The organism is Serinicoccus marinus DSM 15273, from assembly GCF_008386315.1.
In the GTDB taxonomy this organism is placed as follows: Bacteria; Actinomycetota; Actinomycetes; order Actinomycetales; family Dermatophilaceae; genus Ornithinicoccus; species Ornithinicoccus marinus.
Genome location: NZ_CP043808.1, coordinates 2,952,189 through 3,009,161 on the forward strand (window position 1 = coordinate 2,952,189; position 56,973 = coordinate 3,009,161).

Sequence of the window (56,973 nt, forward strand, 5' to 3'; positions counted from 1 at the left end):
AGGTGGTGGTCGCCGACGACGGCTCCCCCACCGAGCCGGTCCTGCGCCCGGTGCGGCTGCCGGTCACCGTCGTCCGGCAGCCGGACCTCGGCTTCCGCCTGGCCGCCGCACGCAACCTCGGTGCCACCCGGGCTCAGGGCCGGGTGATCGTCTTCCTCGACGGCGACACCGCGCCGGAGGACGACTACGTGGCGACGCTGCAGCGCGCCTGCCTGGAGGGCCCGACCCTCGCGGTGGGGCGTCGGCGGCACGCCCGGCTCGGCGGCGCCGGGACGGACCAGGACTGGCCGCCGTCGGCGTGCCTGACCGAGCCCGGGTGGCTGCGTGAGGGGTATGCCGCGACCCGCGACCTCCGGGATGCCGACGACACCTCGTTCCGCTACGTGATCGGGGCGGTCAGCGCGATCTCCCGGGACGTCTTCGAGGCGGTGGGCGGCTACGACGAGACGCTGACCGGCTACGGCGGGGAGGACTGGGACCTGGCCTGGCGGGCCTGGCTCGCCGGGGCGCGGTTGCGCCACGAGCCGGCTGCCCTGGCCTGGCACGACGGTCCCGACCTGGCGGGGCGACACGAGGGCGACGCCGCGGGGCTCGCGCGGCTGAAGAACGCCGAGACCGCCGCGCTGGCCGAGCGCATACCCCACCCGCTCGTCCGTGGTCGTGGGTGGCACCACACCCAGCCCGACGTCGTCGCCGTCCTGGGACCGGGGTGCGCCTCGTGGTCCCCCGGCCAGCTCGTCGTCGTCGTGGAGCGCTGCTGCGGCTGGGCGACCTCGGGGTCTGGGTGCCGCACCCGGCCCCGGTGCCGCCGACCCCAGGGTGCACCGAGGGGACCCACCCGGACGGGTGCTCGCCCGCTGCCGCGCCGTGGTGGAGGTGACCCGCCCCGAGGCGGTGCTGCGGCTGCCCTGGCCGCCCGGTCCGGCGCACCTCACGCTCGGCGCGCCCCCCGGGGCGGATCTCGACGACGCCGGGACAACCGGGACAGCGGGGTGCGGGTGCGCTCGACCCGGCGCGAGGGTGAGGCCCGTGGGAGGGGGCACCGGCGCCCACCCTCGCCTCCCCGGCCGCTGGGTGGAGCCGGTGCCCGCCGACGTGGTCGTCGAGCACTGGCGGCAGCGGCACCCCTGAGCGTGGCGGGCTCGGGGCGGCCGGTGCCGGGGGCGTGCTCGGGGCGTGCCGGCGCCGGGGGCGTGCTCGGTGAGCAGCGACCCGCACGGTCAGGCGCGGCCGGGCGCCGTCCCAGGCAGCCGTTGCAGGAGCTCGCGCAGCACCTGCACGGTCTCGTGGTGGTCCGCGACGGGCCGGGCCTGGACCCCGAGCCGCAGCACGGGGTAGTCGTTGCCCAGCGGGTCCAGCCGGTCGCCGACGAAGAGCACCTCGCGAGGGTCGGCGCCGACCTCGCGGGCGAAGCGACCGACGCCGTAGGCCTTGTCGACCCCACGCTCGGTGAGGTCGACCGAGGTCGAGCCCCCGACGCGGACCTCGAGGTCGGGCAGCCGCTGCGCCAGGTGACGGGCGAGCAGGGCGCGGCGGGCGCCGTCGGGGTCCCACGCCTGCTTGTCGGCGATGGCGGCCAGCTGCCCCAGCGCCGAGAAGGTCACCTGCGACCCCCTGTCCTCGATGCGTGCCCCTGTCACGCGGTCCTCGGGCTCCCACAACCCGAGCTCGCGCGCCGTCTCCTCCACGACGTGCACGGCCCGACGCCGCCGGGCGGGGTCCAGCTCACGGCTCTCGACCAGGGCCCAGTCCGCCGCCCCGGCGGCGCGACGGTAGTACCTCGTCCCACAGGTCGGCATGAGGTGCAGACCGCCCCAGCCGGTGGCCGGGGTCGGCAGCCGGGCCAGCAGCTGGTCGCGGAACTGCTCGAAGCTGCCGCCGGAGATCACGCAGACCGGCACCACCGCGGTCAGCTCGCTGAGCGCGGTGGCGGTGACCTCGGGGACGGGCGACTTGGAGGGGGCGAGGGTGTCGTCGAGGTCGAAGGCCACGGCCCGTACGGCCGGCGACCCCGAGCCGCTCACCCGGTGGCGATGTCGGCCCACTCCCGCAGCCAGGTCTCTCGCTCGGCTTCGATCTGCCCGGGGGCGACCACGATCGGGTCCTCGGCGACCTGCGCCCACTGGGCCCACAGCTCGGGCAGCTCGACCTCGTCGTCGACGGGGAAGACATACATCGCGTCGGGGATGGCCGCCTGCACCGCCGGGCTGACCAGCCAGTCGACGACCGCCTGCGCACCCTCGGGGTTGTCCGTGCCAGCGAGGACGCCGGCATACTCCACCTGGCGGAAGCAGGTGTCGAGCAGCGCGCGGGTGGTGGGCTCGAAACCGCCGTCGGGGATGGTGAACGGTGGGCTCGAGGCATACGACAGCACGATCGGGCGGTCACCGTCGCCGCCGCCGGCGGTGAAGTCGACCGTGTAGGCGTCGGTCCAGCCGCTCGTGACCTTGGCCCCGTTGGCCATGAGGTCGGTCCAGTAGCCCTGCCACTCCCCCGGGCCGAACTCGCCGACCGTCGCCAGCAGGAAGGCCATGCCCGGGCTGGAGGTGCTCGCGCCCGGGGTGACGAAGAGGTCCTCGTACTGCTCCTCGGTCAGGTCGGTCAGCGTCTCCGGCGGCTCGATGCCCTCGTTCGCGAACCACGCGGTGTCGATGTTGACGCAGACGTCGCCGTAGTCGACGGGGTGAGGTATGCCTCGCCCCCCTCGGTGAGGTCGTGCTCGGTGGCCGACTCCGGCAGCGCGTCGGGCTGGTAGGCCTGCAGCGCCTCGGCGGCGACGACCCGGCTGGCGAAGGTGGTGTCGATGCCGAAGACGACGTCGGCGGTGGGGTTGCCGGCGGTCAGCACGACCTGGTTGGCCATCTGCCCGGCGTCGCCGGCCAGCTGGATCTCCAGGTCGTAGCCGGTGTCGGCCTCGAAGGCCGAGACCAGGTCGTCCGGCAGCGTGAACGAGTCGTGGGCGGTGAGCACCACGGTGCCGGTGTCGGCCGGGGTGGGCGCCGCGGCGGTCTCGTCGCCGGCGTCGGCGGTGTCGTCGCTGCCGGTCGGGCCCTGGTCGGCCGCCTCGGTGCTCCCGGTGGGCTCGTCCTCCCCGCCCCCGCCACCGGTGAGGGTGCAGGAGGCCAGGGTCAGGGTGGTGGCCGCAAGGACCAGGGTGGTGGTGATCCGTCGGGTGCGTGTGCGTGTCGTGGACGTGGTCATGGCGATGCTCCTCATCGACTTCCTTCGCCGGTGCTAGCCGGTGCAGGTTCGAGGGTCTGCGGCGGGTGCCGCACTCTCAGCGCTCGGGCGCTCCCCTGTCGTGGTCGTCGCCGACACTATCACCGTCGTCCCGGTCGTCCCCGTCCCTGCCTTCCCCGCTGTCGCCCTGCTCCCCGACGTCCCCGTGCTCCTCGTCGCGCTGCGGCGGGCCGAGCACCACGTCCATACCGCGCAGCGTGCCCCGGGCACTGCCGAGGAAGACGGCCAGGGCGGCGACGGCGAGCAGGATCCACAGGAGGAGGACGGCCCAGCCCGGCAGCTCGAACGGCATGGCTCGGCGGTCTACCTTTCCGGTGGGGACGCTGGGTCAGGGCGAAAAAGTCCCCCGGCAACCCCGCCAGGGGATGAAAGCGCTCAGACCATAGCAAGAAAGCCGCGAGAGGCGAGTTCACCCCACAGGGTGAGTCCGGTCGTCGTGTGGCAGGATTCGGGTCATGGGTAATCTCGTCGCCAAAGCCATGACCGTCGGCGCCGTCCTGGCGGCCAGCTCCATCGCCCGCAAGGCCACCGACGGCACCTGGAAGTTCGTCACGGGCAACGACTCCCCGACCAACCCGGAGGACCCGGACATCGACTTCAAGGAGGCCGTGGCCTTCGCGGTGCTCTCCGGCGCGCTGGTCGGGCTGGCGCGGATGCTGGCCAACCGGGAGTCGACCAAGGTGATCGCCAAGGCGAGCGGCAAGAGCCCCAAGCAGATCGCCGACGAGACGAACTGACGTCCCACGGCGCGGCTCCGCAATGACGCGGGGCCGTGGTGATATAGGGCACGTTGCATTTCTGACCACTTCTGCCACACAATGACGTGTCCCGTCCCACCGTCAAAGGCCAAGACATGTCTGAATTCCGGTCGGCCGCCCATGCCCGGCGCGAGGTGGCCACCCGCACCTTCTGGGTGATCGTCGACGCTTCGTGCTGGGCCTTTGCCCTGATGATTGCCATCTGGGGCAGACTTGACTTTTCCTTGACTATTTTCACAGGTTCTAGCTTGTGGATCGGAATGGGCCTCGTGGCCAGCATCCACGCGATCGTGGGCCTGCTCACCGGCCCTTACCTGGTGCGCCACATGCGTGGCAGCTTCGACGAGATCACAGCGCTGACGCGCACTGCGCTCATCACGGCTCTGGCGCTCATGGCGATCGCCTGGCTGACGCCGGCCGTCTTCATCCCCCGGTCGAGCGCCCTGCTGGCCCCGGCACTGGCGATCGTCCTCATGCTGGCCGCGCGCGTCTTCGTGCGCACCTATCGCTCCCGGCTGATGAGCCGCAACCCGAACGGCGAGAAGGTCATCGTCTTCGGCGCTGGCCTCGCCGGTCGGCGGTTGGTGCACAACATGCTGCACGACGACCGCTCGGAGTTCACGCCTGTCGCCCTGCTCGACGACGATCGCAGCAAGCGCCGCCTGAAGATCGAGGGCGTCCGGGTGGTGGGGACCTTCGCCAAGCTGGCGACGACTGTGGAGAAGACCAGTGCGACCTACCTCGCGGTGGCAGTCCCACGTGCGACCCCCGAGCTGCTGCGCGACGTCCAGCGGCAGGCGCGCGAGCTGAACCTCAAGGTGCAGGTGCTCCCCCCGATCGAGGACTGGCTGCGCCAGACCGACCCGCAGGCGACGGACCTCCGCGACATCAACCTGGAGGACCTCCTCGGCCGCCGCGCCGTGGAGCTCGACCAGGAGACCATCGCCGACCACCTCACCGGCAAGGTCGTGCTGGTCACCGGCGCCGGTGGGTCCATCGGGTCCGAGCTGTGCCGGCAGATCGCCAAGTTCGCCCCGGCCCGGCTCATCATGCTCGACCGTGACGAGTCCGCCCTGCACGCCGTACAGCTGTCGCTGACCGGGCGTGGGCTGCTCGAGGGCGAGGACCTCATGCTCGCCGACATCAGGGACGCGGACAATCTGCGCACGCAGTTCTCGGTCACCCGCCCCGACGTGGTCTTCCACGCAGCGGCCCTCAAGCACCTGAGCCTGCTGGAGCGCTACCCCAAGGAGGCCTGGCAGACCAACGTGCTGGGCACCCTCAACGTCCTGACCGCCGCCGCCGAGCACGGGGTAGGCACCTTCGTCAACATCTCCACCGACAAGGCTGCCAGCCCCACCTCGGTGCTCGGCACAAGCAAGCGGATGGCCGAGCGACTCACCGCCGAGTTCGCGCTGCGCGAGCCCGGGCGCTACGTCTCCGTGCGCTTCGGGAACGTCCTCGGCTCCCGCGGCTCGGTCATCCCCGCCTTTACCGAGCAGATCCGCCAGGGCGGCCCGGTGACGGTGACCCACAAGGATGTCGAGCGCTACTTCATGCTCATCCCCGAGGCCGCCCAGCTGGTGCTACAGGCCGGTGCCATCGGTTGTGACGGAGACGTGCTCGTCCTCGACATGGGTACCCCCGTCAAAATCGTCGACGTGGCACGTGACCTCATCCGCACGTCGGGCAAGGACATCGAGATCCGCTACACCGGACTACGCCCCGGCGAGAAGCTCAGCGAGGTGATCTTCACCGAGGGCGAGCGTTTCCGGACCACCGAGCACCCGCTCATTACAGCGGTCAACGTCCCGCGGATGGAGCCGGAGCAGGTCCGGTCGCGGCACTTCGGCACCGCCGAGCGGGCTGCCGCCTGGCTCGCGGAACACATCAACGAGGACGCAACCCCTCTCAACACGAGCCGTTGATACAGCTCGCGCTCACGGCAGTGGCCTTGGCCGCAGCCGCGACTCCCCTTGTCCGCCAGGCAGTTCTTCGTTTCGGCGTGATGGACGTGCCGAACACGCGCTCCTCCCACGACACGCCTGTGGCTCGCGGAGGCGGCATCGCCGTCGTAGCAGCGGTCGTCGGAGCGGCGCTCTGCGCATTCCTCACCTCCTGGCCGGCACCGTGGTGGCCGGCCCTGGCCGCGGCCATCGTCCTCGCCGGCGTCGGCCTCTGGGACGACGTCGCCGGATTGGGCAGCCTTCCACGACTCGCCCTCCAGATCAGCGTCGGCGCGGCTCTCGGAATCGCGTTGTCTGCTACAGAAGGGACTCAGCTGCTCTTGTGGGCCACACTGTCGGTCATCCTCGTCCCGCTCAGCGTGAACGTCATCAACTTCATGGACGGGGTCAACGGCATTACCGCTGTGACGATGCTCGTCTGGGGCGCAAGCATGTGGTGGGCTGCCGACCGGTACAACGAGCCGACCGTGGCCGCCCTTGGCGTGATAACTGCTGGCGCCTCGATGGGGTTCTTGCCCTACAACGCGCCACGCGCCACACTCTTCCTTGGCGACGTGGGGAGTTACGGACTCGGGACACTAGTGGGCGCCACCACCCTTCTCGCCTTGTCTCGTGGTCTGACACCCGCCCTCGTGCTCGCACCACTCGTACCCTATTTCAGCGATGTTCTAATCACGCTTCTTCGCAGGCGTATACGAGGGACAGCCTTGCTATCGGCCCACCGTGAGCATGCCTACCAGCTACTTGTCCGTCCCGGAGGGTGGCCACACTTCGCAGTGGCCTTGCTTTGGGGCGCCCTGAGTGTAGTATGCACCTTGGCAGCCATGTCAGAGAAAACCTACTTGAGTATATGCATCTTCACCCTGATCGCCATGACGACCTGGTTAATTAGTGTCCGACTATCTCGACGCCTCTTAAACACCCAGACTCAGATGCCAACCGTGATCGATGGCTGAGGCAATGTTTAAACTGCAGCGAAGCATACGTGCTTCGCTCTGGAAAACACCACAATTGCGAGGCCGCGCCACCACTCAGAAGCGCAATGCTAGAAATCGCTACTAAAGGAGACGCCTCATGAGAGTCGGTATACTTGGCTCCAGCGGATTCATCGGGCGGTCGACGTGCGCCGCCCTTCGACAACGTGGCCACAACGTCGTGGAACTTCCCAGTATCCGCATCCCGCGCATTTCCGAAGAGCACTTGAAGCGCGACGTCGAGGCGATGGACCGAACTTCTCTGATCCAAGCCATGAACGGTTGCGACGCAGTCGTCAACTGCGCGGGCGACCCGGATGCTTCTAGCAGAGACATTCAAACCTTGCTCGCCGCAAATGCAGCTTTACCACTCTTTTCGGGTATAGCGGCGAAAGCAGCCGGATGCAATCGCTTCATTCACATCAGCAGCGCGGTGGTGCAGGGCAGAACGCGGCAACTAAACACCGAGCCGGCAGCTCTCCCCGGCGTCAGCCCTTACGCACATTCCAAGATATTGGGGGAGCAACTGCTTGGGTCCCTCCCAGAGGGGTTCGCCGTGATCTACCGACCTCCAAGTGTCCATGCGGCCGATAGACGTATCACACGCGCACTCAGCGTCATTTCCCGCAAGGGCCTAGGCGTAGTGGCTGGCGCCGGTGAAATGGCTAGCCCTCAAGCCCATATTGCAAACGTCGCCGATGCCATCGTATTCTTAGTAGAATCGGAAGTAAGCCCGCCCCCAATCGTGACGCATCCTTGGGAGGGGCAGACAACTGGAAGTATTCTTCGCGCCCTAGGCAACAAAGAACCTCATCACGTCCCCGTGACGCTGGCGCGCGTAGGCATATCAGTCGCGTACGGGGCATGCAGGCTTCTTCCGACCCAGAAAGCTAACGTCCGCCGAGCAGAGATGATGCTGTTCGGCCAAGAGCAGGCGACAAGTTGGCTCACTGCTAATGGATGGCGCGGCGCAGCTGGCGCTGACGCATGGGAGGAGATCAGCACGAGAACCGCCGGGCCAGAGAAGGTCGTGGTAGTCGCTTCTGTTGCGTCGATGATCGAGAACTTCAACTTGCCTAACCTGCATCAACTGAAGTCGCTAGGTCTTGAGGTACACGTGGCGGCCAATTTCCAGTCCGGGAATACTGTTGACGACACCCGGCTTAAGGATCTTAAGAATGAGTTGGAGTCATGGGGCTTCGTCTGGCATCAGATCGACTTCTCTCGTAGAGCCACTGCGGCCAACTCGCACTTGCGGTCATTTGGTCAACTCCTGGGCCTGGTCAGCAGGTTGAATCCTCTATTTGTCCATGCTCATTCTCCCATTGGCGCTGCTATCGGCAGACTAGTTTGCGCCGTACATCGCATACCTGTCATTTATACCGCCCACGGATTTCACTTCATGAAAAAGGGCCCTAGTTCTGCTTGGATTAGCTACTTTCCTCTCGAATACGCCCTATCGCTTTTCACCGACACCGCTATTTGCATAAACTCAGAGGATGCGGCAAGGGCTAAGCAAATGGGGTACTCGCGTGTGGTGTTGTCGCCTGGAGTCGGGGTGAAGCTTGACGACTTCAAGATAGATCCCGGTTCACGGATAAGTGCGAGACTGCAACTGGGAATCAAACCGCATGAGACCGTGGTGCTGTCCGTTGGTGAGCTCAACAAGAACAAGAATCACCTGACTGCTGTACGAGCTATCGCTAGCCTTCGCAATCCCAATATCCGTTATATGATCTGCGGGCAAGGGGAATTGTACAGTGAATTAATGGATGCCGCCGAGCGCCTCGGGCTTTGTGGTCAGTTGGAACTGACGGGCTACCAGAGAAACATCCGGAGATACTTAGAGGCGGCCGACATTTTCCTCTTCCCTTCACTTCGAGAAGGCCTCCCAGTAGCCCTGATCGAGGCCATGTCTGCTGGCCTGCCCTGTGCCGCCTCAGACATCCGCGGCGTTCGTGATCTGCTCGGCGAGACTGCGGGACTACTCTTCCCTGCAAAAGACTCCGCGTCCATAGCGGGTGCGGTGCAGTGCTTGGTCGAGAATGATGAACTCCGACTCAGCCTAGGGAGGGAGGCGCAGCGAAGGTCACGCCGATATAGTGTTGATGCCGCCATGTCAGTGATTCGACCAGTATATCGGCGGCTGTACGCCTCTCAAAGTCCCAGATCGTGAGCAGTCTGCTGCGGTCCTGTGGTCCACCTATCCCTAGCATTATCTAGGCGAACTCTTCAATATTCGGTGTACTGTATTCATGATACCTGCGCATGCGACGGGAGTATTGTTTGACCGGCGAGTGATCGATTCCACTAGGGCTTGGGCTCCAAGCCGCCCGCGGCAGCTGCGTACCCGTGACATATATGTAAACGTGACTTTTTGTCTTTGGGGGTGGGGGCCATAGGTTCAGGCCGCCGCTGATGAGAAGCATGCGCAGGCGGTAGTCGTTGAAGGTGGTCACGCCTAGGGCGATCCGTCGGTGGAGTTCGATCAGACCGTTGATGGCCTCTGTGCCGCCGTTGTTGGCGCCGGTGTCGAAGTAAGCCGGCTCTTCGTATTTGAGCGGGGCGCCCGGTAGGTGATCGGGCTCGTGGCCCCGACATGCTGTTGGTCTCTCACCACCGACAGCGACGAGGCCACGAGCATGGACGACGGTACGGCAGTACTTCTGGGTCTGGAGGACGCGTTCACCGTCCTGCTGATCGGGCGGATCAACCCGGGGCGGGTGAAGGCGCTCATCGAGGTCAGGGCGAACGAGGGTGCCTGCCCGGGGTGCGGGGTCCTGACGAGGAGGGTCAAGGACCGTCCGATCATCGCGGTGAAGGACCTGACCTGACTTCGGCCACATCGTGAGGCTTGGGGGGCGGGTGGGTCACTGACCTGCTGGTTCGGCCTCCGGTGGAGCGGAAGTTGTGCACTAACCGGGTCACTAGAGTGGCTGGGTGGCTCACGTCCGGACGGTGAAGACTGCCTCGGGCCTGAGTTGTGACGTTTTGGTTACACTGTGTCGCCCCGGGTCTGGTGGAGGCTCTGAATCCTGGGAAGGATGATGAGCACCATGGCAGCACCGAGGAAGTACAGCGTCGAGTTGCAGCAGCGGGCGACGAGGATGGCGATAGAGGCCCGGAAGGACCCTGAGAGTGCGCGTGGGGCGATCAAGCGTGTCGCCGACCAGCTGGGGGTGCACCCCGAGGCGTTGCGTAACTGGGTCAGGCAGGCTGTGGTTCCCCCCAGATCGTGGAGGCTTGCGGCTACGCGGCGTCCGGGATGGGCGTCGCGGTGGTCTGCTCGTAGTTGACCGGTGACATCATGCCAGCGGCGCTGTGCCGGCGTTGGTGGTTGTAGAAGTCGTAAGCCCAGTCGATGACCACGGCGCGGGCCTGAGTACGGGTGTCGAACTCGTGCCGGCACAGCACCTCCCACTCCAGGGAGGAGAACAGCGCCTCGGCAGCTGCATTGTCGAAGCACGAGCCGACCCGACCCATCGACTGGCGGATCCCTAGCTGGGCGCACAACCGGCTGAACGAGCCCGCCGTGTAGGTCGAGCCCCTGTCGCTGTGGAAGATGACCCGCTCGGACTCGTCCTCGCGCCAGATCGCCTCCTTGCCGCCGCGGGCGGTCACGGCCATCCGGATCGCCGCGCACGCCAGCTCGGCGTCCGGGTGGTTGCTGGTCGCCGCGCCGAGCAGGCGGCGGGAGTACAGGTCGATGACGGTGGCCAGGTACAACTTGCCCTCAGCCGTGGGGATCTCGGTGATGTCACCGACCCACTTGCGGTTCGGGGCCGGCGCGGTGAAGTCCCGGCGCACCAGGTCGGGGAACTTCGGCGCGCTCTTGTCCTGCCTGGTCAGACCGCTGCGCCGCTTGATGACACGGGCCACCAAGCCCTGACGGCGCATCGAGTCAGCGACCGTCTTCTCACTGATCTGCCATCCCGCCTCGCGCAGGTCCTCGTGCAGGCGAGGTGAGCCGTGCAGCCCCTTGGCCTTCTTGAACGCGACCCGCACCGCGCGGTCGACGCTGTCGCGGCGCCGGTCGGTGTCGGTGAACAACCCGCTCGCAGCGCCCGGTCCCTCGGCCCGCTTGAGCCACTTGTAGAACCACGCCAGCGAGACCCCGAGCAAAACGCAGACCAGCGTGTGTGGCACGGCATAGTTGGTCCTCTGGTCGGCGATGAAGCGTGCCACGCTCACTTCGTCGCCTCCTTCACCCACCGGCCACGGATCGCTTGAGGACATCACGCTCCATCCGCAGCTCGGCGACCTCGGCGCGAAGCCGCTTCAGCTCCTCGACGTCGTCCTTGGACAGCTCGCCGTGACCCTCGCGCGCAGCGCGAGCACGTTGGACCCAGTTGCCCAGCGTGCCCTCGTTCACGCCAAGATCGCGAGCGACCTGCGCGATCGGTTTGTTCGTCTCCTCGACGATCCGGACCGCTCCCTCACGGAACTCCCGGTCGTACTTCTTGCGCTTCTCTGGCATCTCGATCCTCATTGTGGATGCCTCTACGCTCCGGGGGGAACCTCAGACAGGCGCGAACGCCCGGGTGGTGCGCACGACCAAGGCCCGCCCCGTGGACCTGCTCGCGGCGGACACCGAGGCGATGCTGCCGTTGCCGCCGGCGTTGCTGCACCTGGGGTGGCGCAACCACGTGCGCCTGGGCCGGGACTACTACGTGCGCGTCGACACCAATGACTACTCCGTGCACCCGCGCGCGATCGGCGCCCGGGTCGACGTGGCCGCCGACCTCGACGTCGTCCGCGTCCGGCATGGTGGCCAGCTGGTGGCCGAGCACCCGCGCCGCTGGGCCCGGAGCATGACCGTCACCGACCCCGCCCACGTCACCGCCGCCGCGGCGTTGCGGCACGCCTACCAGCACCCCAGGACTCGTCCCGAGGCCGAGGAGTTGGTCCGGGACCTGGCCGACTACGACAAGGCGTTCGGGATCGACGCCGGCGAGCTGGAGTCGCGATGAGCCGCAAGCCGAACTCCGCCGGGACCGAGTCGCTCAAGCAGATCACCCACCTGGCCGCCGCGCTGAAAGCGCCCCGGATCACCGAGGCCGCCGCCCGCCTGGCCGACCACGCCCGGGACACCGGGTGGACCCACGAGGACTACCTGGCCGCAGTCCTGGAACGCGAGGTCGCCGCCCGCAACGCCTCCGGTGCCCGGCTACGGATCCGCGCGGCCGGGTTCGGCGCGGTCAAGACCCTGGACGACTTCGACTTCGACCACCAACCCGGCGCCCGCACCCCCGTCCAGGCGTTGGCGTCCGGGGCCTACCTGGCCGAGCACCGCAACGTCGTCCTCCTCGGCCCACCGGGCACCGGCAAGACCACTGTGAGACTCAACGTCAAGCGCTCAAGCCATGAGCGTCGCGGGCGGTCCGGGTGTTAGCCGCGGGCCGTCTGCCAGAGTCGGTGCCGGTGATCATGACTGACCCGAAAGACTCATTGGCCGACCCCTTCGTGGGTCGCGCCTTCGCCTTGGATTTGTCGTCGTGGTCGCCGGCACCGGCCTGGCCCACCGACCGCTGGCCTGATCAGAAGCCTGGCCGACAGATGTCGTGCCTCATCACAGTCCTGCCGCGCGGGGGGTCTTGCCCCATGGTGGTGGACACGGGGGTGGTGGTTACGCGGGGATGGCCAGGTAGCGGTGAGGGTGGTCTCGTAGGTGAAAGGGGCCTGGTAGTTGGAGGCGGAGTGGCGCCGGCGGGTGTTGTACCGGTTGGCCCACCAGAAGATGCGACGCCGGCAGGTCTCGGCGTTGGGGAAGGCGTGCCCACCGGCGAGGAGCTCGCGTTTGCAGGTGGCGTTGAAAGACTCGGCCAGGGCGTTGTCCGCGCTCGATCCGACAGCCCCGCGGGACAGCCTCAGACCGTGCCGACCGGCGGAGGCGGCGAAGTCCTTTGAGACGTACTGGGCGCCGTGGTCGCTGTGAAAAATGGCCCCGGCCAGGGATCCGCGGGCAGCGGCGGCCATGTCGAGGGCGTCGGTGAGAAGGCTGGTGCGCATGTGATTGGCGATCGCCCACCCGACCAGCGCTCTTGAACAGCAGTCGATGACGGTGGCCAGGTAGAGGAACCCGCCGGTGGCGATCGGCAGGTAGGTGATGTCGCCGACGTACTTGGTGTTCGGCGCATCGGCGGTGAAGTCCCTGTTCAACAAGTCGGGGACGTCCCGGTCCGCGGGGTCCGGGATCGTGGTCCGCACCCGCCGGCGCAGCCGCAGCCCAGGCAGGTGCTGCTTACGCATCACCCGTGCCACGCGCTTGTGGTTCACCCGCTCCCGTGGATCGGCGCCGTCGTTGAGCTCGGCGGTCACCCGTGGTGCCCCGTAGGCCGGGTCATCCTTCTGCACGGCCCGGATCCGCTCGGCCAGGGCCTGGTCGGCGGCGGCCCGCTGCTCCCTGGCCAGCGCCGCTTCGGCCCAGGCGTAGAACGAGGACCTGTTGACCTCCAGGACCTGGCACAGCCGCTTCACCTCGTAGGTGTCCCGGTGGTCGACGACGAACTGAAAGCGGCTCACCAGTTCGTCTCCCCGGCGAAATACTTGGCCGCCTTGCGCAGGATGTCCCGCTCGGTAGCCAGCATCATTTTATCCTCCTCCAGGCGTCGCACCTGGGCCTCCAGGCGGGCGATCCTCGCCTGCGGGGACTCACCCTCGGCGGCCTGACCGTCCCGGTCGGGGTCCTGGGTCCTGGGGCCGGTGTACCCCTGCTCACGACGCCAGGCCGCCAACGTGCCCCGGGAGATCCCCAGATCACCAGCGACCGCTCTCAACGTGGCACCAGGGGTGTGCTCATACAGCTCGACCGCCTCGCGCCGGAACTCCTCGGTGTAGCTCTTCCTCGGCATGGTGTAGATCTTCTCGCTTCCTCCAGCCAGTGCTGGGTTCGGCGTGTCCACTGCCGGGGGTCAGGGCCCGTCGGCTACCTGCCCTTCGAGCAGGACGCGGCCAACCTCTTCTTCCAGCTCGTCTCATCCCGCTACGAGCACGCCTCGCTGAACCTGGCGTCGAACCTGCCGTTCAGCTCCTGGGCAGGCGTCTTCGGTGACCAGGTCGTCGCGGCCGCGATGATCGACCGCATCGTCCACCACGCCGACGTCATCGCCCTCAAAGGCGCCTCCTACCGGCTACGCGACCGCGGCGTCGAGACCCTGCCCAGCATCAAGGCCGAACAAGAATCCCTAGACTGAGACCGTCCACTCTTCGACCGCCGAAACCGTCCAGTTTTCGAGCGCCGTCGACATTCTTCGCGGTGCGCGGGGAGACCATGAACAGCTTGGCTACCGCGGCATAGGTCCAACCGTCCTCGACGACAAGCCGCGCCAGTCTCAGACGGGCACGAGCAGTCAGGGCAGCGTTAGCGTGGGACAGGAGGGCCTCCGGTCGGTGAAGCGTTGAACTAGACAGCTCCACTTCACAACCGGAGGCCTTCACCTGTCAGCCCGACTCACCGCCGAACCGCAGGACAACCTCCCTGGACATCACACCTAGGCCGAGGCGGTGGGCCGGTCGGTACCGCGTCGAGGGCCCTTGTGGCCGCCTCAACCGGTGCGGTGTCCTCGCAGCGGCAGACGTCGCCGCAGGCAACGCACGGGTGCTCCGGTGGCCGAGGTAGCATCGCACCAGCGTGCATCTTCTCTACACGGTCTAGCGGGGCACGCAGTGCATCTGCCCTAGAAGGACTGCGAACAGTGTGGTCTTCGCCCGATCGCGCCTGCAAGACTCTGAAGGAGGGCACGCATTTTGGTACTTCAGGTGTATCGTAAGTCAAGACCCTATGAGTCAACGACGCCCGCAGCGAACGTTGACGGATATTTCGCCATCCCTGTCGACGCCCAAGCGGAAATCTGCTCTAGCCTCCAAACGAAAAACGCGTGGCCACGGCGTGGCGAGTACGGCATCCAGCGGCTCAAAAGGGACTTTGAAAGGGGAAACCAGTGCAGCAGTCAAGAAAGCCCGAGTGGCCCCCGGCGCGGGGCGCCACTGTCAGTGGTAGAGGTATGCATGCGGAAGGCCGCCCAGATGTTGTTTGTCATCGGTTCGGGGCGATCTGGAACAACGTTGGCGAACTCCCTTCTAGGTGCGCTGCCTGGAATGGCCTGTTTTCCGCGGCTGGCTGCTTTCGATCCACGATTTACGCCAGTCGCTAGCTATCTGGCTCGGTATACGAGCCGCCCGGCGTGGCTGCTGCGTGATTCCAGTGAAATAGTGAACGTACTGCGCGAAGCTGGTATAACGTATGATCTCGTCTCATCTTCGCTGTGCCCTGTAGGGGCCGAATCTCTCGAAGCGATCCGTCCAGAGTTGCTGCAGCATAGAGTGCATCAGCTGTTGAGATGGCGCGGCGTCTCGACCGCTGTCTTGAAAAACACCCTTAATGTGGCCAGGGTCGGGCTGCTTTCTGCCGCCTTTCCCGAAGCACGGTTCATCCACATCGTCCGAGATCCAGCCGATGTTGTCCGTTCACTTGAGCGAGTCGAATTTTGGATGACTATGCCCCTATGGTGGGACGGGAGAACAGTCTCGCAGTATATGCATGATGAAGGAGTATCTTCGGCCCGGTTAGCTGCGCGGCACTGGGCGCGCCAAGTACACACGGTTCTCGAATCGACTCACGGCATTGAATCGCACAGGATCGCCACGTTCACTTACCGCGAGATGACATCTGCGCCAGCCGAAGCCCTTTACCCTGCGCTAGCCAAGGTGGGATTTGACATCGATGCACGCATGATCGAGATGGCCGCTGAGCGCGTAGGCGTAACAGTGCCGCGGCGTGCTCAGAAAGCAGAGCCTGATCTAATTCACATTGTGAACGACGAATGCGGGGACGTTTTGGATTCCATCAGCGCCCTGTTCCCCCAGCTTACACTGTAGCCAGCAATGCGGAATGTCCTTAGGGCCCTTGCGCATCTGGCAGGTGGTAACGGCGTCGGCCAGATGGCGCTAGCGGTGTCGCTTCCCATTATTGCAATGCAATATCCAGCGACAGCTCTGGGAGAATTTGCTGCAGTGACCTCCGCTGGCGCTGTGCTAGCAATCATCCTCACAGCCCGGTCGGAACAACTGCTACCAAGGCTTGCTATCGATGCGTCTCGAGCGCTCGCTCTAACACTTACACTAATAGTTACTATTGGCGGGCTCGTCCTTGGGTTAACTGCGGCGATCGTTCCCTATGTGTCCAACGTAGTATCCGGAACGCAGTTGGGCGCGGTCCTTATTGCTACGGGACTAGCGAACGTGGCCTCTATGCGGCTCGTCGCCTCCGGTGCATCTGCGCAACTTGGCCTTGCCCGAGCGACTAACGGGGTGGTTACGGCGGGAGGTCAGATTGGTATGGGGTTCTTATCACCCAGCACGGAAGCGCTCGTGTATGCGTACGTGGCCGGAAGCCTGACGGTGGCCGGAATCGGCGCCACGGTGAATGCACCTACCGAGGCGGCCGACGTGGGCCTTCAGCATGCTCCCGTTGAAGCGCGGCAAATCCTTCCGCTATTGATCAACGGCTTGACATCCAACCTCGCAATCGCCCTTCCTATTTGGGCGATCACTGCCGGGGTGGGTACCGAGGCTGCCGGCGCGTTCTTCGTCGCGCGCAAAGCGCTATCCGCCTTGGCCCAGTTAAGCGGGACCGCATTGAGCGACATCACATATCGGCGAATTGCATCTGCCCGAGGACTCCCCGTTCGGCTCCATTCCCTGTTGTCGAAGCTCCGCCTAGGTCTCTTGGCTGGGGCCGCAGCCATGGTCGTGTGCGGAGTCGCCCTCGGCTTCGCTGCGCCGCACATCCTTTCTGGATACACTGGATTACAGGCGATGCTGTGGCTCTTCACTCCGGCCGCCGCAGTGCAAGTCATGCTCACCGGGATGACTGGTGCTTTGCTGGCTTTGCGTGCCGAATTCTTGCTAATGCGGCAAGCAATCGCAAGGCTTGTAGTAACCTGTGCAGCCACCTTTTGGTGGTTGGACATGACCAACGGTGGCCTTGTTCTTTACGCGGCGGCCCTGTTTGGATCCTTGGCCGCCGTGTCGATGATCAATGTGACTATGGGCTGGCGTAGACTTACAAACTGGAGACATTTATGAAGCTATATTACATTGCTGGATATGGTCGTAGTGGCAGCACCGCCCTTGCGGCACACCTCGCGCAGGAACACGACGCCGTGATGGTCGGTGAAGCCGTCGCGTTCGGGGGGGCAGGTGCCAGTGAGGCGTGCTCGTGTGGGCGGGCTCTGTTCGAGTGTCCATTCTGGCGCAGCATAGTTGCACGGAGAGACGGCGTTCGTATGAAGGGCGTCAGCCTGCGTCAGTATGATCGACGTTGGCTTCTCTTTGTGCCTCTCCGAGTCTTAGAGAGGCTTATGGCATGCGGGGGCTCAGCAACAGGCTCGATGCAGCTGTACCGAGAGATTGGCGTCGCTGCCCAGCGTTTAGGGGCAAGTGCCGTGGTTGACGCGAGCAAGACGACTCGCGATTCGGCCAACCGGGCACGAATGTATCATCTAGCGGGATACGACGTACAGCTTTATCTCCCGCAACGTCGTGTCTATGAGGTAATAAAGTCTGTGCGCGCGGCTAGGAAAAGGCGGGCTGTAGACAGTTGGTTTACGAGTGGAAGGGTAATTTGGGGATTATTTTCGTCGCGCATGGCTGCACATATCCTTGCCAAAAAAGTAGGTAAGCCCGTAGGCTATATCGACATGAATGGGATCGTACTTGACTTCGCAGACGGCTCCGGGTCCATACATTCGTTGCATGGCAATCGGATGATAGCGAAAGGGTGAATAGGGTGTTACGTGTTCTTCATGTGGCTACCGAACGCTTGCGCCCCGGCTCCGCCGCCGAAGTCCATTTTAAGGCGATCGCAGAGGGTGTTTCGGAGCAAGGTACTGCTTGGACAAGGCGATCGACCAGCGCCACGCGGTGGCCCGCCCTTAGGCTCGTTGCGGCCCAATTGGTCCACCTGAGGCGAGCCATATGGTCGGACGTGTGTTATGTGCGTTGGCATCCTCTCGACGTATGGTTACTCGCCTGTCGTTGGATCTTGCGTGTGCCCTATGTGTTGGAAGTTAACGGCACTCAAGAGGACCTGTATATCAGTCATTCAAGCCTGCGTCGTTTTAGCCGGCTGATGGACTCAATCGTGGCACTCCAGATTCGTGAGGCCGCGGCGGTAGTTGCTGTCTCGCCGGGGCTACGGGACTGGGCGCGAGGGATAAAAGGGAGACGAAAAGAACCAGTCGGGTGGGCGCCAAATGGGGCCGTAGTTACGGTTGCGCCGACGGAAATGGTTCATCCCCCTTATGTTGTTTATGTGGGGGAACTTGCGCCCTGGCAGGGGCTTGAACTGCTACTGGCTGCTAAAGAAAGTTCATGCTGGCCGGAGGGCGTGGCGCTGCATGTTGCTGGCTCGGGACAGATGGAGCCTCTGCTACGTGAAGCGGCGTCCCAGGGGCAAGTCGTGTGGCATGGGAGACTGCCGCGTGAGGATGCGCTAGGTCTGCTATCGCGGGCTGCGGTGAGTGTAAGTCCACAATCAAAACAGTTTGATCGCAATTTGCATATGGGGCGCCCGTTGAAGATAGCCGAATCGCTGCTGCTGGGTGTTCCAGTTGTGCTGACGGACTTCGGTGCGGATAGCCGCCTAGTTGCTTCGCTGCCTGGGTGTCGCTTGTTAACAGAAGAGGACCCGGACTTGTTGGCAGTGAATATTGCTGCAGTCCTAGACGGAGCCACGCCAGGGCAGCGTGCAGCGTTGGCTAGCGAGGCGGGCGAAGTGGCGTCTTGGCATCCAGCGATCGAGCTGGCTTGGACTTTGATACGACAGGTCACGTCCCATTGAACAATGTGGAACTCTCACGCGTCGGGCGAACGGCGCCTCAGGGCCAACCTAGGCTGGAGGCGGCTGGGTGGTCTGTGTTTGTACTCACAGTTACCCAATGCCTAATGTGGTCGTCGGTTCGAGTTGCTGGCCTCGGGGTGGCGTTCCTGCTGGCGCTTTGGGGTGCTCGTGCGATCAGCCGTGGTCGGGTCCCCGTGGCTTTTGCATTGTTCGTCTTGTTGCTTTGTCTCAGCGTGCTCTGGTCCGCGAATCCAATACGTTCCCTGGCAGAAGCAGGCGGCTCACTTGCTCTTTGCATCGTTGCCTTGTTGATAGTGCAATCCGCCAATTCAGTTTTGCAGTTCCATCGAGGATCTAGTTTTGGACTCAGTGCTCTCGTGCTCGGGAGCGGGTTAGTTGAGCTCGTGGGATTTAGTGTTAGCGAGACCACATTCAGGGCTGCAACGGGCGTGTTTGTGAACCCAAACATATTGACTTTCGTGTGCGTTCTTGCGTTTGCGCTGTGGTTCCTGTGTCCAACCTCGCCCAACTGGGGCTATCTGCGAACGGGCACGCTCGTCGCTTCAGTCCTCCTTGTTGCAGCGGCGATGTCGCTGGGCGGGGTAGTCATCCTCAGTCTTGTTGTTGCCAAAGGTTTGGCCGGTGTGAGGCGCCGCGCGGTGTCCTCTGCGGTAGTCTTCACGCTTATAGGACTGGTATCGCTTGTTTTTTGGGAGTCAATCATGCGCGCAACCCAAAAAGCAAGGACGTGGGGATCAATGGATGAGAGATTTGATCTGTGGTCTAGTTCCCTTGGGGCAGGCATGGATAGGCCGTTACTCGGCTATGGGCGGGCTGGGCTTACAGACGTGACGACCGGTCCGGCGGCATTGCGGGACATATGGGAGGCCGTAGGGTCGGTACAGTTCAATCCGCATAACGGGGTTATCGAGGTGTTTTTGGAACTGGGTGCAACGGGGCTGCTGCTTCTTGGAGTCTTTGTTGTGCAGGCGGGTATCCAACTATTTCGAACTGCTGGGAAGCACCATGGATCAGCGGAGCGACTTGCGATGCGGTGGTTAAGAGTGTTGAGCGCCTTGCTTCTCATCTACAACCTTGTAGAGTCGCGCCTGCTCGATCCGCCACTGGCTTGGTTCTACGTCTGCATGCTGACTCTATTGGCGGCGCGCCGCGAGTGAAGCGCCCCAGGTTTGATGCCGCTCCTGTTTGAGTCCAGGAGGATGAGCACATGCCGAAGAGGATCGATGCCGAGCTGCGGGCCCGGGCAGTGAGGCTGGTGCGGGAGCACCAGCAGGAGTACCCTCGCCGACGAGGCGATGGTCGCGGTGTCCAAGCAGTTGGGCGTCTCTTGCGAGTCGGTGCGCCGGTGGGTCGCCCAGGCGGAGGTCGACGCTGGCGACCGGCCCGGGGTGGCGGCGAGGAGCACGAGGAGATCAAGAAGCTCAAGGTCGAGAACCGGCGGTTGCGCGAGGACGTGGCGATCCTGAAGGCGGCCACGAGTTTCTTCGTGGGGGAACTCGACCCCCGCAACCGTTGATGATGGGCTTCATCGACACCAGGCGAGCTCAGGGCCACGCGGTCGAGTCGGTCTGCCGGGTGCTGCGCGAGCAGGGCTGTCAGACCTGAGTTGGGTCACCGGTCCGTGATTATCGGGCCGGCGAGTCTATGACCTGGCACGATGTGGTGGCTTAGTGCGTCGTTGAGGCACTAATCGGGGTCCTAGGATCGTGGGATGGCGTGGATCCGGCGGGTGCGGACGGCCTCGGGGGCGACCGCGGTACAGATTGCGGAGTCCGTGGACGGGCGGCGGCGGATCGTGCGCCACGTGGGATCAGCGCACGACGGGGCCGAGCTCGGGTTGCTGATGGCTCAGGCACGCCAACTGCTCGAGGGCGACGCTCAGGGCGAGCTGGACCTGGGACTGTCGATACCGGTGCCCGAGCAGCGATGGTGCCGGCACCGTCCGCGGCGACGCTGTTCGACGACCCGGCCGGGCCGGTGGGCCGGCGCGCGGTGGTGGCCGCACCGCAGGTGCTGCGCACCTCCTCGGCGGTGCTGTACGACGCCCTGGCCGGGGTGTACACCGACTTGGGGTTCGACGCCCTGGGTGATGAGGTGTTCCGCGACCTGGTCATCGCCCGGTTGGTCGAGCCGACCAGCCTGCTGGACGCCGACCGGGTGCTGGCTGACCTGGGCCGGGTCTCCGCGAGTCTGTCGACCCGCAGTCGCACGCTGAGGCGCTGCCAGGACGGGGCCTACCGGGACCAGATCGCCAAGCTGTGCTTCCAGCACGCCCGGGCCAGCGAAGATGTGTCGCTGTGTCTGTACGACGTGACCACGCTGCACTTCGAAGCAGCCGACGAGGACGCGCTGCGCAAGGTCGGGTACTCCAAGGAACGACGAGTCGACCCCCAGATCATCGTCGGCCTGCTGGTTGACCGGGGTGGGTTCCCACTAGAGATCGGGTGCTGGGAGGGCAACAAGGCCGAGACCCACACGATCGTGCCGATCATCGAGGCCTTCGCCGCCCGGCACCAGATCAACGACCTGGTCGTGGTCGCGGACGCCGGGATGCTGTCCGCGGCCAATCTGAAGGCCCTGGACGAGGCCGGGCACACCTTCATCGTCGGGTCCAAGAACGCCAAGGCCCCGATCGACCTGGCCTCGCACTTCCGCTGGCACGGGGACGCGTTCACCGACGGCCAGGTCATCGACACCCTCACCCCCAAGGCTGGCAAGAACAAGGGGAACGACCCCGCCCTGCGCGCCGAGCCGGTGTGGGACCCGGAGCAGTACCCGACCTCGTGGCGGGCGGTGTGGTCCTACTCGGCCAGACGGTTCGCACGGGACAACAAGACCCTCACCGCCCAGGAGAACCGCGCCAAGGCAGCGATCGAGGGCAACAAACCCGCCCGCACGCCCCGGTTCGTCAAGACCCGCACCGACGGTCTGGTCCTGGACGACGCAGCGCTGGCACGGGCCCGACGACTCGCCGGGCTGAAGGGCCTGGTCACCAACATCCCGACCACAGTGCTGCCCGCGTCCGAGGTGATCAGCTCCTACGCCGACCTGTGGCACGTGGAGCAGTCGTTCCGGATGTCCAAGAGCGACCTGCGGGCCCGGCCCCTGTTCGCCCGACGTCGCGACTCCATCGAGGCCCACCTGACCATCGTGTTCACCGCCCTGGCCATCGCCCGCACCGTCCAGGCCCGCACCGGGCTCTCGCTACGCCGAGTCCTGCGCCAGCTGCGCCCATTGCGCTCGGCCACCATCGAAGCCAACGGCGCCATCCGCACCCTGCCACCAGCACTCGGCCCCGACGAGCACGCCCTCCTGAACGACCTCGGGCAGACCGATCCAAGGCACTAAGCCATTTGACCTAACTCAGGTCAGATCGCCGCGCGGACCTACCGCAGCTGGAAGTGCAGCACCCGGGTGCTGGCGGCACGGACCATCACCGACGCCCAGGTCGTCGACGCCGTGCGGGACATCGCCTGGAGCACCGACCAGCACGGCCGGCGCAAGCTCACCCCGGCCTGAGTTTGATCACTCGGCCGTAGATCGCTGGCAGGCGACTTAGCCTGGATTCCACGCAGCCCCTCGGCCTTCATCAGCCGCTCCACCGTGCAGCGGGCGACCGTGACGCCCTCGCGATTGAGTTCGGTGTGGATCTTCCGGGCGCCCTAGACACCCAGGTTGGCCTTGTGAGCGGTCCGGATGTCCTCGGTCAGTTCGGCGTCCCCCACGCTGCGCGCCGAGGCAGGCCTGGTCTTGGCGGCGTAGTAGGTGCTCGGGGCGATCTGCATGCCGGCGTCCTTCAGGACGGTGCAGATCGGCTCGACCCCGAACCGGTCGCGGTGCTGATCGATGTAGTCGACCAGCACCGCGGTGGGCACTTCTACCTGATCTTGCGGTCGAGCTCCGCGGCCGCGAAAAAAGCCGCGGACGTCTTCAGGATCTCGTTCGCCCGGCGCAGCTCGCGCACCTCACGCTCGAGCTCGACCAGCCGCTGCGCGTCATCGGTGGTGGTGCCGGCCCGGACACCGCCGTCGATCTCGGCCTGAGGTTCCCCCCGGAGCGTAGAGGCATCCACAATGAGGATCGAGATGCCAGAGAAGCGCAAGAAGTACGACCGGGAGTTCCGTGAGGGAGCGGTCCGGATCGTCGAGGAGACGAACAAACCGATCGCGCAGGTCGCTCGCGATCTTGGCGTGAACGAGGGCACGCTGGGCAACTGGGTCCAACGTGCTCGCGCTGCGCGCGAGGGTCACGGCGAGCTGTCCAAGGACGACGTCGAGGAGCTGAAGCGGCTTCGCGCCGAGGTCGCCGAGCTGCGGATGGAGCGTGATGTCCTCAAGCGATCCGTGGCCGGGTGGGTGAAGGAGGCGACGAAGTGAGCGTGGCACGCTTCATCGCCGACCAGAGGACCAACTATGCCGTGCCACACACGCTGGTCTGCGTTTTGCTCGGGGTCTCGCTGGCGTGGTTCTACAAGTGGCTCAAGCGGGCCGAGGGACCGGGCGCTGCGAGCGGGTTGTTCACCGACACCGACCGGCGCCGCGACAGCGTCGACCGCGCGGTGCGGGTCGCGTTCAAGAAGGCCAAGGGGCTGCACGGCTCACCTCGCCTGCACGAGGACCTGCGCGAGGCGGGATGGCAGATCAGTGAGAAGACGGTCGCTGACTCGATGCGCCGTCAGGGCTTGGTGGCCCGTGTCATCAAGCGGCGCAGCGGTCTGACCAGGCAGGACAAGAGCGCGCCGAAGTTCCCCGACCTGGTGCGCCGGGACTTCACCGCGCCGGCCCCGAACCGCAAGTGGGTCGGTGACATCACCGAGATCCCCACGGCTGAGGGCAAGTTGTACCTGGCCACCGTCATCGACCTGTACTCCCGCCGCCTGCTCGGCGCGGCGACCAGCAACCACCCGGACGCCGAGCTGGCGTGCGCGGCGATCCGGATGGCCGTGACCGCCCGCGGCGGCAAGGAGGCGATCTGGCGCGAGGACGAGTCCGAGCGGGTCATCTTCCACAGCGACAGGGGCTCGACCTACACGGCGGGCTCGTTCAGCCGGTTGTGCGCCCAGCTAGGGATCCGCCAGTCGATGGGTCGGGTCGGCTCGTGCTTCGACTGCGAGGATCGTGTCTGCGCCACCGCCTGGGGTCTGACCCTTGTTACGACCGGCCCCGCTGGGTGCCCTCGCGTTGACGTGTCGGCCCTGGGTGGTGGCGTGCACCTGGCTGCTGGCCGGGTGGGCAGTGACCTGATAGGAGCCTGACTCGACCAGGGTCTCATCGCAGTCCTGTCCGCCCACTCCGGCCAGCTGAGCCATGGACACCGCGCCCGGAGAATGCGAGAGAGGAACCCATAGCCCGATGCCCAGCATGCAACTTCGCCGCGACGATGTCATTGTCGGCGTCGACACACACAAGGACAACCACGTCGCCGTCGCGGTCGACGGCCTGGGCGGCCGACTGGGCGACCTCGTCGTGCCCGCCACCCTTGCCGGCTTCGAGGAGCTTGTCGCCTTCTGTGTTGCCTTCATCGGCCCTGAGGGTCGCCTGGTCGCATTCGGTGTCGAGGGCACCGGGTCCTACGGTGTCGGCCTGGCCCGCTACTTACGCCGCCAGGGCCACGAGGTCCACGAAATCGCCCGCCCGGCGCGAGCCGTGGAACGGCGCCTCGCAGGAAAGAACGACACCCTCGACGCCGAGCACGCCGCACGCCAACTCCTGGCCGGGCACGGCCTGTCCACACCGAAGACCGCTGACGGCGAGGTCGAGACGATCAGGTTGGTCAAGATTGCCTACGACGGCGCCGTTCAGGCGCGCACGACCGCGATGATCACGCTCAAGGCGACTCTGGCGACCGGGAGTGAGGCGTTGCGGACCGAGTTGGAGAAGCTGACCGATCACCAGCTCGTCCTCGCCTGCGCGGCCTTGGAGGGCCCGACCCCGCTACCGCCGGTGCGGCGGGGCGCACCAGCAGTCGTCCTACCCATCGACCCCGACGCGGCGATGCGGCACGTGCTGTCCTCGATGGCGAGGCGGTGGCTGAGCCTGCACGAGGAGGCCAAAGCCCATGCCGCCTCGCTGAAGGCCCTCACTGCAGCCGCCGCGCCGCGCCTCGTCGAGGCCGTCGGTGTCGGCTACGACACGGCCGCCCAGATGCTGATCACGGCCGGCGACAACACGGACCGGATCAAGTCCGAGGCCGCGTTCGCCAAGATGTGCGGCGCGTGCCCGATTCCCGCCGGGTCCGGCAAGACCAACAACAGACACCGCCTCTACAGGGGCGGGAACCGGCAGGCCAACGCCGCTCTCTACCGAGTCATCATCGTCCGCATGCGATGGCACCAACCAACCATCGACTACGTGGCCCGTCGCACCGCCGAAGGCCTGTCCAAACGAGAGATCATCCGCTGCCTCAAGCGCTACCTCGCACGCGAACTCTTCCGCCTCCTCCCAGCACCCGATACCACGCCCCCCCCCGAGACGAGGAACTCGAGATGGTCGCCTGATCGACTTGACGATCTATAGGAGCATCAATGCAGCCGCCGAGGCGCTGTTCTCCTCCCTGGAGTGGGAGGTGCTGTGCCGGCACGAGTTCGACACCCGTACTCAGGCCCGCGCCGTGGTCATCGACTGGGCTTACGGCTTCTACAACCACCAACGCCGGCACAGCGCCGCTGGCATGATGTCACCGGTCAACTACGAGCAGACCACCGCGATGCCCATCCCGGACGCCGCGTAGCCGCAAGCCCTCCACGATCTGGGGGGAACCACAGTCATCTTCCTCCGCCCGTACAGCCCCTCGGGCGTGAGCCGGCGCCGGCCGTGCTGGTCGGTCGTCCAGGCGATGTCCCGCACGGCGTGCATGACCTGGGCGTCGGTGACGGTGCGCGCGGCCACGGCCCGGGTGGCGCACTTCCAGCTGCGGTAGGTCCGCGCGGCGATCTGGCAGCCCTGCTCGCGCAGCACCCGGCAGATCGACTCGACCGCGTAGCCCTGGGCCCTCATGGTGTCGATGAAGCCCATGATCAGCGGTTGCGGGGGTCGAGTTCCCCCACGAAGAAACTCGTGGCCGCCTTCAGGATCGCCACGTCCTCGCGCAACCGCCGGTTCTCGGCCTTGAGCCGCTTGATCTCCTCGTTCTCGGCGCTGGTGACTCCAGGGCGGTCCCCGGCGTCGACCTCGGCCTGGGTCACCCAGCGACGCACCGACTCCCGCGCCACTCCTAGCTGGTTGGCGACTGCGGTCATCGCCTCGGTCACCGTGGCGTACTCCTGCTGGTGCTCTCTGACCAGACGCACCGCCCGGGCACGAAGCTCCGGATCGATCTTCTTCGGCATGGTGCTCATCCTCCTGTACTCAAACAGGAGCGGCATCAAACCTGGGCCGGTTCAGAGTTCAGGCGCAGGTGGCTGGATCTGCTGGCTTCAGGTCGTAGCGTCGCGAGTGTCGCTGCCGAACTGGGAATCAGCGATCAGACGATCTACTGGTTGGCGCCAGCAGGAGCGCATCGACCGCGGCGAAGCGGTCGGGCTGACCAGCCCCGAGAAGGCTGAGCTGACGGCGGCGCGGAAGAAGATCGCCGCGTTGGGGCAGGTGGCGGTGGCGACCAAGGCGGTGGAGGCGCTCAAGACCGAGGCGGACCCAAAAGTCGGTACGCGGCGGTCGACGTGATCGCCGCCGGGTTCCCGGTCCAGGTCGCCTGGCGAGTCCTCGGCGTTGCCGAGTGCGGGTTCTACGAGCAGCGCATCCGGCCGCCTTCAGAACGGGCGGTGCGGCACGCCTGGCTGACGGATCTGATCCCTCCGGTCCACCTCGCCTCGCGCGGCCGCTACGGCGCCCGCCGGGTGTGCGCCGAGCCTCGTCGGCCCGCCCGTCAGCCCACCTGGGTGTCCGCCATTTCTGCCCGCGGGGTCTCAGTCCCGGATCATCCCGGCACCGACGGTGACGCCGGACGCCTGGTCGATGAGGATGAACGACCCGGTGATGCGGTTCTGCTCGTAGAGGTCGACCATGAGCGGCTGCTGCACCCGCAGCGTGACGCGGCCGAGCTCGTTGAGGCCGATCTCCTCGGCGTCCTGGTCGCGGTGCAGGGTGTTGACGTCGAGGCGGTAGTCGATCTCCTTGACCAGCGCCTTCACCGTGCGCGTCGTGTGCTTGACGAGCAGCTTGGCCCGCGGCTTGAGCGCGCCCGGCGACATCCAGCAGATCATCGCGTCGAGGTCCTGGGTCTGCTCCGGCTGGTTGTTGACCCGGGCGATCATGTCGCCGCGGCTGACGTCGACGTCGTCGGCGAGCCGCACGGTCACCGACATCGGGGGGTATGCCTCGTCCAGCTGCTTGTCGAAGGCGTCGATCGCCTCGATGGTGCTCGTCATCCCGCTCGGCAGGACGATGACCTCGTCACCGGGCTTCATGACGCCGCCGGCGACCTGACCGGCATACCCGCGGTAGTCGTGGAACTCGTCCGACTTCGGGCGCACGACGTACTGCACCGGGAACCGGACGTCGCGCATCTCGCGGTCCGAACCGATGTAGACGTGCTCGAGGTGGTGCAGCAGGCTGCTGCCCTCATACCAGTCCATGTTCTCGCTGCGCGAGACGACGTTGTCGCCCTGCAGCGCCGAGATCGGGATGACCGTGAGGTCTGGCACGTCGAGCTTGCGCGCGAAGGCCGTGAACTCGGCCTCGATCTCCCGGAACCGCTCCTCGGAGAAGTCCAAGAGATCCATCTTGTTGACCGCCAGCACCAGGTGCGGCACCCGCAGCATCGACAAGATGACCGCGTGGCGACGGGACTGCTCGGTCATGCCCTGGCGGGCGTCCACCAGCACCAGACCCAGGTCGGCGGTCGAGGCACCGGTGACCATGTTGCGGGTGTACTGCACGTGGCCCGGGGTGTCGGCGATGATGAACTTGCGCCGCGGCGTCGCGAAGTAACGGTAGGCGACATCGATGGTGATGCCCTGCTCCCGCTCGCTGCGCAGGCCGTCGGTGAGCAGCGCCAGATCGGTGTAGTCGAAGCCCTTGTCCTTCGAAGTCTTCTCCACCGACTCCAGCTGGTCCTCGAAGATCGCCTTGCTGTCCAGCAGCAGCCGCCCGATGAGCGTCGACTTGCCATCGTCCACCGAGCCCGCGGTCGCGAAGCGCAGCAGGTCCATACCGGTCTCGGTGCCCGTGCTCATCAGAAGTAGCCCTCCTTCTTGCGGTCCTCCATGGCGGCCTCGGAGAACTTGTCGTCACCACGGGTGGCGCCGCGCTCGGTGATGCGGGAGGCCGCGACCTCCTCGATGATCTTGTCCAGGTCGTCGGCGTCGGACTCCAGGCAGCCGGTGAGCGTCAGGTCACCGACGGTGCGGAAGCGCACCTGACGCTCGGTCACCGTCTCGCCGTCGCGCAGCGGGTTGAACTCGCTCTCGGAGAAGAGCATCCCGCTGCGCTCGAAGACGCGCCGCTGGTGCGCGTAGTAGATCGAGGGGATGTCGATCGCCTCACGGCGGATGTAGTCCCAGACGTCCAGCTCGGTCCAGTTGGACAGCGGGAAGACGCGCATGTGCTCGCCCTCGTGGATGCGGCCGTTGTAGAGGCTCCACAGCTCGGGGCGCTGGTTCTTGGGGTCCCACTGGCCGAACTCGTCGCGGTGGGAGTAGACGCGCTCCTTGGCGCGAGCCTTCTCCTCGTCCCGGCGGCCGCCACCGAAGGCGGCGGTGTAGCCCTCCTCCTCGATGGCGTTGAGCAGCGTGCCGATCTGCAGCCGGTTGCGGGGCGTCTTGCCGTCGTCGACGACGATGCCGTCCTTGATCGCCTCCTCGACCGAGGCGACGTGCAGCCGCACCCCCAGCCGGTCGACCCAACGGTCGCGCGTGGCCAAGACCTCGGGGAAGTCGTAGCCGGTGTCGACCTGGAGCACCGGGAAGGGCACCTTGGCGGGGTAGAACGCCTTCTCCGCCAGCCGGAGCATGACGATCGAGTCCTTGCCGCCGGAGAACATCAGCACCGGCCTCTCGAACTCCGCCGCGACCTCACGGAAGATATGGATCGACTCTGCCTCCAACTCGTCGAGCTGGGAGAGTCGGTAGTTGCCGTCGACTGTCACACCTGCGCCTTTCCCCTACGAATGCTGCGCCAGCACGATAGCCGAGTTTCACCCGATCCCCCGCATCGCGGTGCGGGCTGGTGGAATCGGGACGTCGGTAGGAATAGGGTGAACCGCTGGGTCCGCACCATTGGCCCATTTCCCTACTACCCAAATGCCCGGAGCGTGCGTGGAACTCACCGACTATCTGCTGCTGGTCCGTCGACAGTGGCGGCTCATCCTCGGCGTCGCTCTCGCTGTCCTGCTGGCGACAGCGGTCGTCACCGCCTTGAGCACTCCGCAGTACCGCGCCCAGGCTCAGGTATTCGTCTCGACCTCCGGCGGTGACACTGCAGCTGACCTGGCGCAGGGATCTAACTTCGCTCAGAGGCAGGTCGCGACGTACGCGGACATTGTCACCACTCCGATCGTGCTGGACCCGGTGGCCGAGGAGTTCGATCTCGACGGATCTGCTTCGCTCTCGCAGCGCACGACGGCCCAGGTGCCGGCGGGGACGGTGCTCATCAACCTCGCGGTGACGGACGAGGATCCTCAGCGCAGCGCTGATCTGGCGAATGGGATCGCCGAGCAGTTCTCCCGGACCGTGCAGGACCTGGAGCGCATCGAAGGTAGTGACAGCAGCCCCGTGAAGGCGACCGTAGTGCAGCCGGCTGCCGCCCCTAGCGGCGCTGCCAGCCCTGACGTGCCGCGCAACCTCCTGCTGGGGGCTGTCCTAGGCCTCCTGCTCGGCATCGGCGCTGGTGTCCTCCGCGATGTCCTCGACTCCCGCATCAAGGGTGAGTCCGACGTGTCTCGCGTCTCCGAGGAGCCAGTTGTCGGCGCGATCGCCTTCGACAAGGACGCGCCGGAGCATCCCCTTGTCGTGGAGATCGACCCGCACAGCCCGCGTGCCGAGGCCTTCCGCACCTTGCGCACCAACCTGAGGTACATCGAGGCCGACAACCAGCCGAAGACGATGGTCTTCACCTCGACCATCCCGGGTGAGGGCAAGTCGACGACGACGGCCAATCTTGCCCTCACCCTGGCTCAGTCAGGGGCCACTGTCTGTCTCATCGAAGGAGACCTTCGTCGCCCCCGCCTGCTGGAGTACCTCGGTCTGGAGAACGCGGCCGGGATGACGGACGTCCTGGTCGGGCGGGCCGATCTCGACGACGTGGTCCAGCCCTGGGGTGACAACATGTGGGTGCTGGGCTGCGGGCCCATCCCTCCCAATCCCAGCGAGTTGCTGGGCTCGACCGCCATGAGCCGCCTCGTCGAGACCCTAGAAGAGCGGTTCGACTACGTCATCATCGACAGCCCGCCCTTGCTGGCCGTCACCGACGCGGCCATCCTGTCCACCCAGGCCGACGGGGTCATCGTCGTCGTCGGCACCAAGCTTGTCCGTCGTGACCAGCTCGACCGGGCGCTGGGCAGCCTGCGGAAGGTCGACGCCAACGTGTTGGGCCTCGTGCTCAACCGTCTGCCCACCAAGGGACCGGACGCCTACTCCTACGCCTACGAGAGCTACCAGTCGGACGCAGCGCTCGAGGCCCAGGGCAAGCGTGCAAAGTCGCGCCGGGCCCGACGCAAGAGCAAGCAGAGCAGCTGATCCATGGAGCTCTCCGGTCGGCAGGCCAACACCCTCCTCGTCGTGCTGGCGCTGGGGGCGGTCGGCGCGTCGGGCTACGCCATGTGGAACGTCCGGCAGATGCCCGAGCCGTCAGCACAGGTCGCCGACAGCCCGGCACCGACCACGGGCGCGAGCACCACGCCCACCCAAGACGCGGAGGACGGTGACGCGGCGCAGACCTCCACCCATAGCTCCGACGACTCGACCACGTCCGCGGAAGTTGAGCCAACTGAGTCGTCCGACCCGGTGCAGACGACCGAGCAGGCGGAGCCGACCGTGGCCGACTGGAGCTCGGCCTGGAGCGACGACGCTAACCTCCTGGTCATCGGGGACGGCTACAGCAACCTGGAGTCGCAGTGGGTGCAGCTCTGGGCAGGCCGGCAGGCAGGCGACCGCCTGACACTAATCAGCCACTGGGGCGAGGCGGCCGACGAGACGTTCAACGACCCGATCGAGCTCTCCGACGGTGAGGGTCCTGACCTGCACGTGTGGAGCGCGAGCCGCGACGGCACGACGATCCGCGAGGCCACCAGACGCATCGACCGTTTCATCGATGCCTCCGCACCACCGGACGCTGTCCTCCATCTCCCTGGGGGGCTCGAGCGGCGACGAGGACGTCGCGGAGCAGCTCGACCGGCTGCTCGAGGAGCTTCCCGACGTGCCGGTACTGGTCGCGGCGGGGCCGTCGGGCCTCTACGAGACGGGGGTGGCCGACGACATTGTGGCCTGGGCCGAGGACAACACCGACCGGGTGTCTCTGATCGATCTGCGCGAGGCGACGTCTGAGAAACCCACTGCCGAGGAGTGGGCCCTCGCCTTCGACGAGGCCCTCAGCGAGAACTAGACCCGAGGGGCGGTGGCCAGCGGCTCAACCGGAGAAGTCGGGCTCGCGCTCCCCGACGCCCAGCATCTGGGCAAGGGCGGCGATGCATCTTGAGGTGGCGTTGCCGTCTCCGTAAGGGTTCGTGGCATTGGCCATGACTCGGTATGCCTCTGGCTCGTCGAGCAGCCGAGCGACCTCGGCGACGACGTTGTCCTCCGCCGTGCCGATCAGCCGCACCGTGCCGGCGGCGACGGCCTCGGGTCGCTCGGTGTTCTCGCGCATCACGAGCACCGGCTTGCCGAGCGAGGGGGCCTCCTCCTGCACCCCGCCCGAGTCGGTGAGGACGACGCTCGCCAGCTTCATGAGCCGGGTGAACTCCGCATACGCCAGGGGCTCGGTCACCAGCACGTTGTCCTGCCCCTCGAGGTGGGGCAGGATCGCCTCGCGGACCACCGGGTTTCGGTGAGCGGGCAGCACGATCGTGGTCTCGGGGTATGCCTCTGCGAGCCGCCGTAGTGCGCGCCCGACGCCATGCATGGCCTCGCCCCAGCTCTCCCGCCGATGCGAGGTGACCAGCAGCACCCGGCCGCCCGCAGCCTCCAGCTCGGCCAACCGCTCATCCACGAAGTCCTGTCTCTCGGCCACCGTGTGCAGCAAGGCGTCGATCACGGTGTTCCCCGTGACGACCACGCCATCGCCATGGATCCCCTCACGCAGCAGGTTGTCGCGGGAACTCGCCGTCGGAGCCAGGTGCAAGGCACTCACCTGCGAGGTGATCCGCCGGTTGGCCTCCTCGGGGAAGGGCGACATGATGTCGCCGCTGCGCAGCCCCGCCTCCAGATGGACCACCGGTATGCGGCGGTAGAACGCGGCGATGGCCGCTGCGGCGACCGTGCTCGTGTCGCCCTGCACCATGAGGGCATCGGGCTGCTCTGCTTCGAGGACAGGATCCAGCCGGTCGAAGACCTTGGCCATGAGCGCGTTGAGGCTCTGGGCGTGGGCGAAGACGTCGAGGTCGTGATCGGGCACGATGCCGAAGATCTCGTTGACCTGGTCCAGCATCTCTCGATGCTGTCCCGTCACGACGGTGACGCTCTCGAGACGCGGGTGGTCCTGCAAGGCCCGGAGAACGGGCGCGACCTTGATGGCTTCCGGCCGGGTGCCGTAGACCGTCATCACTCGCTTGCGCGCGATCATGCGGTTCCCCGCCAGACACCACGTGTGTCGATCACCGGGATGTCCGGCGTCCATCGACTCTCCTTGAACTCGCGATGATCCACGAGCAGAGCAGCGACCTGCGCCGTCTCTGCGACCTCCTCCAAGGAGGCCAGTCGGACGTTCGGCAAGGAGCTGAGGCGCTCCGGCAGCATGTCGACATTGGGCTCCACCGCCAGGACCGTCGCCGCCGGAAGACGCTCTGCTAGCTGCGCGGTGATCTCCAGGGCCGGGGACTCCCGCATGTCGTCGATGTCCGGCTTGAACGCCAGGCCGAGCGTCGCGATCACCGGCGACCTGATGTCGTCCACGGCAGCCATGACCTGACCGATCACGTGCTCCGGCTTGTGGTCGTTGACCTCCCGCGCGGTGCGGATCAGACGTGACTGCTCGGGAGCGGCCGAGACGATGAACCACGGGTCGACGGCGATGCAATGACCCCCGACCCCCGGTCCCGGCTGCAGGATGTTGACACGGGGATGCTTGTTCGCCAGGTCGATGAGCTCGAAGACGTCAACACCGAGTCGTTCGGAGATCAGTGACAGCTCGTTGGCGAAGGCGATATTGACATCTCTGAAGGCGTTCTCCGTGAGCTTGGCCAGCTCCGCCGTCACTGCGTCGGTGAGATGGATTTGGCCGCGGCAGAAGGTCTCGTACAGCGCCTTGGCGCGCTCGGCAGCCGTGGGCGTCAGGCCCCCGACGATCCGGTCGTTCTCGACCAGCTCGACCATGACGCGTCCCGGGAGCACCCGCTCGGGGCAGTGCGCGATCGCGATGTTGTGATCAGTGCTGCCGTCGGTGCTCAGGTCGGGCCGGGCTGCGCGGACTCTGTCTGCGAGCCGTTGCGTGGTGCCGGGCGGTGAGGTCGACTCGAGGATGATGAGTTCACCACCCCGGAGATGTGGGATGACGCCGTCGACAGCAGCGTCGACGTAGGAGAGGTCAGCGGCATACCCCTCGGCGAAGGGGGTGGGAACGGCGATGATGAAGACGTCTGCCGGCGTGGCATGCCGCTGAACAGTCAGGTGACCGGTGCTCACTGCTTCGGCCACCTGGCTCTCCAGGTCGGGCTCGACGAACGGTACGCGTCCTTGGCTCACTGCCTCAACGTGTCGTGCGCTGACGTCCACTCCCGTGACGCGGTGGCCGTGGGTGGCGAGGATCGCCGCAGTGGGCAGGCCGATGTAACCGAGCCCGAGGACGGCGACGTGCAATGACACGATTTGTGCCTCCGTGAGTTTCGTTGACGTTGTAGAGCCAGCACGATGGGTCATCGCGCAGCGTCCGTGGTCCAAGTTGTTTCTGCATGCTCGCCCAGCACCAGGCGGCGCATCTCCTCGTCGTCGATCTGCCGGCTCGCGGGGAGCCGCATGACGTAGAAGACGACGCCCAGCAGCACCCAGACGCCGAGCGCGATCCAGGAGGGCGTGCCCAGCTGCGCCGGCGAGCCGGGGATCAGGAGCAGGCCGAGGAAGAGCAGGCCGGTCAGCGCCCCCAGGCCGCTGAGCACCTTGCGGCCGGTCGACCGGGTGGACGGCTCGCCCTCGTCGCTCCGCGACCACCGCCAGAGACGGTATGCCGCGAGGCAGGTGTAGGTGTAGGCGACCGTCACACCGACGGAGGTCATGTCGACGACCCAGAGCAGCGCCTCCCGGCCGAAGAGCGGCGCGATCAGGCACAGCGCCGCGGCGAACCAGACGGCCCGCCCGGGGGCGCCGGCCTCGTTGACCTTGGCGAAGAACGGCGGCAGCACCCGCGCGCGGCCCATCGCGAAGAGCAACCGGCTCGCGGAGACGTAGAAGCCGTTGAGCCCGGTCGAGACGCCCATGACGACCGCCACCGCCAGCAGCACCAGCCCGATCGGTCCGAAGAGCGTCTCCAGCCCGTCGGCGGTCCCCCAGGCCCGCGCGTCCGCGACCATCTGCGGCCAGGGCTGGGCGACAGCGGTGGCCAGGAGCATCGCGACGTAGATCCCGGCGGCGGCGACGATGGCCAGGATGATGAGGCCGAAGGCCTTGGTCGGGGAGAAGTCGAACTCCTCGGCGGCCTGCGGCACGTTGTCGAAGCCGACGTAGGCCCACGGGGCGATGGCGACGATCATCAGCACCGCGCTGACCGGCGCCACCCCCTCGGGGAAGCCGGGCTCGAGGTTGGACAGCGGCGTGTCCGGGTGCAGCCACGTCCCGAGGAGCAGGAAGATGACAGCGGCCAGCATCACCAGGCAGAAGGCATACTGCACGCGGCCGGAGAGCGTCCCGCCGCGCGCGTTGAGCAGCGCGAAGAGCAGCAGCGCGGCCGAGGCGACGACCACCTCGCCGAGGTAGACCTGCCAGCCCGCCACCTCCCACAGCGGCACCCACTTGACCACCGGCGGCAGCAGCCGTCGGAAGAGCAGCGCGAGCGCCGACGCGTTGAGCGCGATGATCGAGACGTAGCCCAGGACCAGCGCCCACCCGGCCACGAAGGCGTGGGTCCGCCCGAAGAAGGAGAAGGCGTAGGCATACTCCCCACCGCTCACCGGGAAGTGCCGGATGAGCAGGCCGTAACTCACCGCGATGAGGCACATCAGCGCCCCACCGATGATGAGCCCGAGGCTCGCGCCCAGCGGCCCGGCCTGCGCCAACAGGTCCTGCGGGAGCACGAAGGCGCCCCAGCCGATCGCCGAGCCGAGCGCGACCGCTCACACCCACTGCGGCTTGAGGGTCTTGCGCAGCTCCTGCCGCTCCACCGAAGCCCCCGCCTGCTCACTCATGGACGCCGAGTGTAGTCAGGCCGGGAGGCCTGACCGCGAGGATCGTCAGCTGCGGATCATCCCGGCACCGACGGTGACGCCGGACGCCTGGTCGATGAGGATGAACGACCCGGTGATGCGGTTCTGCTCGTAGAGGTCGACCATGAGCGGCTGCTGCACCCGCAGCGTGACGCGGCCGAGCTCGTTGAGGCCGATCTCCTCGGCGTCCTGGTCGCGGTGCAGGGTGTTGACGTCGAGGCGGTAGTCGATCTCCTTGACCAGCGCCTTCACCGTGCGCGTCGTGTGCTTGACGAGCAGCTTGGCCCGCGGCTTGAGCGCGCCCGGCGACATCCAGCAGATCATCGCGTCGAGGTCCTGGGTCTGCTCCGGCTGGTTGTTGACCCGGGCGATCATGTCGCCGCGGCTGACGTCGACGTCGTCGGCGAGCCGCACGGTCACCGACATCGGGGGGTATGCCTCGTCCAGCTGCTTGTCGAAGGCGTCGATCGCCTCGATGGTGCTCGTCATCCCGCTCGGCAGGACGATGACCTCGTCACCGGGCTTCATGACGCCGCCGGCGACCTGACCGGCATACCCGCGGTAGTCGTGGAACTCGTCCGACTTCGGGCGCACGACGTACTGCACCGGGAACCGGACGTCGCGCATCTCGCGGTCCGAACCGATGTAGACGTGCTCGAGGTGGTGCAGCAGGCTGCTGCCCTCATACCAGTCCATGTTCTCGCTGCGCGAGACGACGTTGTCGCCCTGCAGCGCCGAGATCGGGATGACCGTGAGGTCTGGCACGTCGAGCTTGCGCGCGAAGGCCGTGAACTCGGCCTCGATCTCCCGGAACCGCTCCTCGGAGAAGTCCACGAGATCCATCTTGTTGACCGCCAGCACCAGGTGCGGCACCCGCAGCATCGACAAGATGACCGCGTGGCGACGGGACTGCTCGGTCATGCCCTGGCGGGCGTCCACCAGCACCAGACCCAGGTCGGCGGTCGAGGCACCGGTGACCATGTTGCGGGTGTACTGCACGTGGCCCGGGGTGTCGGCGATGATGAACTTGCGCCGCGGCGTCGCGAAGTAACGGTAGGCGACATCGATGGTGATGCCCTGCTCCCGCTCGCTGCGCAGGCCGTCGGTGAGCAGCGCCAGATCGGTGTAGTCGAAGCCCTTGTCCTTCGAAGTCTTCTCCACCGACTCCAGCTGGTCCTCGAAGATCGCCTTGCTGTCCAGCAGCAGCCGCCCGATGAGCGTCGACTTGCCATCGTCCACCGAGCCCGCGGTCGCGAAGCGCAGCAGGTCCATACCGGTCTCGGTGCCCGTGCTCATCAGAAGTAGCCCTCCTTCTTGCGGTCCTCCATGGCGGCCTCGGAGAACTTGTCGTCACCACGGGTGGCGCCGCGCTCGGTGATGCGGGAGGCCGCGACCTCCTCGATGATCTTGTCCAGGTCGTCGGCGTCGGACTCCAGGCAGCCGGTGAGCGTCAGGTCACCGACGGTGCGGAAGCGCACCTGACGCTCGGTCACCGTCTCGCCGTCGCGCAGCGGGTTGAACTCGCTCTCGGAGAAGAGCATCCCGCTGCGCTCGAAGACGCGCCGCTGGTGCGCGTAGTAGATCGAGGGGATGTCGATCGCCTCACGGCGGATGTAGTCCCAGACGTCCAGCTCGGTCCAGTTGGACAGCGGGAAGACGCGCATGTGCTCGCCCTCGTGGATGCGGCCGTTGTAGAGGCTCCACAGCTCGGGGCGCTGGTTCTTGGGGTCCCACTGGCCGAACTCGTCGCGGTGGGAGTAGACGCGCTCCTTGGCGCGAGCCTTCTCCTCGTCCCGGCGGCCGCCACCGAAGGCGGCGGTGTAGCCCTCCTCCTCGATGGCGTTGAGCAGCGTGCCGATCTGCAGCCGGTTGCGGGGCGTCTTGCCGTCGTCGACGACGATGCCGTCCTTGATCGCCTCCTCGACCGAGGCGACGTGCAGCCGCACCCCCAGCCGGTCGACCCAACGGTCGCGCGTGGCCAAGACCTCGGGGAAGTCGTAGCCGGTGTCGACCTGGAGCACCGGGAAGGGCACCTTGGCGGGGTAGAACGCCTTCTCCGCCAGCCGGAGCATGACGATCGAGTCCTTGCCGCCGGAGAACATCAGCACCGGCCTCTCGAACTCCGCCGCGACCTCACGGAAGATATGGATCGACTCTGCCTCCAACTCGTCGAGCTGGGAGAGTCGGTAGTCACCCTGGACGGACACGGGGCAGCCTTTCGGTCGGGACTTCGAGCACGATATAAGACCTGTCGAGCAAGTCCCCCATCAGCGACCCTGGACTTCCCTCACTCCCCATCGCACCGCGATGTGGACAACGCTCTCCGCGGTCGAGACGGCGCGGGGGTTCACACGGCGGCGCCCAGCGCCTTCTGGATGTCCGACAGCGCCGTGTCACTGTCCTGATGCTGCGCGTCTGACAGGACGGGGAAGGCGGGCCAACCGTTGTCAACCCACTCGAGCCCGGCGAACTCCCGCAGCCCGTCATAGCGCGGCAGGACGTGGTAGTGCACGTGATGGTCGACCATCATCAGGGCCAGGTAGTTCATGATCTGGTGATCGAACGTCTGGCTCACCGCAGCCTCGATCTTGCGCGTGACATCGGAGAGCAACGACATCTCATCCGGCGTGACCTCGCCGAGGGTGAGGGCGAACCTGTTGAGGGACAGGATCCCCGCGCCGAGGGTCGGCTGGGCGGGTCGCACAGACCAGGTCCATGCTTCGTTCCGATAGACCAGGAGCTCCTCCGTGCGGAACTTCGCCTGGAACTCCTCGAGGGTAGTGGTTTCCGTCATTGCTGATCCTTTGCTCGTCACCGTGTGCGCCTGGTGCAGCATCCTCGACGTTCGAGTGCCGCCCAGGGCTACGAACTCTCGGCACCATAGCCGGACCCCTAGCCGCACATCTCGATCGAACGTCACCGATGAGGTGACACACTCTCGTGTCGTGAGCGATTCCAGCGCCTACCCCGCACTCTTCCCCGGTATGCCCGCGCTCGACGACCTCGAGCTGGTGCGTCTGGGGCTGCTGGCGCCGGACGACGTGGGGGTGCCGGCGGGACCGGTCACCGTGGTCGACGCCGAGGGGGTGCCGGTCGCCGAGGTGGGCGCGGACGGCTCGCTCGGCTGGCTCTCGCCACGGTCGTCGCGGCCGTTCGAGGGGTGGCACCTCACCGAGGACGGGGTCGAGCTGCCTGCCGCGCTGGTGGACGACGCTGCGGCCCTGGATCGCGTGCCGGAGGGGACGCGCACCCTCGTGGCGCTCGCGTCCACCGACGGTGACGACAACCAGCGAGACCTCGACCTGGTCCGTGCGGTCCGGCGGGCGGCCGACGACGGGGGGTATGCCCTGCGCGTCGCCCCGGTCGGGCTCGCCGCCCCGGACCGGCGGCAGCGGGTCGAGCAGGTCCGGGCTGCCCTGGCCGGTGACGACGGCACCGTCCACGACCTGACCGCCGCGACGGGGCACGGGGCATACCGGAGCAGAGGCGTCGTCGTGCTCCTCAGCGGGCTCTCCGGCTCCGGGAAGTCGACGCTGGCGCGGGCGCTGCGCGACCGGCTCGTCGAGGACGAGGGGCGCGCGGTCTCGCTGCTCGACGGCGACGTCGTGCGCCGCCACCTGTCGGCGGGCCTGGGCTTCTCGCCCGAAGACCGGGAGACCAACATCCGCCGGATCGGCTGGGTCGCCGCGGAGATCGCGCGGCACGGCGGGATCGCGATCGCGAGCCCGATCGCCCCCTTCGAGCGCACCCGCCAGGACGTGCGCGCCATGGTCGAGGGCCGCGGCGGCCGCCTCGTCCTCGTGCACGTCGCCACCCCGCTCGAGGAGTGCGAGCGGCGCGACCGCAAGGGCCTGTATGCCCGTGCCCGCGCCGGCGAGATCCCCGACTTCACCGGCATCAGCTCGCCCTACGAGGTGCCCACCGACGCCACCCTGACCCTCGACACGACCGGGCAGGACGTCGACCCGCTCGTCGACCAGATCCTGGCCGCGCTCGAGCTGCCCGCCACCACCGACTGACCACCGACACCACCGACCACCACACCGTGAGGGGAACCACCATGACCGACGACCACCAGCTCGCCCGCGAGCTCGCCGACCTCGCCGGGGAGCGCCTGCTCGCCGTGCGCACCGAGCTGCACGCCGCCGGCGTCGAGGGCCGCGAGCTCAAGGACGCCGGGGACGCCGCCTCCCAGGAGGTGCTGGCCGCTGCCCTGGCCGAGCGCGCTCCCGGTGACGCCGTGCTCAGCGAGGAGGCGGCCGACGACCACGCGCGGCTGTCGGCCGACCGGGTGTGGATCATCGACCCGCTCGACGGGACCCGCGAGTTCAGCGAGGTGCCCCGCGACGACTGGGCGGTGCACGTGGCGCTGTGGCAGGGCGGCGAGCTCGTGGCCGGTGCGGTCGCGCTCCCCGCCCGCGGCGTGACCTACGGCACCGACGAGCAGGGCGACGGCATCCCGGCACGACCGGAGGGCGAGCCGCCGCTGCGGCTGGCCGTGAGCCGCTCGCGCCCCCCGGCCTTCGCCGAGGAGCTCGGCCGGACGATGGGCGCGACGACCGTGCCGATGGGATCGGCCGGGGTCAAGGCGATGTCGGTCGTCGACGGGTCGTCGGACGCCTACGTGCACGCCGGCGGGCAGTACGAGTGGGACTCGGCGGCGCCGGTCGCGGTGGCTCAGGCATACGGGCTGCACACGAGCCGGGTCGACGGGAGCCCGCTGGTCTACAACAAGGAGAACCCGTGGTCGCCCGACCTCGTGGTGTGCCGCCCCGAGGTCGCCGAGGAGCTGCTCGCCGCCCTGTCGACGACGGACCTGGGCTGACCCACTAGGGCCAGAGCAGCGGGGTGAGCACCACCGTCGCCACGACCACGAGCACGGTGAGCACCCAGCCGAGCCGGGCGTAGTCGGTGAACCGGTAGCCGCCGGGGCCGTAGACCATCATGTTGGTCTGATAGCCGATCGGCGACAGGAACGAGGCCGACGCGGCCACGGCGACGGCGATCGCCGCGCCACGCGGGTCCATGCCCACCGACTCGGCGGTCGCCACGGCGACCGGCAGCATGAGCAGCGCCGCTGCGTTGTTCGTCACCAGCTCGGTGAGGACGATCGTCGCCAGCACCAGGCCGAGCAGGACCCCGACGGTGCCGAAGGTGCCGAGGGAGGCGACCAGCCCGCCGGCGACCGCGCCGGCCAGGCCCGAGACCTGCATGGCGCTGGCGAGCCCGAAGGCCGAGGCGATGACGAGGATGACCTCGAGGTCGACCGCCCGCCGGGCCTCCTGGGCGGAGAGCACGCCGGAGAGCACGAGCGCGACCGCACCGAGCAGCGAGCCCTGCAGGATCGGCAGGACGTCGAGGGCGGCGAGGCCGACCACGAGCACCAGGACGGTGACGGGGATCCAGGCGCGCGGCGTCGCCGCGGGCGGGGAGCCGTCGAGACCGGCGATGAGCAGGAAGTCGGAGTGGTCGCGCCACCGCTTCCGGAAGTCGGGGTCGGACACGACGATGAGGGTGTCGCCGAGCCGGATGGTCTGGGCGCCGAGCTTGCCGTCGACGAGGTGGCCCGACCGGTGGATGCCCACCACCGCGGCCTGGTAGGTCGACCGGAAGTCCGACTCCCGCAGGGTGCGGCCGACCAGCGGCGACTGGGAGCCCACGACGACCTCGAAGTACTTCGCGCTCTCGCTTTTGAGGTCGAGGACGTGCTCGAGCTCGGCCGAGCGCAGTCCCGGCATGAGCTGGGCGTCGACGACCTTGCTGACCGAGCCGACGAAGTGCAGACGGTTGCCGCCCCGCAGCACGGTGTCGGGCCGGACGGGGGCGATGACGGTGTCACCCCGGTCCACCGACACGAGGAACAGACCGGGGAGGGACCGCAGCTTGGCCTCCTCCACGGTGCGGCCGTCGACCGGCCCACCGGGCTGCACGATCATCTCGATGGAGAAGCGCCGGCCCTCGCTCTGCAACTCCTCCCGCGCGGAGCGGCGGGCCGGGAGGAGCCTGGGTGCGACGGCGACGAGGACCAGGAGCCCCAGGATCGCGATGGGCAGCCCCAGCCGCCCGATCTCGAAGAAGCCGATCGCCTCGAGGCCCAGCTCGGTCATCTGCCCGGAGACGACGAGGTTGGTCGAAGTGCCGATGACGGTGAGCAGGCCCCCGAGCACGGCCGCGAAGGAGATCGGCATGAGGAACTTGCTGGCCGACCGGCCCTGCCGCTCGCACCAAGCCGTCACCTGCGGGATGAGCATGGCCACGATCGGAGTGTTGTTAAGCAGGGCGGACGCACCGACGGTCGGGGTCAGCACCCGCAGCAGCGGACGCCGATACCGCCCTTGATCTCCCAGCGTCCGCTGCAGGAGTGGAGCGAGCGCGCCAGTCTTCTCGACACCGGCCGCAACGACATACAGTGCAGCCACGGTGATCGGAGCGGGGTTCGAGAACCCGGAGAAGGCCTGGGCTGCAGATATGACGTTGAGGACAAGGAGGGCTATCACTCCGCCAAGGACCGCCACCCACGGGCTCACCCGTTGACGGACCAGGAGGATGAGGACGCCGACGATCACCACGAGCGTGAGCCAGGCGTCGAACGACACGGATGCTCCTCCGTTGGTTTAGCGCGTGACAGCCTTGCGGTCTGAGATGACGCCTGAGATTGTTGCACCACGCCAGCCGGAAGATCGCCTCAGCCGTGCTTCGAAGCGCGGGAATGGCCTCGGCCGTAGGTGCTCTAGGCGCTGATCTGTGTCTTTGGGAGTATGGGTCAGAGCGCTTCGACGGTAGGGTGGCCTCACAATCGAACAGCCGCGGAAGGTGATCATGAGCACACGACCCCGTTTACGATAGCCCCTCGGGCGGGAGCATCGAGACGACACGTGTCGTGGCTACCGTACTGCTCGTTGCCTACCACGTCATTGGCGATGACCCGAGCTCTGACTGAGACAGGACTACCCCTCCGCGTACCGATTCTTCGCCGATTTTCTTGTGGACCTCCGCATGCCCTTGTTGGCATCCGTCGCAGGCTTCGTCTTCAGTTTGCGTACGCCCCGACCCCAAACCTCCTGGGCGTTCGCACGAGGAAAGTTCGGCGCCTGCTGATCCCTGGCCTCACCGCCGTTCTTTGCTTCCCGAGTCTCGCCCACGCCGCCGGGGCTGCAATACGCCGTGCCGATTAATGAGGTATGGAAATTGCTCGTACTCCCATGCGCGCACTATTGATTTCTTCAAGCATTGTTCTTGATATTGATGGTTGTCGCATCACTCCACACGCTGTTGCGCATCGATCTTCGTTTCCTCCTCCTAGCATCCTTCGCGCCTTCGCATTCAGGATTTACTTCAGCACCAACATCTTCTCGATCAACGCTGCCGTCTACCTTGCACCATTCTTCCTAGCAGCCGCATGTGTAGGCGCTAGCCAAATTTCCGTTAGGATATCGCGCAGCACCGTCCTTTTTGCTTGTTGGTATCTTAATTATGAGCGCTGCCGCCAACATTCTTGGATACTTCTCTGAGGGCACGCGGTCTCTTGACCGTCGTGACATTCAAAGTCTCGCTTTTGGATTGTCCTGCTGCCTCCTTGCGTACTTCCCCTTGCCTACATGGCCGCGCGTATGCCGATATTCTCAATATTCCTATTCTATTTATCTTTACCACGTCTTGGGAACCACCGGGGCGCGCCGAATGCTGCAACTTATGGGTGTAGAAACACTCTAGCTGCAGTTCTTCATTTCCCTGGGCGCCGGTCTCGTGCTACCCATGATCATCCATCGGCTGGCCCTACTGTCATCTGCGAGTAGACTCAGTGTCCTCGGACTTCGCCCAGATCGCCCTCTTCGCTCTGGCGCCGTCCGATGGGAGCTTTCTTAGACCTCTACGTTCTTCAACGACGTCTTCGCCTTGGTTACTCTTCACTACTTGCCCGTCGAGGAGTGGACGGTTGTTGTCTGCCACCGACCCGCCGTGATCAAGATCTCCGCTCTCGCAGCTGGCGCGGGATGTTCCGAAGCGTGAGCCACGCTCCCACCGCGTACCTGCGGCGCAGCCGCGGAAAATCGTGAGCAAGGCGGTAGGACCACTCCATGCCCGTACGTCGTAGAAGCTGTGGCGCTCGCGGTTCTTCTCCGGCAAGGAAGCCAAACCACCCCCCGCACGTGAGTATGAGCGCCGTCGGTAGGTCCTCGCGCCTACTATGGGTCCACAGAGCCTCTTTCGGCATCCCTAGCCCAACGACCACTATATCTGGCTTGACAGAGTTGACCCTTTCGAGGAGGTCTGCGTCGTCATCGAAATACCCATTCTCGACCAGGACGACCTCGCAATCTACTTGAGCACGCAGAGCGTCGGCAGCCTTGTTTGTAGTCTGAATCTGCCCACCCACCATGGCCACTCGTGGCGTTCTGGCCAGTTGGCGACCCAGTTCTCTGATGACCGGGATACCAATATCCGTCGTGGCGGACCTAGTGATCGACCCAGAACCCGCGATTCGTGCCAATAAGACGACAGCAGCACCATCGGCGTAGACGAGGTCTGCCTCCTCAAGTGCCCGACGGAAAGCGGGGTCACTCAGCGAGTCGAGGCCTCCCACATGAAGCGCGTAGATAAGGCGCGCACCGTGGGTGGCGGGTATGGCCGCCTGCATGATGACGTCCTCGGTCGAAGCATCTCTCACGCCAATACCAGCCACGTCGACCGTTGGCCGAGAGTCCCCAGCGTGGCTCACGATCAGACACCCCTGCCAACTCGATGGAGGAGCCCCAGAGCGTGCTCTCCCGCTGGGGGCCAGAGCGCCACAACGCTCGAGAGGGCCCACCGCCACTGCACTGGGTTTCGACGGGCTGCCCTGGCGGACCAGCGCCACGCGCCCCAGCGGTCACCACTGCATGCATGCGCGAAGGCGATCTGGCCCATGACCCGGGCGGCACCGCGACGATCCTTCGCTACGTCCGGGTGATTGCGCAACATCCAGACAGAACTGTCAATCTTGGTGTCCCAGCGTCGCGCAAAAAAAGAGCTCCGCCCCCACTTCACATGAACGAGCGGCTCATCCACGTGAACAATTGGGTGAATCTGCGATGCCCGCAGCAAAATATCCCAGTCCTCATTCTGGCTTCCCGGAATCTCTTCGCTGATGAGCCCCAACCGTCCGACTAATTCATCCCGGCGAAAGACAAAGGTGGAGGAGTGCAGCATGGCCATCCGGGATCGCACAAGCATCTCGTGAGTCACTTGAGGCCCACCAACGCTCCGAGTCGAAGACTGGCCCTCGTAGTCAACAATGATCGAGGACGTCGCCATAGGAGCACTCGGAAATTCGCTCAGCGCCTCGATTTGCCGCCGCAGTTTGGTCGGCATCCACTGATCGTCATCGTCGCAGAAGGCCACGATCGGTGCCGCCGTACTCACGATGCCCGTATTTCGCCCCCCGGCGAGACCTGGCGTCCGAGCGTTCTTCATGACCACGACCGGCCGGTCTCCCTCTCGGCTCAGGCTCTGATCCGGCTCTGATCGATCGTAGACGACCACCACCTCAATGGGGCCCTCGTAGTCCTGAGCAGCCACGCTCGCGAGGGCTGCGCGCAACTCCTCGGGCGTTCATGGGTCGGAATAATGACGCAGACGAGGGGAAGGTGATCAGCCATCTGGCGCTCCTGGGTCTAGGACAGTGTGTGACTCGTGGATGTCGAACGATTGGGGTTTCTGCTGCACAGAACCGTATCGCCCTAGACCCGGTCTTTCATGAGGTCGGGCTGGCGGGCCCGGCGTGGCCGTGACCTGCGTTCTCGTTTGGATCCGGCGCCTGGGCGTGGCGTAGCGCCGGCTGGCGCTGCCGGGCTGCGGTTCTCCGGGTGGTGATGTCGTGGGTGGACGGGTGTGGTCAGGCTGGCCCGGGGGGGTGGTCGCGATGTTCGGGAAGACGGCGACGATGACTGCCGCCCACGGCCAGGACGTCGGGATCCGCAGCCGCCGGCGGCGTCCTCCGTGGGTGAGTCGGGCGGGCACGTGCAGGAACCGGTAGCGCAGCGCCTAGGGGCTCGCACGGCGCCAGGGTCGTGGCGTGACCGGTGAGGGCCAGCAGCCGGGGTGAGGCGGTGAGGTCGGCGTCGATCGTGACCAGCAGGGCCAGGTCTGGTTCATGGCGAACTGGCGGGAGGGCAACCGTCCCAGGCCGGAGTCCTTGGCGTGCCGGATGCGGTCCTCGACCCTTGCCTGGGCGCGGTTGCGGGCCTCCAGGGACGCCAGCTGCCCGGCGCCGGTGTTGGTGACGAAGGCTTGGTAGCGCCACCCGTCGGCCTCCTCGAACAGGGACAGCTGAGCGCCGGGGTGAGGACGTTCCCGTCGCACGATCACCCGCATCCCCGCGGGCCAGTGGCCCAGGTCGAGCAGCCCGGTCAGCTCGGCGACGTCCCCGCCGGCGCGGACGCCTCCGTCCGCGTCGATCGCGCTCACCCAGGTCGTGGTGGGGACCAGGGTGATGGCGTCGCGGATCTTCTCGGTGAGCGCGAACCCGACGGCGTACTCCACCCGGCGGCCACGGACCTGCCTTTGGGCGGTGAGTCAGTCCAGCAGGTCGTGCGAGGCACCGGCGCCGTCGGAGCGGACCAGCAGGTCCTTGCGGTGGACGGCGGGGACCTGGGCGATCGCCGCAGCCAGGACCTCGATGTGGTCCGCGGCGGTGTTTGAGCCGGCCCGTCCGGTGCGCAGCTTCGCGGCCAGGAACTCACTCGTGTTGTCGCACCACACGCCCGAGGGGTGGAACCCGAAGGTCCGCTTGAAGGTCGGCGTCGCCTGCTCCTTCTCGCTGTGCGCGAGCACGATCGTCGCGTCGACACCGAGGACGCCCGTGACACCCAGGTCGGTCTCGGCGACCTTGCTGGCCGGCACCTCACCGGGGATCAGGGGCCAGACCCGGCGCCGAGCCCTGGCCCTCGCGGCGGTGATCACCTTCGCCCGTCCCGGTGTGACCTCGTCCAAGGTGCGCCCGTCAGACCGGTCCGATCCGTCAGCAGGCGCAGCCCGACGCGGCCCCCGTGGGCCACTACGCCGACACCATCCGCAGATAACGACAACCCCGACGACGACGACGTACGCTTCGCTTACGGGTGCTTCCTGCTGGGCGGACCTGGGACCTTAGACAAGTCCAAGTTTTTCTTGCTCGGGGAGCACTTAGGTGCTTCTACGCGCCGATCACGCCGCCACCCGTGAACGATCCCGGCTAGGCGGTCATGGCCGTCAACTGACTCGAAGGGTGTTCCGGCACGCGCTTCGAAACGAGCACCGACTCCCTGCGTCCCTGGTAAGAGCGCCATGCCCAGGTAGCCCGCCGACGGCCCCCAACGGTGGGTACCGCGTACGCAGACCGCCCAAAGACTGATATAGTTTAACTTTTGGAAAGACCTAGATGACGGTGCACACCAACAGAGGACGTGGCTACCCATTACTACAATCACCGCCGCCTCCGCCAGCCGCACTCAAGGAGCCTGATGGGCAAGCAGCGAGCACTCTTCGAGTCGTGGCGAGGTCGCTACAGTGACAGTCCGCGGGCAGTTTCTGAACTGCTCGGTAGGCAGTCTCCTGAGATCGAGCGGGTCTGGGTGGCCGCGACCCGTGCAGATTTTCCCCAGGACGTCACCTGCATTCCGCGACACCGGATGCGACACTTCGCACATTTGGCTGCTTGCGACGCCCTCGTAACGAACGACATTGTTACCCGGCACCTAGTCAAGGGGCCAAAGGTCACTTACGTGCAGGCGTGGCATGGAAACCCAATTAAATTGGTGGGTCTGGACGAGTCACAACCTCGCTACCGCAATGGCATGACACACCGGAAACGCATGCTCCGGGACGTGGCCAAATGGGACTACCTGCTGTCCAACAGCACGGAGTACACCAGGATTCTGCGTGGTGCCTTCGACTACCACGGCGAGGTTCTGGAGGTCGGCTATCCGCGGAACGACGTGCTCGTCACTGATGACGGAACGCGTCGAAAGGAGATACGGCGCCATCTAGGGCTGCGGGAGGATCAGCAGGCAGTGCTCTATGCGCCAACCTGGCGAGACGATGCTCAGCGTGAGGGTGGCGGATTTTACCACCCGACGCTGATCGACTGGTCGTTGCTCGACTCTTCGCTACCGAACGATGTCGTGTCCTCAACCGCTTGCACAACCATGTAAGTGGGGACGAAAAATTGCCTGTACGTCGAGTGCAGGATGTAAGCAGCTACCCTGACGTCACTGACCTCATCCTCGCAGCTGACGCCATGGTTTCAGACTATTCTTCCATCATCTATGACTTCGCGGTCACCGGCAAACCTATCGTTCTCCACGCTCCCGATTTAGCGCGCTATCGCGACCAAGTACGAGGGTTCTACTTTGACTACGAGTCGTGGGCGCCCGGGCCGATCACCCGGTCGACCGAGGAGTTGGCTCAAGTGCTGTGCTCGATTGACCAGGCTGCCAATCGACAAACCGACAAGTACACGGACTTCGTCCAACGCTTCTGCACCTTCGACACCGGTCATGCCTCAGAGCGGGTTGTCGCGACCCTGCTCGAACGGGGCGCGTTGTGAATCCCAGCTGGGAAGTTGCTGAAGAACAGCGCTGAGGGCAGCATTGTGGGGTGCAAAGCGCTGCTCTAGGTCGGTGCGCACCTGATCGCTCATCGCCTCCCGGGGGGCAGCGTTCCATGCTTCCACATCAATGTCAGTCTGCTCTTCCAGACCAAGCCATAGGCACAGCTTGGCGAATTCCTTCGAGGGGTCTCGGAAGAACCGCTCGGCATCTACTACGTACAGGCGGTTCTCGCCTACTGCCGCTATGAGGCGGCTGATCTGTGCGGCATACTCACTCCGGCCAAGGTAGGCGTGGTGCTGATGCTCAAAGCTACGATACGAGGGATCAGCAGTTAGACGCTCGGCCTCTCCATCGACACGGTCGCTCTCGCGGGCGATGGCCTCTTCGAATGGCTCACTCTCGAAACCGCGCCGCAGTTCGTGCCTGTGAGCCGAGTATGCCCGCTGCACCGGCTCCCGCAGCATGGCTACGAGTTTCGCCTCTGGCAGATCGTCGGCGATCCGCTGCGCCGCTAGTGGGTGAAACATGTAGTAACCACTGCTCTCGAACGTCTTCACTGGACGGTTTCTCGACCGGAGACGAGCAGTCAACTTCAGCGGAAACTGAGCCCGATACCAACTAAATCCCCGGTCGTAGTTCAGGTCGAAGTACGCCATGCCCTTCGAAACGGTGGGCCGGACCACTTGTGGGTGGTCACTCAGCAGCCGGAAGAGGGTAGTCGTGCCGGAGCGCTGGGCACCTACGATCACGATGTCTGGCACCATCCGCCATCTGGCGGTCCACCGCCCCCAGCGCAGCACGATCGCCTTCACAGCATGCTCGGTCGAGCGCGGCAGTCTAGTGCGGGCGGCGCGGGCAAGTCGACGGCTCAGCTTCATCGGTCCTCCTCAGGCGAGTGGCGGCAACCGGCCGTACCCGGCCGGAGGTGTCGGAACACCGCCCTCGTCCGTGTAGAGCCATCTAGCCGCTTCGGGCGCCGCACACCCTACGGGCGTCCAACGCTTCTGGTATATGTTGGCCTCACTATGTGCGGCTTGCTCTTCTCCAATGATCCTGCTCTTGAGCACTCTCACTTTATCCATGCCCTGAACCTGATGCGACACCGCGGTCCCGATGTCGCTGGATGCCATGCCCACACCGTGGGGGCTCACCTTGGGCACAACCGGCTGTCGATCCTCGACCTCGACCGGCGCAGCGACCAACCGTTCGCCAGCAGGGACGGCCGCTACCAGATGATCTACAACGGAGAAGTCTACAACTACCGTGAACTGGCCCGTCGATACGGTATCGAGCAACGCACTACCGGAGACACCGAGGTGCTGGTCGAGTTGTACGCACGACTCGGAGAGCGGATGCTGGACGAATTGAATGGCATGTTTGCCTTGGTCATCCTTGATACTCGCTCGACTGAAATCTTCGCAGCTCGAGATAGGTTGGGAATCAAGCCGCTTTACCACCGACAAACTGGGAACAATCACACACTTTCCTCCGAGATTGCACCCATTCTCGAACTCTATCCAGAGCATAAAATCGACGAAGTCGGACTGCGCCAGTATCAGAAGCTGCGTACGTTCTTTAACGGACGCACGTTGTATCAGGGAATTTCCATGTTTCCGGCTGGGTGCTACCTCAAAGATGGTCGCATTCATCGATACTGGTCACTGCCGGAGGGGGAACAGGACCCGCCGTCCGATGAAGAACTCCGCGAACTCGTGGAGAGCGCGGTGGCATATCGCCAAATTTCCGACGTGCCGGTCGGGAGTTATCTTAGCGGTGGGCTCGACAGCACCATCGTCGCAGGCCTGGCCGATCGGCCGCATACCTGGACCGTCGGAACCGAGGAATCGAACGAGTTCGAGTGGGCAACTATCGCAGCGCGGCGATTCGGCACAAAGCATCACGAGGTGCTGACCACAGACAAGGAGTTTCTCAAGACAGCCAAGGAGATGGTCAGGGCTCGGGGCGAACCTCTGTCAGTGCCCAACGAGGTTCTGCTGTACACCATGACGTCTGCAGTCAAAGAGCACAACACGGTCGTTCTCAGCGGAGAGGGCGCTGACGAACTATTCTTCGGCTATGACCGAATCTTCAATTGGGCAGCGGCGCAGCAGGGAGACTTTGACATAGATGGCTTCGACCGCTTTTATTCATATGGTGGCCACCGAGACCCTGAAATCCTTGAAGATGCTCTCTCTCCCTTCATGGGCCGCGGTTCGACTGTAGATGTTGTTGCCGCGTTCTTCCAGGTGGCTCACTTGCACGGCCTGCTTCGTAGATTGGACAACTCCACGATGTTGTGCAGCGTGGAAGCTCGGGTACCGTTCGTTGATCATCGGCTGGTCGAGAGGATGGCAGGCGTCGCCTACCACTACCGCGTAGCGAACGGGATCGCCAAGGCCCCCCTGAAACGGGTCTTTTCGGACTTGGTACCACAGGCGATCGTGAACCGCCCCAAAGTGGGATTCCCTGTTGACCTTGAAAGCGTGTTCAAAGACTACGGACCCATCGGGGCATCACCGATGGACAAATGGCTCACGTTCAACCTCGAAGTGTTGGAAACTGATGACTAGACTTACTCCCCCATACAAGGTGGGCTACACCACCGGCGTGTTCGACCTATTCCATGTTGGCCACCTCACTCTCCTCAAGAACGCGAAGGGGCTCTGTGATCGACTAATTGTTGGTGTGACCGTCGACGAACTAGTCGCCTACAAAAACAAAAAGTCGGTGATTCCATTTTCTGAGCGGCTCGAAATCGTGCGTAGCATTGAATACGTGGACGCGGCGGTTCCACAGTACGATATGGACAAATTCGAGATGTGGCGCAAGCTGCAGTTCGACATCATGTTTGTCGGGGACGACTGGTACCAGTCACCCAAATGGATGGACCTCGAAACGAAATTCAAGGAGGTTAGCGTTCAGATCCTCTATTTCCCCTACACCCAGGGCACGTCCTCAACCTTGATCAATCAGACCCTGAAGGACCTACGCGCTGGGGATGAGACTTCGTGACCCGGGCTGGAGCCGCGGACCCTTTGGTGTCGGCTGTCAGCCGCCTTTGGCCTGACGCCGACAATGTCAGCATGGCGACTGCCCACCGGTCGCAAAGGCGCGGGTCGAACAACTTTATTGTTGTACCCAACGCCCACAATCCACGACTCTTGGTCCCTGCTAATAATCCACGAGCCGCGGCAGCGGCCATGCGCCGTTTCAGTGCCGGCTTATCTGCTCGCGAAACAATTCAACGACTCGGGGCATCCGCCGTTCTGCGCATGGCTGGCTCTGCCGTCTTTCGTGATCGGGTTATCGTTTCTAGTGGCAAAGAGAGCCTCGCCTCTCACCTAGCAGCCATACTCGGTTATGACGTGGATGTGAGTATTGGGGTAGGGCCAGCACGTGCCAACCGCAAACCTGTCCTCGAGGTCTTTGACCGAGGCGGCAGGAGCGTTGCCTACGTCAAGGTCGGGGACAGCGAGTCGGCGGAGCGCAACGTGCGCGGGGAAGCTGCTGCGTTGGAGAGAATATCGGGGCGGCTCGACCCCATGCTCGAGGTGCCATCCGTGCTGCATTCGGGCACCTGGCACGGGATGTTCATTCTCGTGATGTCTTCCCTTCGGACATCGTTCCGGCAACGGCCGAAGCGTCAGTGGAACTTGCCAACAGAAGCCATGAACGCTCTCGCAGGAGCGTTTGCCGAGGGTTCACGTCCGCTGACCGAGACGCCGTTATGGGGGAGGATGACAGAAGCAGTTGATGGCCTCTCCGATACAGCTCTACGAGACGACCTGCACAGCGCATTCGCGAAGCTGGCTGATCGAGTCGGTACGCGCCTGTTGGCTATCGGTGCGTGGCATGGTGATTGGACACCCTGGAATATGTCCCGCTGCGAGGATCGAATCCAACTTTGGGATTGGGAGCGCTTCGAGTCTGGGGTGCCAGCAGGATTAGACTCCTTTCACTACGGCGTCAACGCCGTGACGAGGATTGAGGGGAGTACGCCTCAGGCTGTCCGTGCAGGACTTAAACTTTCCGATAAGGACGAGAGCTCGGTTCTCGCTGGCATCTATCTAGCCTCGATCACCTGCCGCTACGCTGTTTCGGCCCAAGACGACTTTGGTCACCTCGTAAAGCCGCGGGCACTCCTGATGCAGCGGTCGCTGATGGACTGGCTCGATCGTCAACCAGCAGACACGCTTAAGTGAGGTGTTTCAGCGTTAATGTCCGCTTGGGGCGGTGGGATCACACCACATCCGGGTCCTCTGGGTCCGGTTGATTCTGTCGTTGGTTGCGGTGGTAGGCAAGTCGCCGCCGGGCGGCTCGGGCCAGTCCGTCGCGGCGGTCCTGCCGGATGGCCTCGGCGCGGCCCTCGTGCTCGTCGTCGGGAGTGACGTAGCCAAGGGCGGAGTGCAGCCGGGCGGAGTTGTACTCGGTGCGCACGGTCTGCAGTTCAGCGCGCAGCACGGCGGGGTCGGTGATCTTGGTCAGGTGCGGCCACTCGGCCTTGACGGTCCCGTTCAGCGACTCGATCCAGGCCTGGTCGGTCGGGGTGGAGGGGCGGCCGAAGTGCTGGGCGATGGCGACCATGGCCATGAACTTGCGGGTGTTCGCCGAGATCATCTGCGAGCCGTTGTCGGAGACGGCGAGCAGGATCGGGGTGAGCTCGTCCTCACCGTCCAGGGCCAGCGCACGGTCCAGCGCGTCGGCCCGCGCCAGCGCGATCTCGAGCAGGCCCTCGACCTCCAGGGCCTGCTCGAACGCGAGCTGGACCTGGGTGTGGGTCTGCTCGACCGAGACGACGGTGCTGATCCACTTGCGCGAGACCAGGTCCTCGATGGACAGGGCGCCCACGCCGGCGGCGGTGAAGTGCGTTGTGTCGTAGATCCAGATGGAGTTCGGGGTGTATGAGGCCCAGTCCGGGAACGGGCGCCGCTGGCCCGCAGCGGGCCGTGGTGGGTGACGAAACCGCAGGTCGTGGTCGTTCAGGACCCGGCGCACCGTAGAGGGCGCGGCCCAGAAGAGGTGCTCGTAGGAGCCGCGGTGGGCCAGGCGTCGGTGGGAGAAGTCTCTCTCACCGAAGGTCTCGAACGCGGCCACGATGGCCTCGATCTCGGCCGGGGTCAGGGCGTTGAGGCTCGCGCCGGGGCGGGCGTCGACCAGCCCGGCGTCGCTGTCGCGCCGGCGGGTCCAGCGGCGGGCGCGGCGCGCGTCCAGGCCGAGCACGGCGCAGGCCTTCTCCACCGGCCAGCCACGCTCGGTGGCGTGCTCGACCAGGCCCAGCAGCGCCTCCTTGATGCCGGCCTCGACCCGGGCCGGAACAGGTGCCGTGGGCGTCAAACCGAGCCCCCTTTTCCCTCGATGAGCGTCAGCTTCACCGCCAGCTCCTTGACCGCCTCGCCCAGCCGGGCGATCTCGGCGTTGGCCTCCTCCAGCTCAAGGTCCCGCGGGCTCTTGCCGGGTGTGCCGGGCCGGGAGGCGGCCAGCGCCGCCAGCGCACCATCCTTGGCGACCTGCCGCACGCGGATGATCGTGAACCGGTCGACACCGGCCTCGGTCGCGGCCTGAGCGATCGTGGCCTCACCACGGACCAGCCGCAGCCAGATCTCATACTTCGCCGACGGTGACAGGACCTTCTTCGGCCGTCGCCGCCTCGGCATCGAGGTGTTGTTGCTGCTCATCGTGCACCCTCCTGGAGGTCTCACGAGGACCGTACCGATGTTGTTTGATCCAGCGCGTCAAACCGGACACGAACGCTCAATCAACTCACAAGCGGTAGCGCTCAGCCCCAGACAGCCTTCCGCGAGAATCACTCCGAGAAGCAGGGTTGAGCGAGCGTTTGGCGCTGCTCCATCGCACATTTCGGCTGGGACAAAGTTGGTTCTGTGTCCGGAAGAGTGGGCGTGCCCTGAATCGCATCGGTGAAGGCTTTAACCTTGGCTGGGGTATCGCCAAGACTCCACGAAGCACTACTGTTGAGGTCCGTGTCGAAGTAGGAGAACGCCACCCCTCCGAGGTCCACTACGTCTTGGTACGTATCGTCCGGCCAATTGGGCCAGATGGGCGAGGCAACGTCGCTGTATCCAGTCTCTGCAAGGCCCCACGCGACACCTTCTTCCTCAGCCCATTCGGCTAGAGGAGCAAAGTAGCGAGTCCTGAGATCGACGATGTCGGTGTTGAGACGTCCATCCTTGATCTGCCCGTAACTCTGGAAGACATCGAAGCCGGCAACATCCACCGGCGCGTTGGGCCAAATGGCCGACAGGTCAAACTCTGCAGGACCGTAGAGTTGGTTCCATCCGGTAAGGATGACCGTGTAACCCACGTTGGGGGCACTCTCGCGCACGAGTGGAGCCAGCCGTTCCTGCATGCGCTTCCACGCCTGGACATCGCCATCTCCCTCGGGCTCATGGTGGAGGGCCAGCCACACCGGGCCGTCCAGTGCCGCGAGCCGAGTAGCCAGATCCCTCGTCCAGGCATCACCGCGCCCGTCGGCCATGTCAGTCCAGGAATAGGGCATCTTGAAACTGATCCAAGGGAGTCGTTGATGCTCCAGGTCTTCCTTGGCAACGCTGACCGCAGATTCAACCTGATCCGGTCGCCAGTAGGTGCGGCGAACACCTAATTGATGGTTCAGGCTCTCCTCCCACTCACTCGGGTCCGTGTTTCCACCGTGAGCCCCACCCATGTAGGCCCCGCACTCAGGGACACCTCGACGGTCGTAGGGACAGCCGTTAGTCAACGTCCCAACACGTGCTTGGGGATCGTTGACCAACGCTTTCATCGTGATTCCATCCACAAGAAGACCTCGATCCGCCGACGACGCATAGAGCAGTGTGTTCACCCCCAACTGCGCGTCGCTTAGCTCTGAAGTGAAGTTGAAGCGTACGTGCTGCCATTCGTCGTCCGTGAGCCAGAACCACTCTTGGTGGGTTTGCGTGATTATACCGGCAACTTCCCGCACCCGTAAGTGTCCACCGGTGGGCACTTGCTCAGCACGCACCCACGCCGACACCTCGTAGGTGGTCCCTCTGGGAGAAGCGGTGACCGTGTTCTCTAGATCGTTGAGAACGCCGATGTTGCCCCGAGTGGTCGCCAATCGGACACCAGGCCCGGCCTGCCCGTTCTCGACGTGAGTGATGCTCGTCACCGCAGAATCGTTAACCTTCCACCCGGTCACGCCTTCGTCGAAGGACCCGTTTGTCACCAACTCCTCACCCTCGGATGACACGGCGTCACTAGACCCACCCATGCGTTGGGGCGACGTAGCCTCGGTGTCAGCGGAGGCGGAAGGAACCGCGAGTCCCGGGACCAGAACGACCGACAACGCTAGGCCAAAGTGACCTAAAGCGTTGTACACCAAGCGGCCGGTCGGAAAAACCATGAGTCTGGGGCTCCTTGCTGTCAAGGCTTTCCCCCAGCAAGCCTGCGGTAGGGAACCTCACCCTACACGGCTTCCCACAGTCTGGGTAGTCCCCGAGCGCGAAGATGGGAACGAAAGGAGGCTTCTCACAGATGAGGGTGTAGAGGGGTCGGGCGCGTCGGTGCCGGGGTGAGCCGGACGACTGGTGCCATGTGCTGGGTGAACTGGGCGTGCCGCATGTCTCGCTGCGCACGATGTTCCGCTCGCTGGGCCGAGCCCAGGAGCGGGGCTACCGCGACCAGGTCGCCGCGGCCTGCTTCGCCCATGCCGCCGCGCACGGTGACCTGTCCCTGGTGCTCTATGACGTCACCACGCTCTACTTCGAGGCAGAGCAGGAGGACGAGCTGCGCAAGGTCGGCTTCTCCAAGGAGCGCCGGGTCGATCCCCAGATCGTCGTCGGCCTGCTCGTGGACCGGGCTGATTTCCCGTTGGAGGTCGGCTGCTTCGAGGGCAACAAGGCCGAGACGTCGACGATCCTGCCGGTCGTGATGGCGTTCCAAGAACGTCACGGCCTGGCCGACATGGTCATCGTCGCTGACGCCGGGATGCTGTCCGCGGGCAACCTCAAGCTGGACGCGGCGAACCTGCGGTTCATCGTCGGCTCCCGGGTCGCGAAGGCACCGGTGATCTGGCCTCTCACTTCCTCTGGCACGGGGACGCTTTCGCCGATGGGCAGGTCATCGACACCATCACCCCGCGGGTGGCCACCGCCACCGCCCGGGCGACCAACGATGCGAAGAAGCGGGCCGAGCCGGTGTGGGACCCAGGGGTGCACGAGCGGTCCTGGCGGGCGGTGTGGGCCTACTCGGCCAGACGGGCCGCCCGCGACAGCAAGACCCTGACCCTGCAGGAGAACCGCGCCAAGGCCGTCATCGCCGGCGAGAAAGCCGCCCGCACACCCAGGTTCGTCAAGACCAGCAACGGCGCGAGGAGCCTGTACGAGGCGGCCCTGGCCCGGGCCCGCCGGCTCGTCGGGCTGAAGGGCTACGCCACCAACCTGCCCGCCTCCGTGATGCCCGCGGCGGAAGTCATCGCTTCCTACCACTCGTTGTGGCAGGTCGAAGCTTCCTTCCGGATGACTAAGAGCGACCTACGTGCCCGGCCCGTGTTCCATCACGAGCGCGACGCGATCGAGGCCCACCTCACCCTCGTCACGACCGCCCTCGCGGTCAGCCGACACCTGCAAGACGCCACCGGACTGAGCATCAAGAAGATCGTCCGTGCGCTACGCCCGCTGCAGTAGATCACCATGAACATCGCCGGACACGAGCACACCGCCGCCGACCCACTCACCGACACCGCGCGCGACATCCTCACCGCGACTGGCACTACCTGGCCGACACACTAAATTGGCACGACTCGGGAGAAGCACGTGCAGGTCGAGGTCACCTGGGGCATTTACCAGCGGATGATCTCCGCCTACCGTGACGCCGACCGGTCCGCTGGCCGCATCGAGATGCGCTCGGTCATCGACGCCTCACCGACGGTGTACCGGCGCCGCTGGTCGAGCTGCGCAAGCTCGGCCGCACCCTGTCCAAGCGGGCCGAGGACGTCCTGGCCTACTTCGACCGGCCCCGCACCAGCAACGGACCCACCGAGGCCGTGAACGGTCGACTCGAACACCTGCGCGGCCTGGCGCTCGGGTTTCGCAACCTGATCCACTACATCGCCCGAGCCCTGCTCGA

At 65.6% G+C, this 56,973-nt stretch carries 48 protein-coding genes, 14 pseudogenes and 1 other annotated feature (2 of these 63 running past the window's edge); of the genes and pseudogenes, 33 read left to right on the top strand and 29 right to left on the bottom strand.

Features of this window, described 5'->3' with window-relative positions; genetic code table 11:
- Positions 1-536: pseudogene (locus tag FU792_RS18605) on the top strand (glycosyltransferase) (its annotated part extends 1,153 nt beyond the left edge of the window); the annotation flags it as partial.
- 684 nt (positions 537-1,220) lie between these two features.
- On the opposite strand, the gene FU792_RS16870 reads toward FU792_RS18605, so the two are convergent.
- From FU792_RS16870 to FU792_RS14260, 4 genes are all read right to left on the bottom strand, one after another.
- Complete coding sequence (locus tag FU792_RS16870; protein ID WP_338101189.1) at positions 1,221-2,132, bottom strand: HAD-IIB family hydrolase; 912 nt, start codon at positions 2,130-2,132, stop codon at positions 1,221-1,223.
- Positions 2,021-2,692 (bottom strand): thiamine ABC transporter substrate-binding protein, encoded by a 672-nt coding sequence (locus FU792_RS18135; RefSeq protein WP_338101190.1) that lies wholly within the window; start codon positions 2,690-2,692, stop codon positions 2,021-2,023. The genes FU792_RS16870 and FU792_RS18135 overlap by 112 nt, the downstream gene beginning before the upstream one ends.
- On the bottom strand, positions 2,602-3,201 hold the full coding sequence (locus FU792_RS18140) for a type 2 periplasmic-binding domain-containing protein (protein ID WP_238705999.1): 600 nt from the start codon (positions 3,199-3,201) through the stop codon (positions 2,602-2,604). The genes FU792_RS18135 and FU792_RS18140 overlap by 91 nt, the downstream gene beginning before the upstream one ends.
- Before the next feature lie 76 nt (positions 3,202-3,277).
- Complete coding sequence (locus tag FU792_RS14260) at positions 3,278-3,532, bottom strand: hypothetical protein (protein WP_022926077.1); 255 nt, start codon at positions 3,530-3,532, stop codon at positions 3,278-3,280.
- Positions 3,533-3,695: 163 nt separating this feature from the next.
- Between FU792_RS14260 and FU792_RS14265 the strand changes: the two genes are divergently transcribed.
- From FU792_RS14265 to FU792_RS14280, 4 genes are all read left to right on the top strand, one after another.
- A complete protein-coding gene (locus tag FU792_RS14265; protein WP_022926078.1) occupies positions 3,696-3,977 on the top strand; it encodes a DUF4235 domain-containing protein in 282 nt (93 codons plus the stop codon).
- Positions 3,978-4,258: 281 nt separating this feature from the next.
- On the top strand, positions 4,259-5,926 hold the full coding sequence (locus tag FU792_RS14270) for a polysaccharide biosynthesis protein (RefSeq protein WP_022926079.1): 1,668 nt from the start codon (positions 4,259-4,261) through the stop codon (positions 5,924-5,926).
- A gap of 80 nt (positions 5,927-6,006) precedes the next feature.
- A complete protein-coding gene (locus FU792_RS14275) occupies positions 6,007-6,921 on the top strand; it encodes an MraY family glycosyltransferase (RefSeq protein ID WP_161600265.1) in 915 nt (304 codons plus the stop codon).
- A 118-nt stretch (positions 6,922-7,039) separates the two neighbouring features.
- A complete protein-coding gene (locus FU792_RS14280) occupies positions 7,040-9,115 on the top strand; it encodes a glycosyltransferase (RefSeq protein WP_084485241.1) in 2,076 nt (691 codons plus the stop codon).
- Between the two features lie 223 nt (positions 9,116-9,338).
- Here the strand turns inward: FU792_RS14280 and FU792_RS14285 are convergent.
- Positions 9,339-9,482 (bottom strand): annotated as a pseudogene (locus FU792_RS14285) (transposase); the annotation flags it as partial.
- Between the two features lie 99 nt (positions 9,483-9,581).
- Here FU792_RS14285 and FU792_RS17085 point away from each other — a divergent pair.
- Both FU792_RS17085 and FU792_RS19360 read left to right on the top strand, forming a co-directional pair.
- Positions 9,582-9,773, top strand: coding sequence for a hypothetical protein (locus tag FU792_RS17085; RefSeq protein ID WP_168714883.1), 192 nt, complete (start codon positions 9,582-9,584; stop codon positions 9,771-9,773).
- A gap of 222 nt (positions 9,774-9,995) precedes the next feature.
- Positions 9,996-10,235, top strand: coding sequence for a transposase (locus FU792_RS19360; protein WP_149814844.1), 240 nt, complete (start codon positions 9,996-9,998; stop codon positions 10,233-10,235).
- Here FU792_RS19360 and FU792_RS14295 read toward each other — a convergent pair.
- Both FU792_RS14295 and FU792_RS14300 read right to left on the bottom strand, forming a co-directional pair.
- Positions 10,189-11,130, bottom strand: a complete 942-nt coding sequence (locus FU792_RS14295) for an IS3 family transposase (protein WP_022926083.1) — start codon at positions 11,128-11,130, stop codon at positions 10,189-10,191. The genes FU792_RS19360 and FU792_RS14295 overlap by 47 nt on opposite strands.
- A gap of 13 nt (positions 11,131-11,143) precedes the next feature.
- Positions 11,144-11,416, bottom strand: coding sequence for a transposase (locus tag FU792_RS14300; RefSeq protein WP_149814845.1), 273 nt, complete (start codon positions 11,414-11,416; stop codon positions 11,144-11,146).
- A gap of 67 nt (positions 11,417-11,483) precedes the next feature.
- On the opposite strand from FU792_RS14300, the gene FU792_RS14305 reads away from it, so the two are divergent.
- Positions 11,484-11,909, top strand: a complete 426-nt coding sequence (locus FU792_RS14305; RefSeq protein WP_157609225.1) for a Mu transposase domain-containing protein — start codon at positions 11,484-11,486, stop codon at positions 11,907-11,909.
- Positions 11,906-12,331, top strand: coding sequence for an ATP-binding protein (locus tag FU792_RS14310; RefSeq protein WP_237740072.1), 426 nt, complete (start codon positions 11,906-11,908; stop codon positions 12,329-12,331). The genes FU792_RS14305 and FU792_RS14310 overlap by 4 nt, the downstream gene beginning before the upstream one ends.
- Positions 12,332-12,573: 242 nt before the next feature.
- Here the strand turns inward: FU792_RS14310 and FU792_RS14315 are convergent.
- A pseudogene (locus tag FU792_RS14315) lies at positions 12,574-13,790 on the bottom strand (IS3 family transposase); the annotation flags it as partial.
- 69 nt (positions 13,791-13,859) lie between these two features.
- Between FU792_RS14315 and FU792_RS14320 the strand changes: the two are divergent.
- Positions 13,860-14,132, top strand: a pseudogene (locus FU792_RS14320) (ATP-binding protein); the annotation flags it as partial.
- Positions 14,133-14,148: 16 nt separating this feature from the next.
- Here FU792_RS14320 and FU792_RS14325 read toward each other — a convergent pair.
- A pseudogene (locus tag FU792_RS14325) lies at positions 14,149-14,313 on the bottom strand (IS481 family transposase); the annotation flags it as partial.
- Between the two features lie 651 nt (positions 14,314-14,964).
- On the opposite strand from FU792_RS14325, the gene FU792_RS14330 reads away from it, so the two are divergent.
- The 7 genes and pseudogenes from FU792_RS14330 to FU792_RS19365 form a co-directional block, all read left to right on the top strand.
- Positions 14,965-15,816: a sulfotransferase family protein gene (locus FU792_RS14330; protein WP_161600266.1), complete on the top strand. Its 852-nt coding sequence runs from the start codon at positions 14,965-14,967 to the stop codon at positions 15,814-15,816.
- A 459-nt stretch (positions 15,817-16,275) separates the two neighbouring features.
- Positions 16,276-17,025, top strand: coding sequence for a hypothetical protein (locus FU792_RS14335; protein WP_149814848.1), 750 nt, complete (start codon positions 16,276-16,278; stop codon positions 17,023-17,025).
- Positions 17,026-17,989: 964 nt separating this feature from the next.
- Positions 17,990-18,781, top strand: coding sequence for a glycosyltransferase (locus FU792_RS14340; protein ID WP_475297040.1), 792 nt, complete (start codon positions 17,990-17,992; stop codon positions 18,779-18,781).
- 137 nt (positions 18,782-18,918) lie between these two features.
- Positions 18,919-19,959 carry an O-antigen ligase family protein gene (locus FU792_RS14345; protein ID WP_161600268.1) on the top strand — a complete coding sequence of 347 codons (1,041 nt, stop codon included), beginning with the start codon at positions 18,919-18,921 and terminating at the stop codon, positions 19,957-19,959.
- A gap of 50 nt (positions 19,960-20,009) precedes the next feature.
- Positions 20,010-20,395, top strand: a pseudogene (locus FU792_RS18145) (transposase); the annotation flags it as partial.
- A gap of 118 nt (positions 20,396-20,513) precedes the next feature.
- A pseudogene (locus FU792_RS14355) lies at positions 20,514-22,150 on the top strand (IS1634 family transposase).
- A 21-nt stretch (positions 22,151-22,171) separates the two neighbouring features.
- Positions 22,172-22,315: pseudogene (locus FU792_RS19365) on the top strand (IS3-like element ISPfr13 family transposase); the annotation flags it as partial.
- Positions 22,316-22,368: 53 nt separating this feature from the next.
- Here the strand turns inward: FU792_RS19365 and FU792_RS19370 are convergent.
- From FU792_RS19370 to FU792_RS19380, 3 genes and pseudogenes are all read right to left on the bottom strand, one after another.
- Positions 22,369-22,452: pseudogene (locus FU792_RS19370) on the bottom strand (IS3 family transposase); the annotation flags it as partial.
- A gap of 12 nt (positions 22,453-22,464) precedes the next feature.
- Positions 22,465-22,677, bottom strand: a complete 213-nt coding sequence (locus FU792_RS19375) for a hypothetical protein (RefSeq protein ID WP_161600270.1) — start codon at positions 22,675-22,677, stop codon at positions 22,465-22,467.
- Positions 22,573-22,722 (bottom strand) — a sequence feature (AL1L pseudoknot). (Overlaps the previous gene by 105 nt.)
- Positions 22,680-22,874: a hypothetical protein gene (locus FU792_RS19380; protein WP_161600271.1), complete on the bottom strand. Its 195-nt coding sequence runs from the start codon at positions 22,872-22,874 to the stop codon at positions 22,680-22,682. It overlaps the preceding feature by 43 nt.
- A 13-nt stretch (positions 22,875-22,887) precedes the next feature.
- On the opposite strand from FU792_RS19380, the gene FU792_RS14370 reads away from it, so the two are divergent.
- The 4 genes from FU792_RS14370 to FU792_RS14385 all read left to right on the top strand — a co-directional run bounded on the left by FU792_RS14370 (position 22,888) and on the right by FU792_RS14385 (position 25,531).
- Positions 22,888-23,178, top strand: coding sequence for a transposase (locus FU792_RS14370; RefSeq protein ID WP_022926308.1), 291 nt, complete (start codon positions 22,888-22,890; stop codon positions 23,176-23,178).
- Positions 23,175-24,056 (top strand): IS3 family transposase, encoded by an 882-nt coding sequence (locus FU792_RS14375; protein ID WP_149814851.1) that lies wholly within the window; start codon positions 23,175-23,177, stop codon positions 24,054-24,056. The genes FU792_RS14370 and FU792_RS14375 overlap by 4 nt, the downstream gene beginning before the upstream one ends.
- A 106-nt stretch (positions 24,057-24,162) precedes the next feature.
- Positions 24,163-25,317: an IS110 family RNA-guided transposase gene (locus tag FU792_RS14380; RefSeq protein ID WP_238706000.1), complete on the top strand. Its 1,155-nt coding sequence runs from the start codon at positions 24,163-24,165 to the stop codon at positions 25,315-25,317.
- Positions 25,304-25,531, top strand: coding sequence for an IS3 family transposase (locus FU792_RS14385; protein ID WP_202980385.1), 228 nt, complete (start codon positions 25,304-25,306; stop codon positions 25,529-25,531). Before FU792_RS14380 ends, FU792_RS14385 begins: the two co-directional genes overlap by 14 nt.
- A gap of 32 nt (positions 25,532-25,563) precedes the next feature.
- Here the strand turns inward: FU792_RS14385 and FU792_RS14390 are convergent.
- A pseudogene (locus FU792_RS14390) lies at positions 25,564-26,129 on the bottom strand (transposase); the annotation flags it as partial.
- Between FU792_RS14390 and FU792_RS19385 the strand changes: the two are divergent.
- Positions 26,070-26,345: a helix-turn-helix domain-containing protein gene (locus tag FU792_RS19385; protein ID WP_161600272.1), complete on the top strand. Its 276-nt coding sequence runs from the start codon at positions 26,070-26,072 to the stop codon at positions 26,343-26,345. The pseudogene FU792_RS14390 and the gene FU792_RS19385 overlap by 60 nt on opposite strands.
- A gap of 360 nt (positions 26,346-26,705) precedes the next feature.
- Here FU792_RS19385 and FU792_RS14400 read toward each other — a convergent pair whose 3' ends face one another.
- On the bottom strand, positions 26,706-27,950 hold the full coding sequence (locus tag FU792_RS14400) for a sulfate adenylyltransferase subunit 1 (RefSeq protein ID WP_149814957.1): 1,245 nt from the start codon (positions 27,948-27,950) through the stop codon (positions 26,706-26,708).
- A 23-nt stretch (positions 27,951-27,973) separates the two neighbouring features.
- Complete coding sequence (gene cysD / locus FU792_RS14405) at positions 27,974-28,885, bottom strand: sulfate adenylyltransferase subunit CysD (protein ID WP_149814853.1); 912 nt, start codon at positions 28,883-28,885, stop codon at positions 27,974-27,976.
- Positions 28,886-29,054: 169 nt separating this feature from the next.
- Between cysD (FU792_RS14405) and FU792_RS14410 the strand changes: the two genes are divergently transcribed.
- The gene (locus FU792_RS14410; protein ID WP_022926316.1) at positions 29,055-30,473 is read left to right on the top strand and encodes a tyrosine-protein kinase domain-containing protein; all 1,419 of its coding nucleotides are present in this window, start codon (positions 29,055-29,057) and stop codon (positions 30,471-30,473) included.
- A 574-nt stretch (positions 30,474-31,047) separates the two neighbouring features.
- Positions 31,048-31,338, top strand: coding sequence for a hypothetical protein (locus FU792_RS14415; protein WP_149814855.1), 291 nt, complete (start codon positions 31,048-31,050; stop codon positions 31,336-31,338).
- 24 nt (positions 31,339-31,362) lie between these two features.
- Here FU792_RS14415 and wecB read toward each other — a convergent pair whose 3' ends face one another.
- From wecB to FU792_RS14445, 6 genes and pseudogenes are all read right to left on the bottom strand, one after another.
- Positions 31,363-32,514 carry a non-hydrolyzing UDP-N-acetylglucosamine 2-epimerase gene (gene wecB / locus FU792_RS14420; RefSeq protein ID WP_022926318.1) on the bottom strand — a complete coding sequence of 384 codons (1,152 nt, stop codon included), beginning with the start codon at positions 32,512-32,514 and terminating at the stop codon, positions 31,363-31,365.
- Positions 32,511-33,752, bottom strand: a complete 1,242-nt coding sequence (gene wecC / locus FU792_RS14425) for a UDP-N-acetyl-D-mannosamine dehydrogenase (RefSeq protein WP_022926319.1) — start codon at positions 33,750-33,752, stop codon at positions 32,511-32,513. The genes wecB and wecC overlap by 4 nt, the downstream gene beginning before the upstream one ends.
- A 50-nt stretch (positions 33,753-33,802) precedes the next feature.
- Positions 33,803-35,200: pseudogene (locus FU792_RS14430) on the bottom strand (APC family permease); the annotation flags it as partial.
- Between the two features lie 129 nt (positions 35,201-35,329).
- Positions 35,330-36,598 carry a sulfate adenylyltransferase subunit 1 gene (locus tag FU792_RS14435; RefSeq protein ID WP_478013395.1) on the bottom strand — a complete coding sequence of 423 codons (1,269 nt, stop codon included), beginning with the start codon at positions 36,596-36,598 and terminating at the stop codon, positions 35,330-35,332.
- Entirely contained in the window at positions 36,598-37,509 is a 912-nt protein-coding gene (gene cysD / locus FU792_RS14440) for a sulfate adenylyltransferase subunit CysD (RefSeq protein ID WP_022926277.1), read from the bottom strand. Before cysD (FU792_RS14440) ends, FU792_RS14435 begins: the two co-directional genes overlap by 1 nt.
- Positions 37,510-37,649: 140 nt before the next feature.
- Positions 37,650-38,096, bottom strand: coding sequence for an HIT family protein (locus FU792_RS14445; RefSeq protein ID WP_022926278.1), 447 nt, complete (start codon positions 38,094-38,096; stop codon positions 37,650-37,652).
- A gap of 151 nt (positions 38,097-38,247) precedes the next feature.
- Between FU792_RS14445 and cysC the strand changes: the two genes are divergently transcribed.
- Entirely contained in the window at positions 38,248-39,321 is a 1,074-nt protein-coding gene (gene cysC / locus FU792_RS14450; RefSeq protein ID WP_237740069.1) for an adenylyl-sulfate kinase, read from the top strand.
- A 41-nt stretch (positions 39,322-39,362) separates the two neighbouring features.
- Positions 39,363-40,127, top strand: coding sequence for a 3'(2'),5'-bisphosphate nucleotidase CysQ (locus FU792_RS14455; RefSeq protein ID WP_022926280.1), 765 nt, complete (start codon positions 39,363-39,365; stop codon positions 40,125-40,127).
- Positions 40,128-40,131: 4 nt separating this feature from the next.
- Here the strand turns inward: FU792_RS14455 and FU792_RS14460 are convergent, their stop codons facing one another.
- The 4 genes and pseudogenes from FU792_RS14460 to FU792_RS14475 form a co-directional block, all read right to left on the bottom strand.
- Positions 40,132-41,898, bottom strand: a complete 1,767-nt coding sequence (locus FU792_RS14460) for an SLC13 family permease (RefSeq protein ID WP_022926281.1) — start codon at positions 41,896-41,898, stop codon at positions 40,132-40,134.
- Between the two features lie 1,367 nt (positions 41,899-43,265).
- Positions 43,266-43,940, bottom strand: a complete 675-nt coding sequence (locus FU792_RS19390; protein ID WP_084485261.1) for a WecB/TagA/CpsF family glycosyltransferase — start codon at positions 43,938-43,940, stop codon at positions 43,266-43,268.
- A gap of 83 nt (positions 43,941-44,023) precedes the next feature.
- A complete protein-coding gene (locus FU792_RS14470; RefSeq protein ID WP_202980386.1) occupies positions 44,024-44,860 on the bottom strand; it encodes a glycosyltransferase family 2 protein in 837 nt (278 codons plus the stop codon).
- 465 nt (positions 44,861-45,325) lie between these two features.
- Positions 45,326-46,243 (bottom strand): annotated as a pseudogene (locus FU792_RS14475) (transposase).
- A gap of 539 nt (positions 46,244-46,782) precedes the next feature.
- Here FU792_RS14475 and FU792_RS18610 point away from each other — a divergent pair.
- Positions 46,783-47,472: a CDP-glycerol glycerophosphotransferase family protein gene (locus FU792_RS18610; protein WP_149814858.1), complete on the top strand. Its 690-nt coding sequence runs from the start codon at positions 46,783-46,785 to the stop codon at positions 47,470-47,472.
- A gap of 14 nt (positions 47,473-47,486) precedes the next feature.
- Positions 47,487-47,867 (top strand): CDP-glycerol glycerophosphotransferase family protein, encoded by a 381-nt coding sequence (locus FU792_RS18615; protein ID WP_275100784.1) that lies wholly within the window; start codon positions 47,487-47,489, stop codon positions 47,865-47,867.
- Here FU792_RS18615 and FU792_RS14490 read toward each other — a convergent pair.
- The gene (locus FU792_RS14490) at positions 47,823-48,749 is read right to left on the bottom strand and encodes a sulfotransferase family protein (protein WP_052327922.1); all 927 of its coding nucleotides are present in this window, start codon (positions 48,747-48,749) and stop codon (positions 47,823-47,825) included. The two genes, FU792_RS18615 and FU792_RS14490, sit on opposite strands and share 45 nt — an antisense overlap.
- 156 nt (positions 48,750-48,905) lie before the next feature.
- Between FU792_RS14490 and asnB the strand changes: the two genes are divergently transcribed.
- From asnB to FU792_RS14505, 3 genes are all read left to right on the top strand, one after another.
- Complete coding sequence (asnB, locus tag FU792_RS14495; RefSeq protein WP_202804774.1) at positions 48,906-50,441, top strand: asparagine synthase (glutamine-hydrolyzing); 1,536 nt, start codon at positions 48,906-48,908, stop codon at positions 50,439-50,441.
- A gap of 19 nt (positions 50,442-50,460) precedes the next feature.
- Positions 50,461-50,883, top strand: coding sequence for an FAD synthase family protein (locus FU792_RS14500; RefSeq protein WP_022926286.1), 423 nt, complete (start codon positions 50,461-50,463; stop codon positions 50,881-50,883).
- Between the two features lie 71 nt (positions 50,884-50,954).
- Complete coding sequence (locus tag FU792_RS14505; protein ID WP_149814860.1) at positions 50,955-52,073, top strand: hypothetical protein; 1,119 nt, start codon at positions 50,955-50,957, stop codon at positions 52,071-52,073.
- Positions 52,074-52,110: 37 nt separating this feature from the next.
- Here the strand turns inward: FU792_RS14505 and FU792_RS14510 are convergent, their stop codons facing one another.
- The 3 genes from FU792_RS14510 to FU792_RS14520 all read right to left on the bottom strand — a co-directional run bounded on the left by FU792_RS14510 (position 52,111) and on the right by FU792_RS14520 (position 55,249).
- Positions 52,111-53,205: an integrase core domain-containing protein gene (locus FU792_RS14510; RefSeq protein ID WP_202804775.1), complete on the bottom strand. Its 1,095-nt coding sequence runs from the start codon at positions 53,203-53,205 to the stop codon at positions 52,111-52,113.
- Complete coding sequence (locus FU792_RS14515) at positions 53,202-53,546, bottom strand: hypothetical protein (RefSeq protein WP_028131265.1); 345 nt, start codon at positions 53,544-53,546, stop codon at positions 53,202-53,204. The genes FU792_RS14510 and FU792_RS14515 overlap by 4 nt, the downstream gene beginning before the upstream one ends.
- 128 nt (positions 53,547-53,674) lie before the next feature.
- Positions 53,675-55,249, bottom strand: a complete 1,575-nt coding sequence (locus FU792_RS14520; RefSeq protein ID WP_022926287.1) for a carbohydrate binding domain-containing protein — start codon at positions 55,247-55,249, stop codon at positions 53,675-53,677.
- A 179-nt stretch (positions 55,250-55,428) separates the two neighbouring features.
- Here FU792_RS14520 and FU792_RS14525 point away from each other — a divergent pair.
- Together FU792_RS14525 and FU792_RS14530 are read left to right on the top strand one after the other, a co-directional pair.
- Positions 55,429-56,636: pseudogene (locus FU792_RS14525) on the top strand (IS1634 family transposase); the annotation flags it as partial.
- Positions 56,637-56,651: 15 nt separating this feature from the next.
- Positions 56,652-56,973 (top strand): annotated as a pseudogene (locus FU792_RS14530) (transposase) (its annotated part continues 40 nt past the right edge of the window); the annotation flags it as partial.

What these genes read in the sequence shown, in the direction of transcription:
- FU792_RS14380 (WP_238706000.1), top strand. Translation starts at nt 24,163, where the DNA reads ATGCAACTTCGCCGCGACGATGTCATTGTCGGCGTCGACACACACAAG.
- FU792_RS14310 (WP_237740072.1), top strand. Translation starts at nt 11,906, where the DNA reads ATGAGCCGCAAGCCGAACTCCGCCGGGACCGAGTCGCTCAAGCAGATC.
- FU792_RS18610 (WP_149814858.1), top strand. Translation starts at nt 46,783, where the DNA reads ATGGGCAAGCAGCGAGCACTCTTCGAGTCGTGGCGAGGTCGCTACAGT.
- FU792_RS18140 (WP_238705999.1), bottom strand. Translation starts at nt 3,201, where the DNA reads ATGACCACGTCCACGACACGCACACGCACCCGACGGATCACCACCACC.
- FU792_RS14270 (WP_022926079.1), top strand. Translation starts at nt 4,259, where the DNA reads ATGGGCCTCGTGGCCAGCATCCACGCGATCGTGGGCCTGCTCACCGGC.
- FU792_RS19360 (WP_149814844.1), top strand. Translation starts at nt 9,996, where the DNA reads ATGGCAGCACCGAGGAAGTACAGCGTCGAGTTGCAGCAGCGGGCGACG.
- wecB (WP_022926318.1), bottom strand. Translation starts at nt 32,514, where the DNA reads ATGATCGCGCGCAAGCGAGTGATGACGGTCTACGGCACCCGGCCGGAA.
- FU792_RS14445 (WP_022926278.1), bottom strand. Translation starts at nt 38,096, where the DNA reads ATGACGGAAACCACTACCCTCGAGGAGTTCCAGGCGAAGTTCCGCACG.
- FU792_RS14370 (WP_022926308.1), top strand. Translation starts at nt 22,888, where the DNA reads ATGCCAGAGAAGCGCAAGAAGTACGACCGGGAGTTCCGTGAGGGAGCG.
- FU792_RS14515 (WP_028131265.1), bottom strand. Translation starts at nt 53,546, where the DNA reads ATGAGCAGCAACAACACCTCGATGCCGAGGCGGCGACGGCCGAAGAAG.
- FU792_RS14520 (WP_022926287.1), bottom strand. Translation starts at nt 55,249, where the DNA reads ATGGTTTTTCCGACCGGCCGCTTGGTGTACAACGCTTTAGGTCACTTT.
- FU792_RS14400 (WP_149814957.1), bottom strand. Translation starts at nt 27,950, where the DNA reads ATGGACCTGCTGCGCTTCGCGACCGCGGGCTCGGTGGACGATGGCAAG.
- FU792_RS14275 (WP_161600265.1), top strand. Translation starts at nt 6,007, where the DNA reads ATGGACGTGCCGAACACGCGCTCCTCCCACGACACGCCTGTGGCTCGC.
- FU792_RS14330 (WP_161600266.1), top strand. Translation starts at nt 14,965, where the DNA reads ATGTTGTTTGTCATCGGTTCGGGGCGATCTGGAACAACGTTGGCGAAC.
- FU792_RS17085 (WP_168714883.1), top strand. Translation starts at nt 9,582, where the DNA reads ATGGACGACGGTACGGCAGTACTTCTGGGTCTGGAGGACGCGTTCACC.
- FU792_RS14300 (WP_149814845.1), bottom strand. Translation starts at nt 11,416, where the DNA reads ATGCCAGAGAAGCGCAAGAAGTACGACCGGGAGTTCCGTGAGGGAGCG.
- FU792_RS14435 (WP_478013395.1), bottom strand. Translation starts at nt 36,598, where the DNA reads ATGAGCACGGGCACCGAGACCGGTATGGACCTGCTGCGCTTCGCGACC.
- FU792_RS14280 (WP_084485241.1), top strand. Translation starts at nt 7,040, where the DNA reads ATGAGAGTCGGTATACTTGGCTCCAGCGGATTCATCGGGCGGTCGACG.
- FU792_RS14335 (WP_149814848.1), top strand. Translation starts at nt 16,276, where the DNA reads ATGGGGTTCTTATCACCCAGCACGGAAGCGCTCGTGTATGCGTACGTG.
- FU792_RS14490 (WP_052327922.1), bottom strand. Translation starts at nt 48,749, where the DNA reads ATGAAGCTGAGCCGTCGACTTGCCCGCGCCGCCCGCACTAGACTGCCG.
- FU792_RS14505 (WP_149814860.1), top strand. Translation starts at nt 50,955, where the DNA reads ATGGCGACTGCCCACCGGTCGCAAAGGCGCGGGTCGAACAACTTTATT.
- FU792_RS14455 (WP_022926280.1), top strand. Translation starts at nt 39,363, where the DNA reads ATGACCGACGACCACCAGCTCGCCCGCGAGCTCGCCGACCTCGCCGGG.
- FU792_RS19390 (WP_084485261.1), bottom strand. Translation starts at nt 43,940, where the DNA reads ATGCAGGCGGCCATACCCGCCACCCACGGTGCGCGCCTTATCTACGCG.
- FU792_RS14260 (WP_022926077.1), bottom strand. Translation starts at nt 3,532, where the DNA reads ATGCCGTTCGAGCTGCCGGGCTGGGCCGTCCTCCTCCTGTGGATCCTG.
- FU792_RS14415 (WP_149814855.1), top strand. Translation starts at nt 31,048, where the DNA reads ATGCCTCCGCACCACCGGACGCTGTCCTCCATCTCCCTGGGGGGCTCG.
- FU792_RS14265 (WP_022926078.1), top strand. Translation starts at nt 3,696, where the DNA reads ATGGGTAATCTCGTCGCCAAAGCCATGACCGTCGGCGCCGTCCTGGCG.